The organism is Mycobacterium sp. KBS0706 (genome assembly GCF_005938675.2).
Taxonomy (GTDB): Bacteria; Pseudomonadota; Alphaproteobacteria; order DSM-16000; family Inquilinaceae; genus Inquilinus.
Map to the genome: position 1 here is coordinate 1 of NZ_VCCH02000023.1, position 55941 is coordinate 55941.

The 55941-nt window shown below is 68.3% G+C and carries 53 protein-coding genes and 1 tRNA gene (1 of these 54 only partly in view); 34 read left to right on the forward strand and 20 right to left on the reverse strand.

Going from position 1 to position 55941, the window contains the following annotated elements:
* The first annotated feature begins 118 nt into the window (after positions 1–118).
* The gene (locus FFK22_RS14625) at positions 119–775 is read left to right on the forward strand and encodes a MarC family protein (RefSeq protein WP_138886316.1); all 657 of its coding nucleotides are present in this window, start codon (positions 119–121) and stop codon (positions 773–775) included.
* A 13-nt stretch (positions 776–788) separates the two neighbouring features.
* Here FFK22_RS14625 and FFK22_RS14630 read toward each other — a convergent pair whose 3' ends face one another.
* Together FFK22_RS14630 and FFK22_RS14635 are read right to left on the reverse strand one after the other, a co-directional pair.
* Positions 789–1598, reverse strand: coding sequence for an SDR family oxidoreductase (locus tag FFK22_RS14630; protein ID WP_138886315.1), 810 nt, complete (start codon positions 1596–1598; stop codon positions 789–791).
* A 77-nt stretch (positions 1599–1675) separates the two neighbouring features.
* Positions 1676–2143: a MarR family winged helix-turn-helix transcriptional regulator gene (locus FFK22_RS14635; protein ID WP_221938599.1), complete on the reverse strand. Its 468-nt coding sequence runs from the start codon at positions 2141–2143 to the stop codon at positions 1676–1678.
* A gap of 168 nt (positions 2144–2311) precedes the next feature.
* Here FFK22_RS14635 and FFK22_RS14640 point away from each other — a divergent pair, with 168 nt between their 5' ends.
* Both FFK22_RS14640 and FFK22_RS14645 read left to right on the forward strand, forming a co-directional pair.
* The gene (locus FFK22_RS14640) at positions 2312–3256 is read left to right on the forward strand and encodes a threonine/serine dehydratase (RefSeq protein WP_138886314.1); all 945 of its coding nucleotides are present in this window, start codon (positions 2312–2314) and stop codon (positions 3254–3256) included.
* 313 nt (positions 3257–3569) lie between these two features.
* Positions 3570–4079 carry a MucR family transcriptional regulator gene (locus FFK22_RS14645; RefSeq protein ID WP_138886313.1) on the forward strand — a complete coding sequence of 170 codons (510 nt, stop codon included), beginning with the start codon at positions 3570–3572 and terminating at the stop codon, positions 4077–4079.
* A 52-nt stretch (positions 4080–4131) separates the two neighbouring features.
* Here FFK22_RS14645 and FFK22_RS14650 read toward each other — a convergent pair whose 3' ends face one another.
* The 6 genes from FFK22_RS14650 to cyoA form a co-directional block, all read right to left on the reverse strand.
* Positions 4132–5562 carry an aldehyde dehydrogenase family protein gene (locus FFK22_RS14650; protein ID WP_138886312.1) on the reverse strand — a complete coding sequence of 477 codons (1431 nt, stop codon included), beginning with the start codon at positions 5560–5562 and terminating at the stop codon, positions 4132–4134.
* A 168-nt stretch (positions 5563–5730) separates the two neighbouring features.
* Positions 5731–6483, reverse strand: a complete 753-nt coding sequence (locus FFK22_RS14655) for an SURF1 family protein (RefSeq protein WP_138886311.1) — start codon at positions 6481–6483, stop codon at positions 5731–5733.
* On the reverse strand, positions 6480–6869 hold the full coding sequence (cyoD, locus tag FFK22_RS14660) for a cytochrome o ubiquinol oxidase subunit IV (RefSeq protein ID WP_138886310.1): 390 nt from the start codon (positions 6867–6869) through the stop codon (positions 6480–6482). The genes FFK22_RS14655 and cyoD overlap by 4 nt, the downstream gene beginning before the upstream one ends.
* On the reverse strand, positions 6866–7492 hold the full coding sequence (cyoC, locus tag FFK22_RS14665; RefSeq protein ID WP_138886309.1) for a cytochrome o ubiquinol oxidase subunit III: 627 nt from the start codon (positions 7490–7492) through the stop codon (positions 6866–6868). The genes cyoD and cyoC overlap by 4 nt, the downstream gene beginning before the upstream one ends.
* Complete coding sequence (gene cyoB / locus FFK22_RS14670; RefSeq protein ID WP_138886308.1) at positions 7492–9504, reverse strand: cytochrome o ubiquinol oxidase subunit I; 2013 nt, start codon at positions 9502–9504, stop codon at positions 7492–7494. Before cyoB ends, cyoC begins: the two co-directional genes overlap by 1 nt.
* Positions 9505–9597: 93 nt before the next feature.
* Positions 9598–10893 carry a ubiquinol oxidase subunit II gene (gene cyoA, locus FFK22_RS14675; RefSeq protein WP_306770113.1) on the reverse strand — a complete coding sequence of 432 codons (1296 nt, stop codon included), beginning with the start codon at positions 10891–10893 and terminating at the stop codon, positions 9598–9600.
* Positions 10894–10950: 57 nt separating this feature from the next.
* On the opposite strand from cyoA, the gene FFK22_RS14680 reads away from it, so the two are divergent.
* Positions 10951–12264 carry an MFS transporter gene (locus FFK22_RS14680; RefSeq protein ID WP_138886306.1) on the forward strand — a complete coding sequence of 438 codons (1314 nt, stop codon included), beginning with the start codon at positions 10951–10953 and terminating at the stop codon, positions 12262–12264.
* An 86-nt stretch (positions 12265–12350) separates the two neighbouring features.
* Entirely contained in the window at positions 12351–14177 is a 1827-nt protein-coding gene (locus FFK22_RS14685) for an adenylate/guanylate cyclase domain-containing protein (RefSeq protein ID WP_306770112.1), read from the forward strand.
* Between the two features lie 44 nt (positions 14178–14221).
* Here the strand turns inward: FFK22_RS14685 and FFK22_RS14690 are convergent, their stop codons facing one another.
* Complete coding sequence (locus tag FFK22_RS14690; protein WP_138886304.1) at positions 14222–15217, reverse strand: D-2-hydroxyacid dehydrogenase; 996 nt, start codon at positions 15215–15217, stop codon at positions 14222–14224.
* Positions 15218–15395: 178 nt separating this feature from the next.
* Between FFK22_RS14690 and FFK22_RS14695 the strand changes: the two genes are divergently transcribed.
* The 5 genes from FFK22_RS14695 to FFK22_RS14715 all read left to right on the forward strand — a co-directional run bounded on the left by FFK22_RS14695 (position 15396) and on the right by FFK22_RS14715 (position 21733).
* Positions 15396–16154 (forward strand): GntR family transcriptional regulator, encoded by a 759-nt coding sequence (locus tag FFK22_RS14695; protein WP_186002470.1) that lies wholly within the window; start codon positions 15396–15398, stop codon positions 16152–16154.
* 343 nt (positions 16155–16497) lie between these two features.
* The gene (locus FFK22_RS14700) at positions 16498–17391 is read left to right on the forward strand and encodes a carbohydrate ABC transporter permease (RefSeq protein WP_221938601.1); all 894 of its coding nucleotides are present in this window, start codon (positions 16498–16500) and stop codon (positions 17389–17391) included.
* Between the two features lie 2 nt (positions 17392–17393).
* Positions 17394–18272 (forward strand): carbohydrate ABC transporter permease, encoded by an 879-nt coding sequence (locus FFK22_RS14705; RefSeq protein WP_221938602.1) that lies wholly within the window; start codon positions 17394–17396, stop codon positions 18270–18272.
* Between the two features lie 48 nt (positions 18273–18320).
* Positions 18321–19619, forward strand: coding sequence for an ABC transporter substrate-binding protein (locus FFK22_RS14710; RefSeq protein WP_138886302.1), 1299 nt, complete (start codon positions 18321–18323; stop codon positions 19617–19619).
* 41 nt (positions 19620–19660) lie between these two features.
* On the forward strand, positions 19661–21733 hold the full coding sequence (locus FFK22_RS14715) for an alpha-amylase family protein (protein ID WP_138886301.1): 2073 nt from the start codon (positions 19661–19663) through the stop codon (positions 21731–21733).
* A 166-nt stretch (positions 21734–21899) separates the two neighbouring features.
* Here FFK22_RS14715 and FFK22_RS14720 read toward each other — a convergent pair whose 3' ends face one another.
* Together FFK22_RS14720 and FFK22_RS14725 are read right to left on the reverse strand one after the other, a co-directional pair.
* Entirely contained in the window at positions 21900–22886 is a 987-nt protein-coding gene (locus FFK22_RS14720; protein ID WP_221938603.1) for an alpha/beta hydrolase, read from the reverse strand.
* A gap of 218 nt (positions 22887–23104) precedes the next feature.
* Positions 23105–24001 (reverse strand): helix-turn-helix domain-containing protein, encoded by an 897-nt coding sequence (locus tag FFK22_RS14725; RefSeq protein WP_138886299.1) that lies wholly within the window; start codon positions 23999–24001, stop codon positions 23105–23107.
* 157 nt (positions 24002–24158) lie between these two features.
* On the opposite strand from FFK22_RS14725, the gene FFK22_RS14730 reads away from it, so the two are divergent.
* Positions 24159–24599, forward strand: coding sequence for a MarR family winged helix-turn-helix transcriptional regulator (locus tag FFK22_RS14730; RefSeq protein WP_138886298.1), 441 nt, complete (start codon positions 24159–24161; stop codon positions 24597–24599).
* A 62-nt stretch (positions 24600–24661) separates the two neighbouring features.
* Here the strand turns inward: FFK22_RS14730 and FFK22_RS14735 are convergent, their stop codons facing one another.
* Positions 24662–25804, reverse strand: a complete 1143-nt coding sequence (locus tag FFK22_RS14735) for an alpha-hydroxy acid oxidase (RefSeq protein ID WP_138886297.1) — start codon at positions 25802–25804, stop codon at positions 24662–24664.
* A gap of 132 nt (positions 25805–25936) precedes the next feature.
* On the opposite strand from FFK22_RS14735, the gene FFK22_RS14740 reads away from it, so the two are divergent.
* The 3 genes from FFK22_RS14740 (at position 25937) to FFK22_RS14750 (ending at position 29430) form a co-directional block, all read left to right on the forward strand.
* On the forward strand, positions 25937–27493 hold the full coding sequence (locus FFK22_RS14740; protein WP_138886296.1) for a D-aminopeptidase: 1557 nt from the start codon (positions 25937–25939) through the stop codon (positions 27491–27493).
* 190 nt (positions 27494–27683) lie between these two features.
* A complete protein-coding gene (locus FFK22_RS14745; protein ID WP_138886295.1) occupies positions 27684–28514 on the forward strand; it encodes an oxaloacetate decarboxylase in 831 nt (276 codons plus the stop codon).
* Positions 28515–28551: 37 nt separating this feature from the next.
* The gene (locus tag FFK22_RS14750; RefSeq protein WP_138886294.1) at positions 28552–29430 is read left to right on the forward strand and encodes a TauD/TfdA family dioxygenase; all 879 of its coding nucleotides are present in this window, start codon (positions 28552–28554) and stop codon (positions 29428–29430) included.
* Here FFK22_RS14750 and FFK22_RS14755 read toward each other — a convergent pair.
* Positions 29414–29806 (reverse strand): RidA family protein, encoded by a 393-nt coding sequence (locus FFK22_RS14755; protein ID WP_138886293.1) that lies wholly within the window; start codon positions 29804–29806, stop codon positions 29414–29416. The two genes, FFK22_RS14750 and FFK22_RS14755, sit on opposite strands and share 17 nt — an antisense overlap.
* Positions 29807–30088: 282 nt before the next feature.
* Between FFK22_RS14755 and FFK22_RS14760 the strand changes: the two genes are divergently transcribed.
* The 6 genes from FFK22_RS14760 to FFK22_RS14785 all read left to right on the forward strand — a co-directional run bounded on the left by FFK22_RS14760 (position 30089) and on the right by FFK22_RS14785 (position 36015).
* The gene (locus FFK22_RS14760) at positions 30089–30886 is read left to right on the forward strand and encodes an SDR family oxidoreductase (RefSeq protein WP_138886292.1); all 798 of its coding nucleotides are present in this window, start codon (positions 30089–30091) and stop codon (positions 30884–30886) included.
* A gap of 88 nt (positions 30887–30974) precedes the next feature.
* On the forward strand, positions 30975–32300 hold the full coding sequence (locus tag FFK22_RS14765; protein WP_138886291.1) for an amino acid deaminase: 1326 nt from the start codon (positions 30975–30977) through the stop codon (positions 32298–32300).
* Complete coding sequence (locus FFK22_RS14770; RefSeq protein ID WP_186002471.1) at positions 32300–33220, forward strand: SIS domain-containing protein; 921 nt, start codon at positions 32300–32302, stop codon at positions 33218–33220. The genes FFK22_RS14765 and FFK22_RS14770 overlap by 1 nt, the downstream gene beginning before the upstream one ends.
* Complete coding sequence (locus FFK22_RS14775) at positions 33213–34670, forward strand: amidohydrolase family protein (protein WP_138886289.1); 1458 nt, start codon at positions 33213–33215, stop codon at positions 34668–34670. Before FFK22_RS14770 ends, FFK22_RS14775 begins: the two co-directional genes overlap by 8 nt.
* Positions 34671–34755: 85 nt before the next feature.
* Positions 34756–35109, forward strand: a complete 354-nt coding sequence (locus tag FFK22_RS14780) for a DUF6404 family protein (RefSeq protein ID WP_138886288.1) — start codon at positions 34756–34758, stop codon at positions 35107–35109.
* 12 nt (positions 35110–35121) lie between these two features.
* Positions 35122–36015 carry an ATP-grasp domain-containing protein gene (locus FFK22_RS14785; protein WP_138886287.1) on the forward strand — a complete coding sequence of 298 codons (894 nt, stop codon included), beginning with the start codon at positions 35122–35124 and terminating at the stop codon, positions 36013–36015.
* 19 nt (positions 36016–36034) lie between these two features.
* Here the strand turns inward: FFK22_RS14785 and FFK22_RS14790 are convergent, their stop codons facing one another.
* Complete coding sequence (locus tag FFK22_RS14790) at positions 36035–37291, reverse strand: M20/M25/M40 family metallo-hydrolase (RefSeq protein ID WP_221938604.1); 1257 nt, start codon at positions 37289–37291, stop codon at positions 36035–36037.
* A gap of 308 nt (positions 37292–37599) precedes the next feature.
* Here FFK22_RS14790 and FFK22_RS14795 point away from each other — a divergent pair, with 308 nt between their 5' ends.
* Positions 37600–38055: a DUF4126 domain-containing protein gene (locus FFK22_RS14795; protein ID WP_138886285.1), complete on the forward strand. Its 456-nt coding sequence runs from the start codon at positions 37600–37602 to the stop codon at positions 38053–38055.
* 7 nt (positions 38056–38062) lie between these two features.
* On the opposite strand, the gene FFK22_RS14800 is transcribed toward FFK22_RS14795, so the two are convergent.
* Together FFK22_RS14800 and FFK22_RS14805 are read right to left on the reverse strand one after the other, a co-directional pair.
* Positions 38063–38497, reverse strand: coding sequence for an MAPEG family protein (locus FFK22_RS14800; RefSeq protein ID WP_138886284.1), 435 nt, complete (start codon positions 38495–38497; stop codon positions 38063–38065).
* 28 nt (positions 38498–38525) lie between these two features.
* The gene (locus tag FFK22_RS14805; RefSeq protein ID WP_221938605.1) at positions 38526–39188 is read right to left on the reverse strand and encodes a YqaA family protein; all 663 of its coding nucleotides are present in this window, start codon (positions 39186–39188) and stop codon (positions 38526–38528) included.
* 408 nt (positions 39189–39596) lie between these two features.
* Here FFK22_RS14805 and FFK22_RS14810 point away from each other — a divergent pair, with 408 nt between their 5' ends.
* From FFK22_RS14810 to rfaD, 6 genes are all read left to right on the forward strand, one after another.
* Complete coding sequence (locus FFK22_RS14810) at positions 39597–40643, forward strand: glycosyltransferase family 9 protein (RefSeq protein WP_138886282.1); 1047 nt, start codon at positions 39597–39599, stop codon at positions 40641–40643.
* Positions 40644–40949: 306 nt separating this feature from the next.
* Positions 40950–41600 carry a TylF/MycF/NovP-related O-methyltransferase gene (locus FFK22_RS14815; protein ID WP_186002472.1) on the forward strand — a complete coding sequence of 217 codons (651 nt, stop codon included), beginning with the start codon at positions 40950–40952 and terminating at the stop codon, positions 41598–41600.
* A 601-nt stretch (positions 41601–42201) separates the two neighbouring features.
* Positions 42202–42720: an HAD-IIIA family hydrolase gene (locus FFK22_RS14820; protein WP_138886280.1), complete on the forward strand. Its 519-nt coding sequence runs from the start codon at positions 42202–42204 to the stop codon at positions 42718–42720.
* A gap of 140 nt (positions 42721–42860) precedes the next feature.
* On the forward strand, positions 42861–44024 hold the full coding sequence (locus FFK22_RS14825) for an AGE family epimerase/isomerase (protein ID WP_138886279.1): 1164 nt from the start codon (positions 42861–42863) through the stop codon (positions 44022–44024).
* Positions 44025–44057: 33 nt separating this feature from the next.
* Positions 44058–45539, forward strand: coding sequence for a D-glycero-beta-D-manno-heptose-7-phosphate kinase (gene rfaE1, locus FFK22_RS14830; RefSeq protein ID WP_138886278.1), 1482 nt, complete (start codon positions 44058–44060; stop codon positions 45537–45539).
* Entirely contained in the window at positions 45536–46516 is a 981-nt protein-coding gene (gene rfaD / locus FFK22_RS14835) for an ADP-glyceromanno-heptose 6-epimerase (protein WP_138886277.1), read from the forward strand. Before rfaE1 ends, rfaD begins: the two co-directional genes overlap by 4 nt.
* Positions 46517–46577: 61 nt before the next feature.
* On the opposite strand, the gene FFK22_RS14840 is transcribed toward rfaD, so the two are convergent.
* The 4 genes from FFK22_RS14840 to tpiA form a co-directional block, all read right to left on the reverse strand.
* Complete coding sequence (locus FFK22_RS14840) at positions 46578–47204, reverse strand: 2-dehydro-3-deoxy-6-phosphogalactonate aldolase (RefSeq protein WP_138886276.1); 627 nt, start codon at positions 47202–47204, stop codon at positions 46578–46580.
* A 1-nt stretch (position 47205) separates the two neighbouring features.
* Entirely contained in the window at positions 47206–48114 is a 909-nt protein-coding gene (locus FFK22_RS14845; protein ID WP_138886275.1) for a 2-dehydro-3-deoxygalactonokinase, read from the reverse strand.
* A gap of 20 nt (positions 48115–48134) precedes the next feature.
* A tRNA-Pro gene (locus FFK22_RS14850) sits at positions 48135–48211 on the reverse strand.
* 96 nt (positions 48212–48307) lie between these two features.
* Positions 48308–49063 (reverse strand): triose-phosphate isomerase, encoded by a 756-nt coding sequence (tpiA, locus tag FFK22_RS14855; protein ID WP_138886274.1) that lies wholly within the window; start codon positions 49061–49063, stop codon positions 48308–48310.
* A 167-nt stretch (positions 49064–49230) separates the two neighbouring features.
* Between tpiA and FFK22_RS14860 the strand changes: the two genes are divergently transcribed.
* From FFK22_RS14860 to glp, 7 genes are all read left to right on the forward strand, one after another.
* Positions 49231–51102, forward strand: a complete 1872-nt coding sequence (locus FFK22_RS14860) for a peptidyl-prolyl cis-trans isomerase (RefSeq protein WP_138886273.1) — start codon at positions 49231–49233, stop codon at positions 51100–51102.
* Positions 51103–51312: 210 nt separating this feature from the next.
* Positions 51313–52851 (forward strand): anthranilate synthase component I, encoded by a 1539-nt coding sequence (gene trpE, locus FFK22_RS14865; RefSeq protein ID WP_138886272.1) that lies wholly within the window; start codon positions 51313–51315, stop codon positions 52849–52851.
* A gap of 91 nt (positions 52852–52942) precedes the next feature.
* Positions 52943–53527 carry an aminodeoxychorismate/anthranilate synthase component II gene (locus FFK22_RS14870; protein WP_138886271.1) on the forward strand — a complete coding sequence of 195 codons (585 nt, stop codon included), beginning with the start codon at positions 52943–52945 and terminating at the stop codon, positions 53525–53527.
* On the forward strand, positions 53524–54549 hold the full coding sequence (gene trpD / locus FFK22_RS14875) for an anthranilate phosphoribosyltransferase (protein WP_138886270.1): 1026 nt from the start codon (positions 53524–53526) through the stop codon (positions 54547–54549). Before FFK22_RS14870 ends, trpD begins: the two co-directional genes overlap by 4 nt.
* Positions 54546–55367 carry an indole-3-glycerol phosphate synthase TrpC gene (gene trpC, locus FFK22_RS14880; protein WP_138886269.1) on the forward strand — a complete coding sequence of 274 codons (822 nt, stop codon included), beginning with the start codon at positions 54546–54548 and terminating at the stop codon, positions 55365–55367. The genes trpD and trpC overlap by 4 nt, the downstream gene beginning before the upstream one ends.
* The gene (gene moaC / locus FFK22_RS14885; RefSeq protein ID WP_138886268.1) at positions 55364–55846 is read left to right on the forward strand and encodes a cyclic pyranopterin monophosphate synthase MoaC; all 483 of its coding nucleotides are present in this window, start codon (positions 55364–55366) and stop codon (positions 55844–55846) included. The genes trpC and moaC overlap by 4 nt, the downstream gene beginning before the upstream one ends.
* Positions 55843–55941 carry the beginning of a gephyrin-like molybdotransferase Glp gene (gene glp / locus FFK22_RS14890; RefSeq protein ID WP_138886267.1) on the forward strand. It continues 1101 nt past the right edge of the window, so 99 of the gene's 1200 nt are visible here — the first part of the coding sequence; the start codon lies at positions 55843–55845; the stop codon falls past the right edge of the window. The genes moaC and glp overlap by 4 nt, the downstream gene beginning before the upstream one ends.

A 55941-nucleotide genomic window follows, 5' to 3' on the forward strand; every position in this document is an offset into this window, starting at 1 on the left:
CAAGCCCGGGCATGACACTTTGTGGTTGGCGTATTGTTGGAAATAGCCACGACCGATCGGACAGTTGCAGCCGGCACCACAGATCGGTCAGGCTGGCGGCAACAATCGGGAGTCGTGGATGAGCGGTTCGATTCAGACCTTTCTGCTCACCCTCTCCGCCCTGTTCTCGATCGTCAACCCGATCGCGGCCGCGCTGATCTTCAGCCAGATCACCGCCGACCGGTCGCATGGCGAGCGCCTGCGGCTGGCGCGGAAGATCGCGGTCTATTCGGCCCTGGTGATGCTGGGGGCGCTGTGGGGCGGCGCCTATGTGCTGAGCTTCTTCGGCATCAGCCTGTCGGCGCTGCGCATCGCCGGCGGCCTGATCGTCGCCGCCAGCGCCTGGCGGCTGCTGCAGTCGCCCGAGCTGCAGGAGGAGCGGAAGCAGGAGCAGGCGTCGGAGGCCGAGGGCATCGACGCGGTCGCCTTCTATCCGCTGACCATGCCCTTCACCACCGGCCCCGGCACCATCTCGGTCGCCATCGCCATCGGCTCGAACCTGCCGGTCGGCCAGCCGGAATTCCTGCCCTTCGTGCTCGGCGCCTCGGCCGCGGCCCTGGTGATCGCCATCGGCGTCTGGATCGCCTATTCCTCAGCCGACCGGCTGGTCGCCTTCCTCGGCCAATCCCAGGTGCGCGTGCTGTCGCGGCTGATGGCCTTCCTGCTGCTGTGCGTCGGCACACAGATCACGCTGGGCGGCATCAGCGACTTCATCCATTCGCTGACGCCGCCATAGCGCATAGCGGGTCTCAGAGGCCGTAGCGGGCGGCCGGGACGGCGCGGGACAGGTTGGGGAACAGCGCCTGGCGGGCGGTCTCGACCGCGTCCCAATCCGCCGCCTGCGGCAGGGCCGGGATGGTCACGAACTCGCCCTGGTCGAAGCCGGCCAGCGCGGCGTCGACCATGTCCTCGGCCCGCATCATCCGCTGCTGGATCTCCTGTGGCAGGGAGGCGATCGGCGCGCCGGCGATGTCCCAGAACTCGGTCGCGGTGGCGCCGGGCAGCACGGCCTGGACGCGAATGCCCTTGGCCGCCAGCTCGTGGCGCAGCTGCTGACTGAAGGCGAGAACGAAGGCCTTGCTGCCGCCATAGACGCCGTTCAGGAGCTCCGGCGCCACGGCGACAATCGAGGAGATGTTGATCACCGCCCCGCCGCTGCGGGCGACGAAGCCGGGCACCGCCGCGTAGGTCAGGCGGGTCAGCGCCGTGACGTTGAGCTCGATCATCGACTCCATCGCGTCGACATCCGCCTGCAGCAGCGGGACAGCGGAGCCGAGGCCGGCATTGTTGACCAGCACGGTGATGCGGGGATCGCTGCGCAGCACCGCCTCGACCTTGCGCAGATCGCCCTTGTCGGCTAGGTCGGCGACCAGCGGCGTCACCGTCCGGCCGGTCTCGGCCGACAGGCGCTGCGCCAGGGCGTCGAGGCGCTCGGCGTTGCGGGCGACCAGGATCAGGTCGTGGCCGCGCCGGGCGAGGCGGTCGGCATAGATCGCGCCGATGCCCGAGGAGGCGCCGGTGATCAGGGCGATGCCCGGGGTCTTGTAGGTGGCGGTCATGAATCTCTCCATAGAAGAGGGCATATGCCCATATTTGAACCGATAGATGAGGTACGGCCGGCTGCCGTCCGGGAGGCTCAGTCCTTCAGCGTGTCGAGCCGGTCGTCATAGGCGATGTCGAGCAGGGCGTTGCGCAGCATCTCCGCCTCGCGCCGGCCGAAGACCGCGTGGAACCGGTCCTGTGCCGCCATCCAGAGCCCGAGGGCCTGCTGCAGAAGCGCCCGCCCCTGCTCCGTCATCACGATGTGGCGCCGGCGCCGGTCCTTCGGGCTTTCCTGCAGGGTGATCAGCCCGTCCCGCTCCAGCGGCCGCAGGTTGTGGCCGAGCGCGGAGCGGTCGATGACCAGCGCCGCGGCCAGCTCCGCCAGGGTCGGCGGCTTGTCCGCCAGCTCGTGCAGCTCGGCCAGGATGGCGAACTGGGTCGAGCGCAGCCCGGTCGGCGCCAGCGCGTCGTCATAAAGCTGCGTCACCCGCCGCGACGCCTTGCGCATCGCGGTGGCGTTGCAGGCCAGGACGCCCTCCGTGGTGTTGCGCTCGATCTTCATGGCACTCGATATGGGGCATATGCCCATTTATCGTCAAGGGGCATATGCCCCTTTCTTTCACCCTCTCCGGCCACCGACCGGCCTTGCCTGCTGCCCCGCGCTCCGATAGGTAATTAGCAATCTGACGAAGTATTCGGCTCACCGCCGATCCAGGATGGGAGAACGGGGATGGCCGAGTTGCGGGTGGACCGGGACGGCATCGCACGGATCGAGCCGGTGATCCGGCCACATATCCGGCGGACGCCGGTGGTCGAGACGGCAGGACGCGATTTCGGCATCGATGCCGGCGCGATCAGCCTGAAGCTGGAGCTGCTGCAGCATGCCGGGTCGTTCAAGACCCGCGGCGCCTTCGCCAACCTGCTGACCCGCGACGTGCCGGCGGCCGGGGTCGCCGCGGCGTCGGGCGGCAATCACGGCGCGGCGGTGGCCCATGCCGCGGCGTCGCTGGGCCTGCCGGCGCGGATCTTCGTGCCGAGCATCTCCTCCCCCGCCAAGATCGAGCGGATCCGCCACACCGGCGCCGAGCTGGTGGTCGGCGGCGACCGCTACGCCGATGCGCTGGCCGCCTGCGACGCCTGGGTGGCGGCCACCGGCGCCCTCTCCGTCCACGCCTTCGACCAGGCCGAGACCATGCTGGGCCAGGGCACGCTGGCGCTGGAGCTGGAAGCCCAGGCGTCGGATCTCGACACAGTGCTGGTCGGGGTCGGCGGCGGCGGTCTGATCGGCGGCATCGCCGCCTGGTATGGCGGGCGGGTCAAGGTCGTCGGCGTCGAGCCCGAGGCCTCGCCCACCCTGCACCGGGCCTTCGCGGCCGGCCGGCCGGTGGATGCCGAGACCGGCGGCATCGCCGCCGACAGCCTGGCCCCGAAGCGGATCGGCGAGCTGGTGTTCCCGGTGCTGCGCCAGCATGGCACGACCGCCATTCTGGTCACCGACGACGCGATCCGCGAGGCCCAGCGCGCCCTGTGGCAGGGCTTGCGCATCGTCGCCGAGCCGGGCGGGTCCGCCGCCTTCGCGGCGCTCCTGTCCGGCCGCTACCGGCCGGCCCCGGGCGAGCGGGTCGGTGTGGTGGTCAGCGGCGGCAACACCACGGCGGTCGATTTCGATCGGTGACGGGAGGATTTACGGAAGCCTCGGCAAGGACTCCGCGCGAGCTGAATCCCTCGAATTGGTTTCCGTCACTGTGGGCGCCAAGCCCCGCGCGGCTTGGGGAAGGCAGGCAATAATCATGCAGCGGGCGGATTACAATCCGATCTCACGCTGAACTGGAAGGAAACAGAACAGGACAGAAAGCTTTTTTCTGAATCCCATGGAACCTTATGGCTGTTCTCGACTTGTGGCATTGATCACAAGCAGAGCAGTCTCGACGGCAAGGACCGGGCACGGCTTCGAAGGCGGGGACTGCGGGCAGGATGGGAGAGGCGTGATGTCGACGTTGAGCGATGAGATTCTGAAGTTCACCAAGGAGATCATCGTGGCCCATGTCTCCCACAATGCGGTGGATAGCGAGAGCCTGCCGGATCTCATCCGGAACGTGCATCTATCGCTGATCGAAGCCCGCGACGCGGCGATCCAGCGTGACCCGGCTGCGGCTGCCGAGCCGGCGACGAACGCCCAGGAGAGCGGCGGGACGCATGAGGATCCCGTCGCCGCCTCGCCCGACCCCGTCCCGGCCGTTCCGGTCTCCGAGTCGGTGACCCCCGACCACATCATCTGCCTGGAAGACGGCCGGCCCTTCAAGATGATGAAGCGCTGGCTGCGCGCCACCTACGGCATGACGCCGGAGCAGTACCGGGCCAGGTGGAACCTGCCGGCCGACTACCCGATGGTGGCGCCGAACTACGCCCGGTCGAAGTCGGTCTATGCCAAGGCCCAGGGCCTGGGCACCGAAAAGCTGCGCCGCGTCGGCAAGCAGCGGTCCCGCCGCACCGCCTGAATTCGGTCTCGGCAAGGCCGGAGCCTTCCCGCAGGAAGGCTCCGGCAAAGACTCAGGCCGCCTCGTAGCCGATCACGCCCTTGATCTCGAGGAACTCCTCGAGGCCGAACTCGGCATATTCCCGGCCATTGCCCGACTGCTTGTAGCCGCCGAACGGCGCGGCGGTGTCCCAGGCCGGGTAGTTGATGTGGACATTGCCGACCCGCAGCTGCGACGCCACCTTGCGCGCCCGCTCCAGATCGCTCGACTGGACATAGGCGGCCAGGCCGTAGGGCGTGTCGTTGGCCAGCTCGATCGCCTGCGCCTCGGTCTCGTAGGTCAGGATCGACAGCACCGGGCCGAAGATCTCCTCGCGCGCGATCGTCATGTCCGGGGTCACCCGGGCGAAGACGGTCGGGCGGATGAAGTAGCCGCGGTTCAGCCCCTCCGGCCGGCCGGGGCCGCCGGCCACCAGCTCCGCGCCCTCGGCGATGCCGGCTTCGATCAGCTTCTGGATCTTGTCGTATTGCAGCTGGCTGACCACCGGGCCGAGCTGGGTGTCCGGCGCGTCGGCCGGGCCGACCTTGTAGCCCTCGGCCGCCGCGCGGGCATAGCCGATCGCCTCGTCCTCGCGCTCCAGCGGCACGAACATCCGGGTCGGGGCGTTGCAGGACTGGCCGCTGTTGCCGAAGCAGCCGGCGACGCCCTTGGTCACCGCCCGCTTCAGGTCGGCATCGGCCAAGATGATGTTGGCCGACTTGCCGCCCAGCTCCTGATGCACCCGCTTGACCGTGTCGGCGGCGGCCTTGGCCACCAGGATGCCGGCGCGGGTCGAGCCGGTGAAGGACACCATGTCGACGTCGGGATGGCTGGAGATGGCGGCGCCGACCGTCGGCCCGTCGCCGTTGACCAGGTTGAACACGCCCTTCGGCACCCCGGCCTCGTGCAGGATCTCGGCGAAGATGATTGCGTCGAGCGGCGCTATCTCGCTCGGCTTCAGCACCATGGTGCAGCCGGCGGCCAGGGCTGGGCCGACCTTGCAGGTGATCTGGTTCAGCGGCCAGTTCCACGGGGTGATCATGCCGACCACGCCGACCGGCTCCTTCACCACCATTGAGGTGCCCTTGGCCCGCTGGAACTGGAAGGTCTCCAGCGCCTCGATGATCCGGGTCAGATGCGCGTCGCCGGCCCAGGTCTGGGAATCGAGCGCGAATTGCCGCGGCGCACCCATCTCACGCGACACGGCCAGGGCGATGTCGGGGGCGCGGCGCTTGTAGACCTCCAGGATCCGGCGCAGCAGGGCCAGGCGCTCCTCACGGCTGGTGCGGGCGAAGGCCGGGAAGGCCCGCTTCGCCGCCGCCACCGCACGGTCGACATCCGCGGCCGAGCCGAGCGCGATCTTGGCGAAGGCCTCCTCGGTCGAGGGGTCGATCACGTCGAGCGTCTTCGGCGTGATCGGGTCGACCCATGCGCCGTCGATGTAGAATTGGGTTTCGTGCGCCATCTGAACCTCGTTCGGTCGTGGGGCGGAGGGGAGCCTGCGGCCCGGCCCTCCGTCGCATCCGTCGCCTCCCGCGACGGGCTGAGGAACGTTAGAACAGGCTCCGGGGGGCGGGGAAGCTCCGGCGCGTGGGGGACGGCCATGCGCGGCCCCTGCCCTCTCTCGTCGGACTCAGCCCGCCACGACCTGTCCTCGCCGGCCGCGCTCCGACCGCACGGCGTATCCCACGCCGAAGGCCAGCAGCGCGGCCAGGCCGAACCAGGTGATGGCGTAGATCAGGTGGCTGTTCGGGAAGGCGATCACTGTCAGCCCGCCGATCGGCAGGCCGCCCGGATTGGGCGTGGCGTCGGCATCGATGAAATAGGGGGCGACGTTCGTCAGCCTGCGGGCCGCGGCGATGGCGGCGACGTCGCGGGAATACCAGCGCTCCGCCGCCGGCTCGTTCGAACGCAGGAACCCGCCCTTCGGCTCGGTGATGCGCAACAGGCCGGTGATCGTGACGGGTCCTTCGATCTGCCCCGCCGCGCGGGTGGCCGGGTCGCGGTTCTCGGTCGGCACGAAGCCGCGGTTGACCAGCACCACCGTGCCGTCATCCGCCTGCAGCGGGGTCATCACCCAATAGCCGGCACCCTTCACGGTCGAGGCGGCGACCTGGGCCTCGCGGTCGTTGAGGAAGCGGCCGGAGATGCGGACATGGCGGTACTCGTCCCGGTCGGCATCGACCCGGGCCCAGTCTGACGGGGGGGCAACGGGCGCGGCCGCGACGCGCTGGTCGACCCGGGCGATCAGGTCGAGCTTCCAGGCCCGCCGCTCGACCTGCCAGACACCGAGCGCCAGCAGGCCGACGAACACCGCCAGCGACGCCGCCCCGAGGACGATCAGGCTGGCGGTCGAGCGAGGCCGATGCGCCTCGCCGTCGGTCACGGCATGTTGCGCATGTCGTGGGCGGAGACCGGCATCATGTTGTGGTTGAGGTGATACATCACCCACAGCGAGCCGGACAGCGTGATCACCACCAGCACCACGGTGAAGATCAGGGCCAGCATGGTCCAGCCGCCCTCCGACTTCGTGTTCATGTGCAGGAAATAGACCATGTGCACGATGATCTGGGCGACCGCGAGCGCCATGATCACCAGCGCCGTGGTCTGGGCATCGGCGAAAACGTCGCCCATTACGAGCCAGAACGGGATCGCGGTCAGGATCAGCGCCAGCACGAAGCCGGTGACGTAGCCCTTCAGCGTGCCGTGGCCGCTGGCGTCACCATGATGGTGGTCGCCGTGATGGTGATCGGTGTGGGCGTGGGCGCTCATGCCATGGATCCCATCAGGTAGACGAAGGTGAAGACGCCGATCCAGATGACATCCAGGAAGTGCCAGAACAGGCTGAGGCACATCAGCCGGCGCTTATTGTCCGGGATCAGCCCGTGCTGGGCGACCTGAACCATCATCGTGATCATCCAGACGATGCCGACCGTGACGTGCAGCCCGTGCGTCCCCACCAGGGTGAAGAACGACGACAGGAAGGCGCTGCGCCACGGCCCCGCCCCTTCATGGATCAGATGGGCGAACTCGTAGAGCTCAAGTCCGACGAAGGCCATGCCGAACAAGGCGGTGACGACGAGCCAGGCCAGGGTCGCGCCCTTGCGGTTGCGCTCCATCTCCAGCATGGCGAAGCCGCAGGTGATGGAGGACAAGAGCAGCATCGAGGTGTTGACCGCCACCAGCGGCAGGTCGAACAGGTCGGCGCCGGACGGGCCGGCCGCGTAGCTGCGCCCGAGCACGCCATAGCAGGCGAAGAGGACTGCGAAGATCAGGCAATCGCTCATCAGGTAGATCCAGAAGCCGAGCATCGTGCTGCCGCCCGAATGCTCGTGCTCCTCGTCGACGTGGAAGCGCGCCTCGCCGTTCGCGGTCTGATCGAGTGGTGGCGTCATCAGGAAGCGGCTCCCGCCCGGGCCAGCACGCGGCTGCGCTCATCCTCGGCCTTGGTCACGACATCGGCCGGGATGTGGTAGTCGCGCTTGTAGTTGAAGGTGTGCCCGATCGCCACGACCAGCATGGCGACGAAGGTCAGCGCGGCCAGCCACCAGATGTGCCAGACCATGCCGAAGGCGAAGGCCACGGCGATGGCGGCCAGGATGAAGCCGGCACCGGTGTTCTTGGGCATGTGGATCGCCTTGAACCCCGTCAGCGGCCGGACATAGCCGCGGTTCTTCATGTCCCACCAGGCATCGTGGTCGTGCACCAGCGGGGTGAAGGCAAAGTTGTACGCCGGCGGCGGCGACGAGGTGGACCATTCCAGCGTCCGTCCGCCCCAGGGGTCGCCGGTCAGGTCGCGCAGCTGTTCGCGCCGCATGAAGCTGACCACCAGCTGGATCAGGAAGGACAGAATGCCGAGCGCGATCAGCACCGCGCCGAAGGCGGCGATGACGAACCAGATCTGCAGCGAGGAGTCGTCGAAATGGTTCATCCGGCGAGTCACGCCCATCAGGCCGAGCACGTAGAGCGGCATGAAGGCGAAGTAGAAGCCGGTCAGCCAGAACCAGAACGACATCTTGCCCCAGAACGGGTCGAGCTTGAAGCCGAAGGCCTTCGGGAACCAGTAGGTCAACCCGGCGAACACCCCGAACACCACGCCGCCGATGATGACGTTGTGGAAATGGGCGATCAGGAACAGGCTGTTGTGCAGCACGAAGTCGGCCGGCGGCACCGCCAGCAGCACGCCGGTCATGCCGCCGATGACGAAGGTCACCATGAAGCCCATCGTCCACAGCATCGGCACCTCGAACCGGATGCGGCCGCGATACATGGTGAACAACCAGTTGAACATCTTCGCACCCGTCGGGATCGAGATGATCATCGTGGTGATGCCGAAGAACGAGTTCACGCTGGCGCCGGAACCCATCGTGAAGAAGTGATGCAGCCACACCAGATACGACAGGATGGTGATCACCACCGTGGCGTAGACCATCGAGGTGTAGCCGAACAGGCGCTTGCCGCAGAAGGTCGACACGACCTCGGAGAAGATGCCGAAGGCCGGCAGGATGAGGATGTAGACCTCCGGATGTCCCCAGATCCAGATCAGGTTCACATACATCATCGGGCTGCCGCCGAAGTCGTTGGTGAAGAAGTTCGTCCCGGCGTAGCGGTCGAGCGACAGCAGGGCCAGGACGGCGGTCAGCACCGGGAAGGCGGCGACGATCAGGACGTTGGTGCACAGCGCGGTCCAGGTGAAGACCGGCATCTGCATCATCTTCATCCCCGGCGCCCGCATCTTGACGATGGTGGCGACCAGGTTGACGCCCGATAACAAGGTTCCGATGCCGGCGACCTGCAATCCCCAGATATAGTAGTCGACGCCGACATCCGGGCTGTAGGCGATGCCCGACAGCGGCGGATAGGCCAGCCAGCCGGTCTTGGCGAATTCGCCGACGAACAGCGAGATCATCACCACCACGGCGCCGGCGGTGGTCATCCAGAAGCTGAAATTGTTCAGGAACGGGAAGGCCACGTCGCGGGCGCCGATCTGCAGCGGCACCACGAAGTTCATCAGCCCGGTGACGAAGGGCATGGCCATGAAGAAGATCATGATCACGCCATGGGCGGTGAAGATCTGGTCGTAATGGTGCGGCGGCAGGTAGCCCTCATTGGCGCCGAAGGCGATCGCCTGCTGCGCCCGCATCATGATCGCGTCCGAGAAGCCGCGCAGCAGCATGACCAGCGCCAGGATCACATACATGATCCCGATCTTCTTGTGGTCGATGCTGGTGAACCACTCGTGCCAGAGATAGCCCCACAGGCGGAAATAGGTGATGCCGCCCAGCACCGCGATGCCGCCCAGTGCCACCGCGATGAAGGTGACGACCAGGATCGGCTCGTGGAACGGCAGCGAGTCGAGCGTCAGCTTGCCGAAGATGAGCGTCTGGAGATCTAGGTTTGAGAACATCGGGCTACTCTGTCGTTCCGGAGGCCGCCGCACCGGGCGGCGGCCTCCGCAAAGGGGTCGGTTGCGCGCGGCCGCGGAGGCCGTCGGCAGGCATCACTCGACGCGGCTGGGCGCCGTAGCACGGCTGAACAGGATCCCCTCCGGCGGCCGGCTCTCCGCCATGTCGCCGTCGGTGGTGCAGATCGCCGCGACATAGGTGCGGACCGGGCCGGCGCCGCGCCGGACGTCCTTGTCGTGGTTCAGCGCCAGGACGTTGTCGATCCCGGCCGTGCCGCCGCCGCCGCGGGAGTCGATGCTCATCATCTCGTTCATGCACATCTTCGAGCGGTCGACGCACATGTTGAGGATGGCGCCATAGAGATCCGGGGCCACCGTGCCGTAGTGGCGCACGGGCTCCTTCTCACTCGGGCGCTCCAGCGCCAGGTACTCCTCGCGGCTCAGGCTGCCGCCTTCGGACTTCACCTTCTGCACCCAGGCGTCGAAATCGCCGGCGGCGAGGCCGTGGAAGGCGAAGCGCATGCCGGAGAAGCCGGCGCCGCTGTAGTTGGCGGAGAAGCCCTCATATTCGCCGGGCTGGTTGATCACCGCGTGCAGCTTGGTCTCCATCCCGGCCATGGCGTAGATCTGCCCCGCCAGCGCCGGCACGAAGAAGGAGTTCATCACGGTCGCCGAGGTGATCTTGAACTGGATCGGCACGTCGACCGGCGCCGCCAGCTCGTTGACCGTGGCGATGCCCAGCTCCGGGTAAAGGAACAGCCATTTCCAGTCGAGCGCCACGACCTCGACCGTCAGCGGCTTCACGTCTGCCGCCACCGGGCGCCCCGAGTCGATCCGATCGAGCGGCCGGTAGGGGTCGAGGGTGTGGGTGCTGATCCAGGTCAGGGCGCCCAGCGCGATGATGATGACCAGCGGCGCCGACCAGATCACCACTTCGAGCTGAGTCGAATGGTGCCAGTCGGGGTCGTAGGGGGCGTCCTTGTTCGACTGGCGGTACTTCCAGGCAAAGAACAGCGTCAGCGCGATCACCGGCACGATGATCAGCAACATCAGGATCGTGGAGATCACGATCAGGTCGCGCTGCTGCACCGCAATATCGCCGGAGGGAGACATGACCACCATGTTGCACCCGCCCAGGAGGACCAGGAGCGGAAGTGCAGCGAGGCGGCCTAAGGCTTTGATGGGCATGCCGTTGCCTGACAGGAAGAGAACGAAGGGCGGGGCTGCATTACCGAAGCGTAACGCAATGCAACAGTGGACAGTTTGTCCTACCAGATGCCCGATCGCTGCAGTGCAACATCGTCGCACCGGGGTTGACGGCAGGGTCCCTGGCGATTCCGTCATCGCTTCGCCTCGCTTGCCACGATTTGACGCACCGAAATCCTGGGCCATACTCAAAAAAAAGAAAGCGGCATCTCGGCCCGGCCCAGCCCCAGGAGGAATCAGTTTATGGCCACTGTCAGTCGAGACTTCGGGTCCCCGACCGCCGCGCCACGGCACCGCGCAGGTGTCCCCCCCGGCGAGATCGCGATCGGCGTCGTGATCGGCCGGACCGCGGAATTCTTCGACTTCTTCGTCTATGCCATCGCCTCAGTGCTCGTGTTCCCGCGGTTCTTCTTTCCGCATGCGACGCCGCTGGACGCGATGCTCTACTCCTTCGCCGTCTTCGCCCTGGCCTTCGTCGCCCGCCCGTTCGGTTCGGTCCTGTTCATGGAGATCGACCGGCGCCACGGCCGCAGCGTCAAGCTGACCGTGGCGATGTTCCTGCTCGGCGGCTCGACCGCGGCGATGGCCTTCCTGCCCGGCACCGCCGATATCGGCACCGCCGCGATCGCCCTGCTGTCGCTGTGCCGCATCGGCCAGGGCCTGGCCCTGGGCGGCGCCTGGGACGGCCTGGCCTCGCTGCTGGCGCTGAACGCGCCGCAGAACCGGCGCGGCTGGTACGCGATGATGCCGCAGCTCGGCGCTCCGCTCGGTTTCATGCTGGCCAGCGCGCTGTTCGCCTTCTTCCTGGTCAACCTGTCGGAGGCGGATTTCGTCGACTGGGGCTGGCGCTACCCGTTCTTCGTCGCCTTCGCGATCAACGTCGTCGCCCTGTTCGCCCGGCTGCGGCTGGTGGTGACCGAGCAGTTCGAGCGGCTGTACGAGAGCAAGGACCTCGAGGCGCTGAGCGTGACCGAGACGGTGAGGCAGCAGGGCCACAACATCCTGGTCGGGGCCTTCGTGCCGCTGGCCACCTTCGCCCTGTTCCACCTGGTCACGGTGTTCCCGCTGAGCTGGGTGACGCTCTACACCGACCACAATCCCGGCGTTTTCCTTTGGACGGAGTTCGCCGGCGCGGTCCTCGGCGCCGTGATGATCGTCGTCTCGGGGCTGATCGCCGACCGCACCGGCCGGCGCACGCTGCTGGCCGCCTGCGCGGTGCTGATCGCGATCTTCAGCTTCGTCACGCCGATGCTGCTGGGCGGCGGGCCGACGGCGCGATCGGCCTTCGTCATCCTCGGCTTCGGCCTGCTCGGCCTGTCCTTCGGCCAGGCGGCCGGCGCGGTGGCGTCGAACTTCCCGAACCACCAGCGCTACACCGCTTCGGCTCTGACCTCGGACCTGGCCTGGATGGTCGGCGCCGGCTTCGCGCCGCTGGTGGCGCTGGCCCTCGCCAGCCAGTTCGGCCTGGCCCTGGTCGGCGCCTACCTGCTGTCCGGCGCCGTCTGCACGCTGGCGGCGCTGCGGGTCAACAAGGAGCTGGAGCTGCGCGGGAACTGACCTGCCGTCCTGCCGATCCGCGGGGGCACGCCGCTCTCGCGGGCGGCGGCCGGATCTGATCCGGGCCGCTCTCCTCGTTGCGAATGATGATCGCGCATGAGACCCTAGGAGAGCCGACGTCTGCTGCGTCGCAACGGGTCTTCGAAGTGACTGAGGGATCGGGCCATCATCGCCGACTGGCTGCCATTCTGGTGGCGGACGTGGTCGGCTTTTCGCGGATGATGGAGGCCGACGAGGCGGGAACGCTGGCGCTGCTGAAGCGGCGCAGAAGCGAGGTCATCGAGCCCCTCGTGCACTCACACAATGGCCGGATCGTCAAGCTGATGGGCGACGGCGTCCTGCTGGAGTTCGCAAGCGCCGTGGCCGCGGTCGAATGTGCGATCCAGCTGCAGGGAGGGATGGCCGAGGCTGATGCCGGCACGCCCGAACCGGGCCGCATGATCCTCAGGATCGGCATCAATCTCGGCGATGTGGTCGGCGAGGGATCGGACATCTACGGCGAAGGGGTGAATATCGCCGCGAGGCTGGAAGCCATCGCACAGCCGGGCGGCATCTGCCTGTCCGAGAAGGTCTACCAGGAGGTGCGGGGCAAGGTGGATGCGGCCTTCGTCGATCTTGGCCCCAGGAAGCTCAAGAACATCGCCGCCCCGGTCAAAGCCTTCGGCGTGACGATGGACAGGCCTGACAGGGCCGGACCGCCGGGGGCGACGACCGCCCCAGGGCTCCCGGGTGGCCCTTCGATCGCGGTGCTGCCCTTCCTCAACATGAGCGGCGATTCCGCACAGGACTACCTCGCGGACGGCACCACCGAGGACATCACCACCGCCCTCTCCCGGCTGCGCTGGCTGTTCGTGATCGCCCGCAACTCGGCATTCACCTACAAGGGGAGGTCCGTCGACGTCCGGCAGGTCGCGAGTGAGCTGGGCGTCCGCTATGTCGTCGAGGGCAGCGTCAGGACCGCCGCCGGGCGCATCCGGGTCACGGCACAGCTGATCGAGGCGGAAACCGGCAAGCACATCTGGGCCGAGCGCTACGACCGCGCGCTCGGCGACATCTTCGCCGTCCAGGACGAGATCACCGGCCACGTCGTCGCCGCGATCGAGCCGCATCTCTACGCCCAGGAGGGCTTCCGCGCCGCATCCAATCCTCCCGGAAGCATCGACGCCTGGGGCCTGGCGGTGCGCGCGATGGGACTGATCAACCGGGTCGGCCGCCGACAGAACGAGGAGGCCCGGACCCTTCTGACACGGGCGATCGAGATCGAGCCCGCCTACGCCAGAGCCCACGCTTTGCTGAGCTGGGCCATCTGGTGGGCGGCGCTGTGCTACTGGTGGCCGGACGTGGCCGAAGGCTATCGGCAGGCGGCGGTGCATGCCGCGGACGCCGTCGCGCTCGACCCGAGCGATCCCTGGGCGCGGATGACGCTCGGGCTGAGCCTCAGCACCGCGCGGCAGCACGAGCGGGCGCTCGCCGAGCTCCGGGCGGTGCATGACCTCAACCCCAGCTTCGCGCTGGGCCGCACGGCGCTGGGTTGGGCACTGCTCCGCGCCGGGCATTTCGAAGAGGCGATCGCCGAGACCGGCAACGCGCTGCGCATGAGCCCGATGGACAGCTTCGCCGGGATCTACACCACCATCCACGGCCTCGCTTTGCTGGGCGCGCGCCGCTTCGGCGACGCCCTGCCCTTCCTGCGCGCCTCGGTGGCGGCCTTCGCCGAGTATTCCGGACACTACAACTCGCTGATCAGCTGCTGTGGCCATCTCGGGCTGATGCAGGAAGCGCAGGCCTTCATCGAGGCGCGGAACCGGGTCGGTCCCCCCATCCGCGTCGGCGAGCTGCGCCAGGCTCTGGCCGGCTTCGCCCATTGCGACACCTTCGTCGAGGGCCTGGTCAAGGCCGGCGTGCCGGAGTGACGGCGGCCGCGCCGATCCGCGGGGCGAAGCCGCCCCGCGTATCGCTACGGACTCCTCGTCCAGATGTCTTCCTCAGTCACGCGGTTGAGCAGCGGCTGTCCTGCGCGGTAGCGGCGCAGATTCTCGATGATGACGTCCAGCGACCGTTCGGCCCTGTCCGGCATCGCGGCCGTGAAATGGGGCGTGATGAGCAGGTTGGGTGTGTCCCAGACGGGATCGTCGGCAGCCGGCGGTTCGGGATCGGTGACGTCCAGCCCGGCGCCGGCGAGCCGCTTTTCCCTCAGGGCCGAGATCAGGGCCGCCTGGTCGATGGTGCCGCCCCTCGACAGGTTGACGATGATGGCGCTCGGCTTCATCCGCCTTATCGCCCGGTCGTCGATCAGATGGTAGGTCGTGTCCGACAGGTTGACGACGAGAGCAAGGATGTCCGCCTCGTCGAGGATCGGATCGATGGTCTCGCCCCGGTCCGCCGAGAACATCCGGTCGACGCCGGGCGGGCTCGGCAGATCGCGGCGGCGATAGCCGAGCACCCGCATCTCGAAGGCCTTCGCTCGTGTCGCGAGCTCCCGCCCCGTATGGCCCATCCCGATGATTCCGATGGTCCGGCCATAGAGGGCGCGCAGGCCGTTCATCCAGGGCGTGCGGAGCCATTCGTGCCGCTTCTGGGCCTCGTAGACATCCGGATAGCGGCAGCTGAGCATCAGGCTGAACATCAGCACGTGCTCGGCCAGGGCCGGGCCGGAGCGCCCGGCCGAGCCAGTCACGATCAGGCCCCGTTCGAACACCTCCGGGCGGGCGGATCTGGTGAGGCCGGCATGGTCGCAATGGACCCATCTGAGCTTGGGAGCCGCGAGATACCGCTGGTCGAGGTCGCCGGCGAGGATGGCGATCTCGGCCTCTTTCAGCGCGGCCTCGACGGCCTCTGCGTCACGTGACGAGACGGCGATCAGCCGGTCGGATCCGACCGCTTCCGCCAGACGATCCCAGTTCGCGCCCTTGAACGGCGTTTCGGTGTCGATCATCAGCGCCCGTTGGGCCATGCGCTTTCTCCCCTTCTTCGAATGAACCATCATCCGACGCTATCTTGAATGCCAACACCACATGATAAATTTATTTTTATGTATTATATTAATTTATCTCCTTTCGACGGCCTTCTCCGACCTGTCGCTCGGGGTCGGCGCCTGCTAGGAATCGACCGAGATGAGACGTGAGGTGGATTTGGACGGGATCGACACCGACGCCCGGACGGTGGAGCCCGGCATTCAGGTCAAGCGACCCCGCGGCCGGCCGCGCAAGGGAACGCCGGCCGTGCCGAAGCCGCCGAAGCGCGAGCCCGGGTACGGACGGCTGCAGCAGCTCCTGCGCGACGACATCCTCGAGGGCCGCATTCCAGCCGGGTCGCGGATCAAGGTGAGCGAGATCGCCGCGCGCTACGCCACCAGCACCAACCCCGCGCGCGAGGCGCTGCAGGGCCTCGAAGGCGAAGGCCTCGTGATCATCAGCCCCAACCGAGGCGCACGCGTCCGCGCCATCGACGAGGACTTCATCCGCAACATCTTCGACATCCGCGACCTGATCGAGCCTTATCTCGTCCGCGGCTTCGCCGAGTTCGCCAGCAACGAGGACGTGGCCGCGCTGGAGGCGCTGCAGCAGACCTGCCAGAGCGCCGTCGACGCGGCCGATTACCCCGCCTATCACCGTGCCAACGTCGCCTTCCATGACCTCATGATCGAGCATCATCACAACGTCGAAGCCGCAACGCTGATGAAGCGGCATAGCGCCTGGATCCGGGCGCTTTCGCGCCGGAATCCGCTGACGCTCGCCAATATGCGGCGCTCCACCGCGGAGCATTGGGAGGTGGTCGAGGCGGTCCGCCGGGGCGATCCGGACGCAGCGTCCGCCGCCATGGCACGGCACATCTCCCATTCACGCGCGCTGTTTCTCGGTCGCATGAGGCGCGACCGCGCCCAGCGATAGAGGCATCCTTCGCTGCCGGGACTCCACGCCCGCATGCCAGTAAATATGAATCATACATAAAACTTATTTTCCGCTTCACAATCCGCCAACCCGTGTTCTAGTCTTCCCGCCATCAGATGGCCGCACGCGCCCGGAAGCCCCGGCGCCGAAGCAGGCCGCGCCGCAGGGAGGACAGCGATGCCCTTGCCATCGACGCCAGGTTTCCGCAGCCGGCCAACCGCCGTCCTCGAGGCCCGGAATGTCTGACGCCGCGAGCATGAGGGGGCCGCCTCGCGCCTCGCGGCCCCTTCCCGATGACCGGGCGACGGCCCCGAAGCCGACCGCGACGTCGATGGTCAGGCCGTTGAAGCACAGGCGCGTGGGGCGGCAGCAATACGAGGCTTACCTCTTCCTGCTGCCATGGTTCGCGGGTCTCTTCATCCTGACCGCCGGCCCGCTCGCGGCCTCGCTCTATCTGTCCTTCACCGATTTCGACCTGCTCGGCAGCCCGACCTGGATCGGCCTCACCAACTATGTCGATCTCTTCACCTATGACCCGCGCTATCTCGGCGCGTTCGGGGTGACGGTCCTCTATGTCGTCCTGGGCGTGCCGTCGCAGCTGGCCGTCGCGCTGCTGGTCGCGATCCTGCTGAACCAGAAGGTCCGGGCGCTCGGCCTCTTCCGCGGGATCTACTACCTGCCGTCACTGCTCGGCGGCAGCGTCGCCGTCGCGGTGATGTGGCGCCAGCTGTTCGGCGATGCCGGCGTCGTCAACCAGTTCATCGGCGTCTTCGGCATCGACGCTCCGAACTGGATCTCGAATCCGCGCTACGCGCTCTACACGCTGATCCTGCTGCACGCCTGGCAGTTCGGGTCGGCGATGATCATCTTCCTCGCCGGGCTGAAGCAGGTGCCGCAGGAGCTCTACGACGCCGCGGAGATCGACGGCGCCGGCCGCTGGAAGCAGTTCCGGCACATCACGCTGCCGATGATCACGCCGGTGATCTTCTTCAACCTGGTCATGGGGCTGATCCATTCCTTCCAGGCCTTCACCTCCGCCTACATCGTCAGCGGCGGCACCGGCGGCCCGTCGGATTCGACCCTCTTCTACACGCTCTACTTGTACCAGGAGGGATTCACGAACTTCCACATGGGCTATGCCTCCGCCATGGCCTGGATTCTTCTGGTCGTGATCGCGTTCTTCACAGCAATCAACTTCGCCTTATCCCGGCGCTGGGTCTTCTACGGAGATCAATGACGATGGCTTCGCTGGAGCTGGGCCTCGGGCCAAAAGGCATGATCGGACAGGCGCGGCGGGGCCGGGCGGGCTGGGGCGTCTATGCCGTACTCGTGATCGGCGCGCTGGTGATGCTCTATCCGCTGATCTGGATGGTCCTGAGCTCGCTCAAATCGGATCAGGAGATCTTCTCGAACTCGGCCGCGCTGCCGACGCAGCTCGACCTCGGCAACTACAGGGAAGGCTGGGTCGCGACCAAGCCCAGCTTCACCCACTATTTCCTCAATTCCTTCGCCATCTGTCTGGGCGCAGTGATCGGCAACGTGTTCGCCTGCTCGCTGACGGCCTTCGCCTTCGCCAGGCTGAGATTCCCGCTGAAGGGCCTGCTGTTCACCATCATGCTGCTGACGCTGATGCTGCCGTCGCACGCTCTTCTCATTCCGCAATACGTCCTCTATGTCGGCCTCGACTGGGTGAACACCTATCTTCCTCTCATCGTGCCGAAGTTCCTGGCGACGGACGCGTTCTTCATCTTCCTGATGGTCCAGTTCATCCGCACGATTCCGCGCGAGCTCGACGAGGCGGCGACGATCGACGGCTGCGGCACCTTCGCGCTGTTCCGGCACATCATCTTCCCGCTGCTGCGGCCGGCGATCATCACGACGATCATCTTCACCTTCATCTGGACCTATAACGACTTCTTCTCGCAGCTGATCTACCTGACCTCGCCGGAGACGCTCACGGTGCCGGTCGCGCTGCGCAGCCTCGTCGACTCCTCCGGCGGCGCCTATGCGCAGCTGCTGGCGATGTCGGTGCTGAGCCTGGTCCCGACCTTCATCGTCTTTCTCGTCTTCCAGCGCCGGCTCGTGGAGGGGATCAGCACGTCCGGAATCAAGGGATAGGCCGGCGCTTCCGCCGCACGCCCGGCCCTAAACAAGGGAGGTACCGCGATGACCATGGTCAACACCGCGATGAGCCGACGGGCCCTGCTGCTCGCCGGCGCCGCGCTCGGCGGGCTCGCCGCCCTGGGCAGCCCGGCGTCCCGGGCCGATGCCGGACCGGTCCGCTTCGGCATCTTCGGCAATGCCCAGAAGCTCGAGATCCGCAGCCGCTCGATCGCCAAATACAACGAGCTCCACCCCGACGCCCCCGTCACCTTCGAGGGCGTGCCGAGCGCGTCATGGCCCGACAAGATCGCCGCCATGGTCGCCGGCGGCAACGCGCCCGACGTCATCACCCTCGGCGCGCCCGACATGGTGCAATACGCCTCCCGCGGCGCGCTGGCCCCGCTCGACCCCTTTGTCCCGGCCCTGTTCCGCGCCGATCTGTTCGACGCGACCGTGCTCGATCTCGGCCGGATGAACGGCAAGATCTACGGCGTGCCGATCGCGGTCAGCATCCAGGGCCTCGCCTGCAACCTGTCCGCGCTGCAGCGCCTCGGCCTGGGCGAGCCGCCGGCCGCCTGGAGCTATGAGGAGTTCGCGAAATTCTGCGCGGAGATCCACCGCGCCGACCCGCAGCTCCATGGTAGCCATGACGGCGCTGCGAGGCTCGACACCTTCCAGATGTATCTGATGAGCCGGGGCCGCTCGCTCTATGACGGAAAGCAGCTGGCCGTCACCGCCGACGATGTCGGCCAGTGGCTCGACCTCTGGGACAAGATGCGCAAGAGCGGCGGCGCCGTGCCGGCCGACCTTCAGGCGCCGTTCACCGGCACCGAATGGCCGAACAGCCCGCTGGTCAAGGGCAAGGCGGTCTTCGCCTCGATCGCGTCGCAGGACCTCGCCGGCGGCTACCAGGCGCTGACCAAGGACACGCTGTCGATCACGACCCCGCCCTCGGCCGGCGCCGGATCGAGCCCCGGCTACTACCCGCAGCCGACGAGCTCGCTCTGCCTCTACGCCAAGAGCCGGAACCAGGACGCGGCCGTCAAGGTCATCGACTGGTTCGTAAGCGACCCGGCTTCGGCCCGCATCCTCGGCCTGATCAGCGGGCCGCCCGCCTCGAAGCCCGCGCTGCAGGCGGTGCTGGAGCTCGAGGATCTCGCGCCCGTCGACGAGCGCGTCCTCAAATACAGCCAGGCCGCGCTGGCCAAGGCGCTGCCGGCGCCGCCGCCGCAGAAGGCCGGACGCGCCATCGAAGACCTGATGCGCCGTGTGAACGAGGATGTCGGCTTCGGCAAGTCCTCGGTCCAGGAGGCCGCCCAGGCCTTCGTCGAGCAAGGCCATGCCCTGATGCGGCGGGCGTGAGCCCGGCCGCCTGAACCAAGCCCCTGCAGGAGACGTTCCCGATGCCCCCCGATCGTGAAGCGACACCCGCCGTCGAAGTCCCCGGAGACCGCTCCGGCGGCTGGTGGCGCCGACCCTTCTCGGTGTTCCAGACCAATCTTCAGGAAATCGATGCGACCATGGACGTCGAGACGGCGCTGGACGCCATCGAGGCGTACGGCGCCGACACCTGGCTGATCAACACGGGCGGCATCGCCTCCTTCTATCCGACCGAGCTGCCGTTCCAGACGCGCAGCCCGTTCCTCGCCGACCGGCCTTCGGGGGATTTGATCGGCGATGCCGTGGCGGCGGCGCACCGCCGCGGCATCCGGGTGCTCTCGCGGCTGGATTTCTCCAAGGTCTCCGCGCGCATCGCAGGCGAGCACCCGGACTGGCTGTTCGTGTCGCCGACCGGAAGGCCGCAGGTCTACAACACGCTGTTCAGCACCTGCCCATCGGCCGATTACTACCAGCAGCGTTCGCTCGAGATCCTCGACGAGATCATCGGCCGCTATCCGGTCGACGGCTTCTTCTTCAACTGGTTCGGCTTCTCCGAGCGCGACTACAGCCGGGTCTATCACGGCGTCTGCCACTGCCGGAAATGCCAGGAGGGATTCAGCGCCTTCAGCAGCGGGCAGGAGCTGCCTGACGGGCCGCAGTCGCCAGCCTATCCCGAATGGCTGCAGTTCTCGAGCCAGGTGATCAGGACGCTGACCGCGAAGATCGCCAACCACATCATGATGCGGCGGCCGGACGCCGGCCTCGTGCTGGGTCGCGGCGCGCCGATCGTCTATCACGAGGCGAACAACGCCTTCGGCCGCGAGCTGTGGCATCACAACACGGCGGAATGGGTCAGCGCGCATGTGACGGCGATGCCCGAGATCGCGCTGATGGTGAATTCCGTGTCCTTCGTCGACATGCCCTACCGCATGGCGGGCGAGCAGCCGGAACATTTCGCCCAGTACCTGCTGCAGGCAATCGCGCGCGGCGGCAACCCCTCGACCTACATCATGGGCGCGCCCGGCCGCATCCCTTACGCCAACCTCGCCCCTTCGAGCCCGATCACGAAGTTCCGGCAAAAGCACCGCGATCTCTATGCCCGGCTGAAGCCGGCCTCGACCATCGCGCTGGTGCGGCCGGATCGGCTGAGAAGCGCCAGCCCCGGCTTCACGGAAACGGTCGAGGAGTTCCGCGGCCTCTACAAGGCGCTGCAGGAGAAGCATCTCCCGTTCGACGTGCTCGCTGTCGAGCTGATCGGCAAGATGGCCCAGGAAGGCGCGCTCGGGCGCTACTCGCTCATCATCCTGCCCGATCTCGGTGCGCTCGGCCGGCAGACCGCCGAAGCGCTCGACGCCTTCGTGCAGAATGGCGGCAATCTCGTGCTGACCGGCGGCAGCGGCGTGACCGATGACGGCGGCATCGAGCTCGCCGCCAGCCCGGCCCTGATGCGCATTGGTGTGCCGAAATCCGGCGACGAGCTGTGGTCGACCTATGTCACCGACGACGAGCAGCCGGAGATCGGGAATTATCGGTACGCATCGTCCATCATCCCGGTCTATGGCAGCTATGCCCGCTTCGTCTGGAAGCCCGCTGTGGAGAAGGTCGGTCGGCTGCTGCCGCAGGCGCCCTTCGGGCCGCCGGAGAAGTGCTACGGACATACTGCCGGCGACGATCCCGATCTCGTCCGGATCGCGGGCCGGGGCACGGTGGTCCAGATCCCCTGGACGATCGGCCGGACCTATCGCGAGTTCGGCACCACCGAGGTGCGCGATCACTTCCTCGACGCCGTCGCGCCGCTCACCGGGCAGCGGCTCTTCGCCGATCTCCCCGAGCAGGTCGAGCTGATCCTCGGCCGCGACGACGAACACCTCGTCGTGCATCTCATCAACCAGTCGGGCGCCCGGCGGAAATCCTTCGGCCCGCATCTGACGATTGCGGGCGGGCGGCTCCGATTGAAGGGAGCGCGCATGTCCCGAGAGCCGGAACTGCTCTTGTCGGGAGAGGCTGCGATGATTCGGGAGGCGAATGGCGATCTCCTGATCGATCTGCCGCCGCTCGAACTCTTCGAGGTGATCAGAATAAAGGTCGATGGCTGAGTCGGCCTCGCGGGCGGACCCGGCAGCCGTTGCGCCCAGGCCGCCTGCGACGCATCGATGCCGACCGGGCGTTGCGGGTCAACAAGGAGCTTGAGCTGCGCGGGAACTGAGCGGACGCCACGACGAACCGCGGGCGACGCCCCCGCGGTTCGGTGGACATCGTCCGTTACGGCTCCAGGTGGTTGCGGAGCCCTTCATTGACCTGCTCGATCGCGGCCTCGGTCGACGGCACGTGGCGGAGCGCGTTCAGCAGGACGAAATCATGGATCGTCCCGTTGTAGCGGATGGCCGCCACCTCCACGCCGGCCGCCTTCAGCTTCCGGGCATAGGCCTCGCCCTCGTCGCGCAGCGGGTCGTTCTCCGCAGTGATGACCAACGCCGGCGGCAGCCCCTTGAGTTGGTCGAGGCCGGCCCGGAGCGGCGACACGTAGGGATTGTCCCGCGTCGCCGCGTCGGGCGCGTAGAGATCCCAGCCGTATTTCATGAAGGCGCGCGCCAGGAAGCGGCCGGTGCCGTAGTCACGATAGGACTCCGTGTCGACGCTGGCATCGGTCGCGGGGATCATGAGCACCTGGTAGCCGATCCTGGGGCCGTTGCGGTCCTTGGCCATCAGCGCCAGGGCCGCGGTCATGTTGCCGCCGACCGAGTTGCCGGCGACGGCGATGCGGCTGCCATCCGCCCCCAGCTCGCCGGCGTGCCCGGCGATCCAGGTCAGCACGGCATAGCATTCCTCCAGCTGGGTCGGGAATTTCGCGGCCGGCAGCGGGGTGTATTCGACGAACACGCCGATCTGTCCCGAGCCGACGACGAGGTCGCGCAGCAGGCGCTGGTGGTTCTGGAAATTGCCGACGATCCAGACGCCGCCATGAATGAACAGCAGCACGCCCGGCTTGCCGCTGACGTGGTCGGGGGTCATGACGTACAGCTTCACCGTGCGGCCGTCCTGGGTGATGGTCCGCTCGGTCGTGGTGACGCCGGACAGGTCGACTTCCGTCTGCGACTGCAGCCCCGTCAGGATCTCCTGCGGCTTCGGCTGGGGCAGCTCCCAGAATGGGCTGCTGTCCTTGTTGATCCCGGCCAGGAACGATCGGATCTGGGGATCGATGCGCGGGTCGGTGGCGGCGTCCGGGGCGGCTGCGGCGGTCTGGGTCACGAGGCTTGCTCCAAGGATCAGGGCTGCGAGTTTCGGCATGGGGGGCATGGGCTTGTCCGACTGCTCGGCTCGGGGGGAACCTGACCGCGCTGCCGTCATCGGCGCGCGACAGGCTCTGGCAGGCCGACCCTAGGCAGCGACACCGAAGCGCGTCTTTCCCCTGCCTGCTGAGATCTTGACCGTGCTTGCGGTCGGCCCGGGGAGGTCCGCGACAAGGATCAGCGGACGAGGCGGCGGTATTCTCCGGGGGTCATGCCGGTGGCGCGGCGGAACGCGCGGCTGAAGCTCGCCTGCGACGAGAAGCCCGACCGGTGCGCGATCTCGCTGAGCGGCAGCTTGCCGACGGCCAGCATCGCCATCGCATTCTCGAGCCGCCGCCGGCTGACGAACCGGCCGGGCGGCAGGCCGATCGCGGCGGTGAACATCCGGCTGAAATGGAAGGTGCTGAGATTGGCCAGCCGCGCCAGGTCTGCGAGAGCGATCTGCTCTTCCAGATGCTGGTCGATGTGGTCCAGGACCCGGCGCAGCCGCGCATTGTCGAGCCGATGCGCCGGGCCGGACAGCGGCTCCAGGGCGGAGCCGTCCGCATAGCTGTGGGCCAGCCTGGCCGCGAGCATCAGGGACGCCGTCTCCGCGAACATCCGGCCGGTCGAGCTCTCCCGGGTCATCTCCACCAGCAGCGACAACCCGATCTGGCGGATCAGCTCGTCGGTCAGGCCGCCCAGATACTGGATCGAATGAACCGGCGACCGGGAGAGGTTGTACTGGTCCGCCAGCAGGTTGAACTGCCGGGCCGGCAGATAGAGGTGCAGGGCCTCGGGGATCGGGGCGGTGATCGTGATCTCCTCGTCGCCGATCCCGATCGGGGCCAGCCAGATCGTGCCCGACGCCGGCCGGGTCTGCTGCTGGCGTCCCGCGCCGGTCCGGACCACGAACCCGTCGTCGGCACCGCGTATGGCGAGGACGATCTCGACGCTCTGCTGCAGGCCGGACGCGATCCTGCCGGCGGGGTGGGAGCGCAGTTCGGCGGCGATCGTCGACCAGCCGTGGCCGGCGGAGGACGCCAGGAGTTTCGATCTCGGATATTTCCGTCGGCTGTCGGCCTGCACGTCCATGGCGGAACCTCAGATGCCCTATTATATCGTGTGCGATATAATCGCTCGCACTGAGATGCGACTGCGGGCGGACGATGTCAATAGCTTGCGATCTGATCGTGCACGACTTATCTCTGAGCGACGAAACAACGCCGCCCTGCCGGCCCGGAGTCGCCTCATGTCGGATACCGCACCGGTCCCGGATGATTTCATCTGCTTCGCGGTCTATTCGGCCGGCCACGCGTTCAACCGGGTCTACAAGCCGCTGCTGTCGGCCCTGGGGCTGACCTATCCGCAATATCTCGTCCTGGTCGCCCTCTGGGCCAAGGACGACCGGACCGTCGGCAGCCTGGCCGAGACGCTTCTGCTCGAAACCAGCACCGTGACGCCGCTGCTCAAGCGGCTTGAAGGCATGGGGCTCCTGGCGCGCAGCCGCGACCCGGCGGATGAGCGGCAGGTGCGCGTCCGGCTGACGAAGAAGGGTGCAGCGCTGCACGCCAAGGCCCGCAATTTCCCCTCCTGCGTCGATGCGGCGACCGGGCTGTCCGGCGACGCATTGGCCACGCTGCGGAGCCAGATGCTGTCGGTCCGCGCGGCCCTGCTGAAGGCCGCCGGCTAGGCGCGACGCCGGCCGGACGGATTGATCCTATCCTCCACTACCGGAGCTGATGGCGATCCTGCCTATCCCCGGATCACCAGGCTGCTGCGGTCGACCTTGGTGATGTCGCCGGTGCCGGTCAGCGCCATGCTGATGTCCAGCTCCTTGCGCATGATCTCCAGCGCCTTGGTCACGCCCGCCTCGCCCATCGCCGCCAGGCCGTAGAGGAAGGCCTTGCCCATCAGGCAGCCGCGGGCGCCCAGCGCCACGGCCTTCAGGATGTCCTGGCCGGACTGCACGCCGCCGTCGAACAGCACCTCGGTCCGGTCGCCGATCGCCTGGACGATGCCCGGCAGGGCCGAGATCGACGACCGGGCACCGTCCAGCTGCCGGCCGCCATGGTTGGAGACCACGACCGCATCGGCGCCGGTCGAGGCCGCGATCTTCGCATCCTCCTCGTCCAGCACGCCCTTCAGGATCAGCTTGCCGGGCCAGATGCTGCGCACCCATTCGACATCCTTCCAGCTCAGCGAGGCGTCGAACTGGCTGGCGGTCCATTGCGCCAGGGTGGTGAGGCTGTCCGCCCCGCCCACCCGGCCCTCCAGGTTGCCGAAGCTGCGGCGCTTGCCGAACAGCACCTTCATCGCCCAGGCCGGCTTGGTGGCGATGTCGAGCGCATTGGCCACCGTCAGCCGCGGCGGCACGGCGAGGCCATTCTTCAGGTCGCGGTGGCGCTGGCCCTGGATCTGCAGGTCGAGCGTCAGCACCAGGGCCGAGCATTGCGCCGCCTTGGCGCGCTCGATCAGCGACTGCGAGAAGCCGCGGTCGCGCATGACGTAGAGCTGGAACCAGAACGGTTTCTTCACCGCCCCGCGCACATCCTCGATCGAGCAGATCGACATGGTCGACAGGCAGAACGGGATGCCGAAGGCCTGCGCCGCGCGGGCGCCGAGGATCTCGCCGTCGCCATGGAACAGGCCGGTCAGCCCGGTCGGTGCGATCGCCAGCGGCATGGTGACGTCCTCGCCGAGGATACGGGTCGCGACCGAGCGCTTGTCGACGTCGATCATCACCCGCTGGCGCAGGCCGATCGCGGCCAGATCCGCCCGGTTCGCGCGCAACGTGACCTCGTCATAGGAGCCGCGGTCGGCATAGTCGAAGATCGCGCGCGGGATGCGCCGGGCCGCCAGCGCTCGCAGGTCCTGGATGTTGGTGATCGTCGGCATCTTGGTCTTCTTGGCCAGGGTCTTCTAAGGCACGTTTATGTCTGATAAATCGCGCGGCAGCGGCTGTCACCCGCAATTCCCGCCGCGGCCATCTTTACACATCCGGGCCGGCACGCCAGGGTGGCGGCCATCATGACGACCACGCTCTCGCGCCTCGACTGCGCCCTCGCCGCCCTTCCCCGCAGCTTTCCCGGGCCCGGCGGCGCTGCCGCCGTGCTGCGGGACGGCGAGGTCCTGGCCCGCCACGCCTGGGGCTGGGCGAATGCCGAGCGGCGCATCCCGTTCACGCCGCGGTCGCTGTTCCGGATGTGCTCGGTCACCAAGCAGTTCACCTGCGGCCTGGTGCTCGACGCCTTCCCGGACCCGACGGTGCTGGACGCCGACATCCGCGCCCGCCTGCCGCTTCTCGAGGGCGAGGCGCCGGGCGCGCTGCACCTCTGCCACAACCAGTCCGGCCTGCGCGACTACTGGGCGGTGGCGATGCTGCACGGCGCCCCGGCCGAATCGCCCTTCGGCGACCGCGAGGCCGGGCGGGTGATCGCCGGCACCCGGTCGCTGCAATTCGCGCCGGGCACGCGCTACTCCTACGTCAACCAGAACTTCCGGCTGCTCTCCGACATCCTCGAGGCCCGCACCGGCCGCGGTTTCGGCGAGCTGCTGCGCACGCGGATCTTCGACCGCGCCGGCATGGGCAGCGCCTTCCTGGCCGCCGACACCCGCGCCATGCCGGACGGCACCGAGGGCTATGAGGGCACCCAGGCTGGCGGCTTCCGCGCCGCCGAGAACCGGGTGCTGTGGACCGGCGATGCCGGGCTGGGCGCCACCCTGGACGACATGATCGCCTGGGAGCGGCACATCGACGCCACCCGCGACGATCCCGAGGCGCTGTACAGCCGCCTGTCGGCGCCGGTCACCTTCGCCAACGGTGCCGCCGCCCCCTACGGCTTCGGCCTGGGCCGGACCACCGAGTTCGGCCGCCCCATCACCGGCCATGGCGGCGCGCTGCGCGGCTGGCGCAGCCATCGCCTGTATGTGCCGTCGGAGCGCATCTCGGTCGTCGTCCTGTTCAACCACATGTCCGACGCCAATGCGGCGGCGCTGGACCTGCTGGCCGCAACGCTGGGCGAGGAGCGCGCCAAGCCCGCCGCCGACCTGCCCGTCCCGGACTGGCTGGGCAGTTACATCGAGCCGGAGACCGGCCTGTCAGCGCGCGCGGACATGGTCGACGGCCGGGTCCGGCTGCGCTTCGGCCATTCGGCGGAGAAGCTGGAGCTGCAGCCGGACGGCAGCGCCGGCAGCGGCCGCACCCGGCTGCGGCCCGCCGCGGACGGGCTGTGGCTGGACCGGCCGCAGGAGAACCAGAGCTCGCGCCTCGTGCCCTGCCCCGGCGACGCGGCCACCGACCTTTCCGGCCGCTACCGCTGCGACGAGCTGGAGGCCGAGCTGGAGGTGGTCGATGCCGGCGGCGCGCTGTATGGCGGCTTCTCCGGCTTCCTCGGCCAGGGGCGGATGGAGCACTTGGACCCGGTCGGACCGGATGTCTGGACCCTGCCCTGCCCGCGCGCCCTGGACCATACCCCGCCCGGCGACTGGACCCTGGTGTTCCGCCGCGACGGCACGGGCCGGGTGTCGGAGGTCGAGGTCGGCTGCTGGCTGGCCCGGCGTCTGCGGTATGAGCGGATCGGCTGATTCTCAGTTCCTGTCATTGCCGGGCTTGACCCGGCAATCCAGGGGCCAACCAGAGCGGCTTCGACATTCCTGGATGCCCGGGTCAAGCCCGGGCATGACAGAGGTGGGTTTCGTGCCCGACGGCACGTGATCGCTTGACCCGGCCGGAACAAAAATCGAACATGCCCTCCTGCTCACGCGGGAGACTCCCATGACCAGCCAAACCGAAAAGGCCCTCGCCTTCCAGCGCCTGCATGCCCGGCCGGGCATCTTCGTGATCCCGAATCCCTGGGATGCCGGCTCCGCCAAACTTCTCGCCAGCCTCGGCTTCGAGGCGCTGGCCACCACCAGCGCCGGCCACGCCTTCGCCCTCGGCCGCAGCGACGGCACCCTGAAGGTCAGCCGGGAGGAGACCCTGGCCAATGCCAGGGCCATCGTCGAGGCCACCGGCCTGCCGGTCTCGGCCGATCTCGAGAACGGCTTCGGCGATGCGCCCGAGGCGGCGGCGGAGACCATCCGCCAGGCCGCCGCGGTCGGGCTGGTCGGCGGGTCGATCGAGGACGCCACCGGCCGCGACGACAACCCGATCTACGGCTTCGACCAGGCGGTCGAGCGGGTACGGGCCGCGGTCGCGGCGGCGCGGTCCCTGCCCTTCCCCTTCACCCTGACGGCGCGGGCCGAGAACTTCCTGCATGGCCGCCGCGACCTGTCCGACACGATCCGCCGGCTGCAGGCCTTCCAGGAGGCCGGCGCCGACGTGCTCTACGCCCCCGGCCTGGCGACGCGGGAGGAGATCGAGGCGGTGGTGCGTGCCGTCGATCGGCCGGTGAATGTGGTGATGGGGCTGGTCGGCGCGCGCTTCACCGTGGCGGAGCTGGGCGAGATGGGCGTGAAGCGGATCAGCGTCGGCGGCTCTCTGGCCCGGGCCGCGCTGGGCGGCTTCCTGCGCGCCGCCCGCGAGATCAAGGACCAGGGCAGCTTCGGCTATGCCGATGAGGCGGTGCCGCACAAGGAGATCAACGCCCTGTTCGGCCAGTCCTGACTTTCGGCCAGTTGCATCGGGGACCTATACTGTCGCCATGACCAGCCTCGACATCCGGCCGATGGCCGGGTCGCTCGGCGCCGACATCGATCTTGCCGGCCCGGTCGACGACATGCTCTTCGCCGCGATCCGCCAGGCCCTGGACGATCACCTGGTGATCCATCTGCACGGGCTCGACCTGGCGCCGGAGGACCTGGTGGCGCTGACCCGCCGCTTCGGCACCATCAGCCGCGCGCCCTACATCACGCATATGGCCGAGCATCCGGACATCGTCGCCGTGAAGAAATCGGCCGATGAGCGCAAGGTCAGCACCTTCGGCAACGCCTGGCATTCGGATTTCAGCTTCCTCGACCAGCCGCCGATGGCGTCGCTGCTCTATGCCAGCCAGGTGCCGAGCCATGGCGGCGACACGCTGTTCGCGAGCATGTACGCGGCCTATGACGCGCTGTCCGACGGCCTCAAGGCGGTGCTGGACGGGCTCGACGCCATGCATGCCGGCAAGCCCTACGGCACCGGCGGCGTGCCCGGCAATGTCGCCGTCTCCCGCTCGATCGGCATCGAGCGCAACCGGCCGGAGGCGGACCGCGAGGTCGCCCACCCGGTGGTGCGGGTCCATCCCGGCACCGGCCGCAAGGCGCTGTTCATCAATTCGATCTACACCCAGCGCTTCGCCGGCATGACAGTGGAGGAGAGCAAGCCGCTGCTCGACTTCCTCTACGCCCATGCCATCCGGCCGGAATTCACCTGCCGGTTGCGCTGGAAGCCGCACGACCTGGCGATCTGGGACAACCGCTGCACCCTGCACTACGCCGTCAACGACTATGACGGCCAGGACCGGCTGCTGTACCGCACCATGGTGCAGGGCGAGCGGCCGGTCCCGGCTGTGCCGCGGCCGGGTCTCAGCTCAGTGGCTTGAACGCGATCGCCTCGATCTCGACCTTGCAGTCGATCATCATGTCGGCGCGGACGCAGGATCGCGCCGGCCGGTCGCCGGTGAAGTAGCTGTCATAGGTGCGGTTGAAGGCGGCGAAGTCGCGGGTGTCGTCCAGCCAGGCCGTGACCTTGATCACGTCGTCCAGCGTGCAGCCGGCCAACTCCAGCGCCGCCTGGACGTTCTTCATGGTCTGGTGGGTCTGGATCTCGATCCCGCCGGCCACGACCACGCCGTTCTCGTCGAACGGCACCTGGCCCGAGACATAGACATAGTCGCCGGCACGGACGGCCTTGGAAAAGGGCAGCTTCTGCCCGCCGGCGCCGGTGACGGTGGTTCCGAAATGCTCGCGCTTGCTCATGATGCTTCCTATCTCACGGCGCCAAGGGCCAGGCCGCGCATGCTGCCACGCCCGGCTTTCTGCCGGAAGCACCCCGGATGTAATTCTCTTACAATCACGTCGGGACGCGCTTTGGCAGCAACGATCCATCACCCCAGCTTTCCGCGATTCCGCAGCAACGCTGATTCCTCGAACCATTTGCGGCTCCGGTCCGATGCTGCAGCGCACACGCATGAAGGCTGACTTGTAAGTTTCAAACACTGAGCTACCATCGCCCCATCACTCTCTGCCGGACTCACAGTCATGACGCGCTTCGCGGATCGGACCGTTCTCGTCACCGGGGCGCTCGGCGGCATCGGCAGGGCGATCGTCGACCTCTTCGCCCAGGCCGGGGCGACGCTGATCCTGTCCGACCGCGACGCCGCGGCGCTCGACGCCCGCGTCGCCACGCTGGCCGAAGCCGGCACCAAGGCCGCCGCCGCGCCGGCCGACCTGCGCGACGCCGGCGCCATCCGGGCCGCGATCGAAGCCGCGGTCGCCCGCACCGGCCCGGTCGACATCGCCGTCAACAACGCCGGCGGCGGCAATGGCGGCGGCACCCTGGCCTCGACCACGGCCGAGAGCTGGGCCGGGGATGTCGCGCTGAACCTGAACGGCGCCTATCACGTCGTGGCCGCGGTGATCGACGGGATGAAGGCGCGCCGCCGCGGCAGCATCGTCAACATCAGCAGCGTCAATGCGCTGCAGACGCTGGGCCACCCGGCCTACAGCGCCGCCAAGGCCGGGCTGATCAGCTACACCCGGGCGCTGGCGGTGGAATACGGGCCCTTCGGCATCCGCGCCAACGTGATCTGCCCCGGCACCGTGCGCACCCCGATCTGGCAGGCGCGGGTCGACAAGAAGCCGGAGATCTTCGAGTCCCTGCGCAAATGGTACCCGCTGCAGCGCGTGGCCGAGCCGTCCGACATCGCCAAGGCCGTGGCCTTCCTGGCCTCCGACGAGCTGGCCGGCTTCATCACCGGCGCCATGCTGCCGGTCGATGGCGGGCTGACCGCCGGCAACCGGATGATGGCCGAAGAGCTCACACTGGAAGATTTCTGACGCGGATGGTGTCGACGCTCCCCGTCATGCCCGGGCATCGCGGAGGCCTGTCGAGCCGGACACGTCCTGACGAATGGAAGCCGAATTGATGTTCACCCCCTCCGTCCTCGCCCTCGACCCGATCCTCGACTCACCGGTCGACGGCGCCAGCAAGGGACTGCCGCCCGGCCTGAGCCCGATCCCGTTCCGCAGCCTCGGCGACCAGGGCTGGAACGCGCTGTCCGGCGACCTGCCCTTCCCGCAGGCGCTGCTGAAACGGTCGGTGCTGGAGCGCAACGCCCGCTGGATGCGCGACATCCTGGCCGAGACCGGCGTCGCCCTGGCGCCGCACGGCAAGACCACGATGAGCCCGCAGCTGTTCGACCTGCAGCTGGCCAACGGCTCCTGGGGCATCACCGTCGCCACCGCGCAGCAATTCGAGGTGTGTCGCCGCTTCGGGGTGAAGCGGATCCTGATCGCCAACCAGCTGGTCGACGCCGCTTCGATGCGCTCGGTGCTGGCGGCACTGGCCGCCGACCCGGCGCTCGAAGCCTTCTGCCTGGTCGATTCCGTCGCCGGCGTGCGCCGCCTCGCCGAGGCCGCCCGGGCGACGCCGCCGGCGCGTCCGCTGGGCCTGCTGGTCGAGCTCGGCATGGCCGGCGGCCGCACCGGCTGCCGCACCGCCGCCGACGCGCTGGAGGTGGCCAAGGCTGCGGCCGGCGCCGCCGGCGTGGCCCTGCGGGGGGTCGAGGGCTATGAGGGCCTCGTGGTCACCAAGGATGCGGCGGCGGACGAGATCGCCGTCACCGGCTTCCTCGACCGGCTGGCGGCGCTGGCGGCGGAGATCGACGGCGCCGGGCTGTTCGCCGCCAACCTGCCTGCCGACACGCCGGTGCTGCTGAGCGCCGGCGGCTCGGCCTATTACGACATCGTCGCCCGCCGGCTGGCCGAGGTGCGGCTGTCGCGTCCGGTCCAGGTGGTGGTGCGCAGCGGCTGCTACCTGACCCATGATTCCGGCCAGTACACCCGGCTGTTCGAGCATGTCATCCGCCGCATCCCGGCCGATTGGCGCCGCCATGGCGACCTGGCGCCGGCGCTGGAGGTGTGGTCGATGGTGCAGTCGCGGCCGGAGCCTGGCCTGGCGCTGCTGACCATGGGCAAGCGCGACGTGTCCTACGACATCGAGCTGCCGATCCCGGCCCTGTGGCGCCCCGCCGGCGCCGCCGCGCCGCAGCCGGTGCCGGCCGGCGCGGTGCTGACCGCGATGAACGACCAGCACGCCTATCTGAAGCTGCCGGACGGCTTCGACCCGCAGGTCGGCGACCTGGTGTGCTGCGGCATCTCCCACCCCTGCACCACCTTCGACAAATGGCAGGTGATGATGGTGGTGGAGGACGACTACCGCGTCTCGGGCGCCATCCGGACCTTCTTCTGATGGCCTATGTGGTCGACATCGTCTCGCGCCTGCGCCGCATGGAGGCCTCGCTGCGGCCGTCCGAGCAGCGCGTGGCCGAGGCGGTGCTGGCCGACCCCGGCTTCGCCACCCGCGCCAGCATCGCCGAGCTGGCGCGGCGGGCGCAGGTCAGCGAGCCGTCGGTCACCCGCTTCTGCCGGGCGCTGGGCTGCGACAGCGTGCGAGACTTCAAGGTGCGGCTGGCGCAGAACCTCGCCGTCGCCAGCCCTTATCTGGAACGCCGCCCCCAGGCCGACGGTGCGCCGGATGATGTCGCCCAGCTGGCCGACCGGGTGCTGGACAGCGTGATCGAAGCGGTCGTCGCCGTGCGCAACCAGCTCGACCCGCAGCCGCTGCGCCAGGCGATCGAGGCGATCGCCCACGCCCGCCGGCTCGACATCTACGGCGTCGGCGGCGGCTCGCACGCGGTCGGCCACGACGCCTATCTGCGCTTCTTCCGTCTCGACCTGCCGACCGATTTCCACGCCGACGCCCAGCTGCAGCGGATGTCGGCCGCCACGCTCGGTCTGGGCGACTGCGTGCTGGCGATCTGCAATTCCGGCCGCTTCCGCGACCTGGTGGAGAGCGTCGAGATCGCCCGGCAATACGGCGCCACCACCGTCGCCCTGACCCGGCCGGACACGCCGCTGGCCCGCGCGGCGGAGATCGTGCTGGCCGTCGCCCCGCCCGAGGACAGCGACATCTTCAAGCCCACCGCGTCCCGCCTGGCCCATATGGCGGTGATCGACGTGATCGCGACCGGCGTGGCCATGCGGCGCGGCCCGACCGCGCTGGAAAGCCTGCGCCGGGTCAAGCTCAGCCTCAGCCAGCTTCCCACCCTCGATGAGCCGGCCGGCGCCCCGCCGCCTCGCGCTGCCCGACGGAAGAATATCCATGCCTGACCACACGCCCTACGACCTGCTGCTCCGCAACGGCACCGTGATCGACGGGTCCGGCGCCCCCCGAATCCAGGCCGACGTCGCCATTCTCGGCGACCGCATCGCCGCCGTCGCCCCGACCGGGAGCATCGCCGCCGACCGGGCGAAGCAGAGCATCGACGTCGCCGGCCGTGTGGTGGCGCCGGGCTTCATCGACGTGCACACCCATGACGACCGGGCGGTGATCGACGGCCCGGACATGCTGCCGAAGATCAGCCAGGGCGTGACCACGGTGGTGGTCGGCAATTGCGGCATCAGCCTGTCGCCGCTGACGCTGAAGGGCGCCCCGCCGCCGCCGCTGAACCTGCTGGGCGACGAAGCCGCCTACGAGTTCCCGAGCTTCGCCGACTATCGCGGCCGGCTGGACAAGGTGGTGCCGGGCGTCAACGTGGCGGCGCTGATCGGCCATTCCTCGCTGCGCATCGGGACGATGGCGGATGTCGGCCGCAAGGCGAATGCCGGCGAGATCGACGCCATGCGCCGCCTGCTGGCCGACAGCCTGGATGCCGGCGCCATCGGCTTCTCGACCGGCCTCTACTACAAGCCGAACGCCGCGGCGGATGCCGACGAGGTGGCGGCGCTGGCCGAGCTGCTGGCCGACCGCGGCGGCGTCTACGCCACCCATATGCGCGACGAGCACGACAAGGTGCTGGATTCCCTGGAGGAGAGCTTCTCGACCGCGCGCCGGGCCCGCGTGCCGGTGGTGATCTCGCATCACAAATGCGCCGGGCCGCACAATTGGGGCCGCAGCCGCGAGACCCTGCCGGTGATCGAGGCGGCGAGCAAGAACCAGCCGGTCGGGCTCGACGCCTATCCCTACACCGCCGGGTCGACCGTGCTGGACCCGGACCATGTCACCGGCGACATCCGGATCATGGTCGCCTGGTCCAAGGCGCAGCCGGAGATGGCGGGCCGCGACCTGGCCGACATCGCCGCGGAATGGGGCTGCACCGAGAAGGAGGCGGCGGTGCGGCTGCACCCGGCCGGCGCCATCTACTTCCAGATGGACGAGGCCGATGTCCGCCGCATCCTGTCCTTCCCGCTGACCATGATCGGCTCGGACGGGCTGCCGCATGACAGCCACCCGCATCCGCGCCTGTGGGGCACCTTCCCGCGCGTGCTGGGCCATTACAGCCGCGACCTCGGCCTGTTCCCGCTGGAGACGGCGGTGCACAAGATGACCGGCCTGTCGGCGATGCGCTTCAACCTGCCCCACCGTGGCCTGGTGCGCGAGGGCCACGCCGCCGACCTGGTGGTGTTCGATCCGGCCCACATCGCCGACGCCGCCACCTTCGAGGCGCCGAAGACCCCGTCCCGCGGGCTGGATTTCGTGGTGGTGAATGGGCGGATGTCGTGGCGCGCGGGGGAGACCGAGGTGGATCGGGCGGGGCGGCTGCTGGTGAGGGCGGGGTAACACGGCCCTTTCGCCGCTCTGTGCATTGCTCGGAGCGGTGGCCGATGCGAAGACTATCCGGCGGCTTCGTTTGGAGAGGGGAACCATGGGAATGCCGGTGAGCTTCGAAGACAGGCTGGCCAGGAGCCGCGCGTTGATGGAGGCGAAGGGGATCAAGCATGGCACGCCCCCGCTCCACCGCCTGCTCTGGCGTCTCGGCTTTGCCGTGCCGCCGCCGCTGTTCCTTCCCCCGTGGGCAAATGTTGCCATCATGGGTGTCACCTTCGCGGTCGGCTGGGGGATCCTCACCTGGCTGATGGACGGGGCCCCCAGCGGATTGGCGGTGATCGGCCGGATCGTCGGATCTCTGCTCGCGGGAGCTGCCTTCGGCGCCATCATGGCTTGGTTCGTGCGGCGCACCGCCCACAAGCACGGCCTGCCGTCCTGGGAAGAGGTCTAGCCGGCGCGTTACATGCCCGGACCCTACATCCTCCTCTGCGCTGATCCGCTGTCGCCGCGATCTCCGGACCCGGCGTTTGACGAAGAGGCGGAGATTTCGGATCGCCTCGGGTTGCGCCCGCTGCTCATCGACCATGACGCCATCGAGCGCGGGCCCGACGCTGGGACGGCCCTGCGGCGCGCGGCGGTCGATGGTCCCGGGATGGCCGTGTATCGCGGCTGGATGATGCCGGCCGAGGCCTATGGCTGGCTTTTTGCCGCCCTATCCGAGCGCGGCGTCCGACTCCTCAACACGCCCGAGCAGTATGCGGCCTGCCATCATCTGCCCGCGGCCCACGCCTCCGTCGGCCGCTGGATGCCCGAGACGGCCTGGGTCGACCGGGATCGCATTGGCGACGATACCGCGCTATTCGGGGCGCTGGCCCCGTTCGGCGATGCGGCTGTGACCGTGAAAGACTGGGTCAAGTCCCAGGCCGCCGGCTACTGGTCCGAAGCCTGCTTCATCCCCGACGCGGCCGATCGCGCGTCCGTCCGGCACGTGGTCAGCCGGTTCGTCGAGCTGCAGGGCGACAGCCTGACCGGTGGCCTGGTCTTCCGCCGCTATGTCCCGCTCGCCGCGACGGGCGGCCAGGCCGAGGAGTGGCGCTGCTTCGCCTTGGACGGCCGTGTCCTGGGCTGCTGGCCGCGCTTCACCGGCCCGGCCTCCGCCGAATCTCCGCCGCCGGATCTGCTGGACGCCATTGCCCGGGCGCTGCCGAGCCGTTTCGCCACAGCCGATATCGCACGGCGCCAGGATGGCGGCTGGCTGCTGATGGAGACCGGCGACGGGCAGGTCTCCGGCTTCCCGGCCGCCGCGGCAGCCGAGACCGTGCTGGCCTCGGTCGCCGCCTCCCTGCGCTCCGTTTGACGGCAGCCAGCCCGCCCGACTATTCCATCTTCGCCGTCGCCAGGATCGTCGCCAGGCTGGTCGCCATGCCCTGCAGCATCGGCGCCTTGTCGATGTCCATCCATTCGTCGAGCGAATGCGCCCGGCCGCTCTGGCCCGGGCCGTTCTTGCCCAGGGTCACCGCCGGGATGCCGAGGCTCCAGGGGATGTTCGAATCGTTCGAGGCCTCGCGCGGCCCCTTGAACTCGTAGCCCGCCGCCTCGATCGAGGCCTTGGCCAGCTGGAACAAGAGCTCGGTCTCGGCGATGGCGCCGGCCGGGCGGTCGCCGATCACCGTCTTCTCGACCGCAATCTCGCCCTCCTTGGTCGACCGGGCGGCGTTTTCCGTCGCCGCCGCCTGATCGACGATGGCCAGCAGCCGCTGCTCCACCCGGTCCAGCCCGTCGCTGTTGCCGGAGCGCATGTCGACCTCCATCGAGGTCTCGACCGGGATCGAGTTGACCGAGGTGCCGCCGGTCACCACGCCGACATTGTAGGTCACCTTCGGGTCGGACGGGACCTGGGTGCGGGACAGCTGCGTGATCGCCTCGGCCATGGCGTAGGCCGGGTTGACCAGCCCGAAGGCGCCGAAGCTGTGGCCGCCCGGGCCTTTGTAGGTGACCCGGTAGCGCTTGGAGCCGACGCCGGAGCTGGTGAACTGGTCGGCCGACCCGCCCTCGATCGAGAAGAAGGCGTCGATCCGGTCCTTGTACTCGCCCTTGGTGAACAGGTGGCGGACGCCGCGCAGGTCCCCCAGCCCCTCCTCTCCGACCGTGCCGACGAACAGGATGTTGGCCTTGTGCTTGATCCCGGCCGCATCCATGGCGCGGATATAGGCCAGGATCGCCGCCAGGCTGAAGGTGTCGTCGCTGACGCCCGGGGCCTTCAGCCTGGTGCCTTCGCGCCGCACCTGCACATCCGTGCCCTCGGGAAACACGGTGTCGAGATGGGCCGACACGACGACGACGCGGTCGCCGCCGCCGGTGCCCTTACGCAGACCGAGGACGTTGCCCTCCTCGTCGATCTCGACATCGGCCAGCCCGGCGCCGCGCAGCAGCTCGGCGAAGGCCTTGGCCCGCGCCTCTTCCTTGAACGGCGGCGCCGGGATCTCGACCAGCTTGATCCCTTCGGCGATGTAGCCGTCATAGCCCTGGTCGATGTGCTGCACGGCGGCCTTGAAGCCGGCGCTGTCGCGCACCCGCTGGATCTCCGCCTTCGCCTGGGCCGCCGTATCCTGCGCCAGGGCGGGCCATGACAAGCCAACCCCGATCGCCGCCGCGACAATCGCGGCTCGACACACAAACGCCATCGTTTCCCCCTTCGCTTGTTTGAGGGACAACGCTAGCACCCGGCCGTTTTGCCGGACAAGAACCGATAGGCTTCAGATCCTCTTTAGAGCCAGGTTCACGACGGCGAAATCCATGCGGCCGGGGTCAAGAGGACTTCGGTCGGTCTGGCAGGCGGAGCGAACCCGGACGGTATCGACAGGCAGCCCGCGATCGCGGATGCTGGCGGCCGATTTTTAGAGACCGGCCCTCCGCGGCCGCATTTCCGGGGGAGATTTCGATGCTGGTCCTCGCCTTCCTGATCGGCTGTGTCGCCGGGCTGCGGACGATGACCGCGCCGGCGGCGGTCAGTTGGGCCGCCCATCTCGGCTGGCTGCCGCTCGACGGCACCGGGCTGGCCTTTCTCGGCGCTGCCGTGACGCCCTGGCTGCTCACCATCGCGGCCATCGCCGAGCTGGTCGCCGACCAGTTGCCGCGAACGCCGAGCCGGAAGGTGCCGGTGCAGTTCGGCGCCCGGATCGTCAGCGGCGCGGTCTGCGGCGCCCCCTTCGGCATCGTCGGCGGCTCGGTGCTCGTCGGGCTCATCGCCGGCGTGGCCGGCGCCGTAGCCGGGACCGTGGTCGGCTATGAGCTGCGGTCCCGTCTGGCCCGGGTGTTCAGGCGCGACCTGCTGGCCGCCCTGTTGGAGGACACCATCGCGATCGGCGGGGCGGCCTGGATCGTCACGTCAATCTAGCAGCGGATCACACCGGCTCCACCCCGGCCAGCAGGATGCGGAGCGCAAAGATCACCCACATCGCCAGCAGCAGCACGAAGCCGGCGGCGTAGGCGCCGAAGCGGGGGCTCAGGCGGTTGGCGCCGGTGTGCACCGCCACATGCAGGACCCGGGTGGCGACGAACAGCCAGGACATCACCACGAACAGCAGGTCCGCCTTCTTCGTCATCATCGCCAGGATCACCAGCACGAAGAACAGCAGCGGCAGCTGCAACTGGTTGTGGAAGCTGTTCGAGACCCGGGTGGCCCGCGCCGGCCAGGCCGGCTGGCCGAGGATGATGTCGCGCGGATGCACCTCGCCCCGCCGCAGCGCGCCGGCGCGCTCCCGCAGCATCCACACCGCCAGCAGGAAGATCAGCGCCACCTGCACGAAGACCGGGAGGAGGATGGCTTGCACGGTCATGGCCGGAATCTCCGCGGTTCGGCGGCCCTTAGATCTGCGTCATCACCGCGAAGCCGAGGGCGACCAGGACCAGGAAGCCCCAGAAGGCCCAGTTCAGGTACTTCTCGAGGTAATGACGCACCTGGTCGCCATAGATCCGCATCAGCACCGCGATCAGGAAAAAGCGCAGGCCGCGCGAGGCGATCGAGGACAGGATGAACGGCACGATCGGGAACTGCGCCACGCCGCTGGTGATGGTCACCAGCTTGTAGGGGATCGGCGTCACCCCCTTGGCCAGGATGATCCAGCTGCCCCATTCGGCGTATTTCTGCTGGAACTCGTGGAACCCGGCCTGCAGGCCGTAGAGGTTGATCAGCCAGGACCCGACCGTCTCGAACAGGAAATAGCCGATGGCGTAGCCGACCAGGCCGCCCAGCACCGAGGCCACGGTGCACAGCCCCGCCAGCCACCAGGCCCGCCGCGGATTGGCGAGCATCATCGGGATCAGCACGACGTCGGGCGGGATCGGGAAGAACGAGCTTTCGGCGAAGGACACGCCGGCCAGCGTCCATTGCGCCCGCGGCCCGTGCGCCGCCCGGATCAGCCGGTCATATTGCCGCCGGATGAACCCCGGCCGCCCGACCTGCCCATCTCCGGCCTGGCCACCTCCGGCCTGCCCGCCTCCAGCCTGAACGCCCCCACGCTGCACCACGCGCCGATCCCCCTGCCCCGCCGGTCGTGCGATGGTCATAGACGGCGGCCGGGCCGGTGTCACGGGCGGGATTGGGTGCCAGCCGGACGAGCCTGTGACGACAAGCCCGTGATCGGGCCCTCACACAAGAGAACCGTCATTGCGAAGAAGCGATGCCGACAGAGCCATCCATACCTCCGATGCTGCGGCCCTGGATGGCTTTGCTCCGCGCCGCGGCCGGAGCGATCAAGGCCACTCCAACATGGCGAGCCGGCTGAGTTACAGCAAATAGCGTTCCGGCCTCCCATCTCCATCGAGCGACTGCGCTGGCGAGGCGGCACCTTCCAATTGATTTTTCGGGCGCGAGAGGCGTAGTTGGTGCGTTGCAGCCGTCGCTTCGACACGTCCCGATACAGAACACAAATTGGCATGGCCAAAAACCGCATTCTTGTGATCCAGGCCCGCAATCTGGGAGATGCGGTCATCCAGACAGGCCTGATAGAAGCGCTGGGGCGCTCGGAGCCGAGCGCGGAGATTTCCGTCCTCACCCGTCCGCAGTTCCGTGAGCTCTATTCCAGCAACCCGTTGATTTCGGAGATCTTCTACGCGTCGTTCCCGATGGGCACCGCCAAGAATTTTGGGTTCAACGCCGCGATGAAACTCGCTTGGACCGTGGCAGGGCTCTGGCCGAAGCGCTTCGACCGGGTGGTCAATGTCGTGGGCGACTTTAGGGAAAATTTGCTTGGATGGGCGATCTCGCCCTCCGGAAATACCAGCATCACCTGGGGGCACGGTCATCCCCTGGCAAAGATTGTCCGGACCGGCGGCGAGAAATTCGTCCGGCACCTGATCGCTGCGCCTGCCAATGATCCAAGCAGCTATTCATCGATCCAACGCGTCGCGACGGCTCTGGGCGCGACGGTGCCGGCGCATTCCCGATTGTACGACGCTGCCGGCAAGCCATATGCCCATCGCCCCGGTAGCGACAGGATCGGCATTCAGCCGACAGCAAGCCAGGAATGCAAGCTATGGCCCCAGGAGCACTGGCGCGCGTTGATCGCCAAGATCCGGGCCAGCGGCCTGAGGGTGGTGGTATTCGGTGCGCCGTCGGATCGGAGCTATCTGGAGGGGTGTTTACCGGACGGCGACGATGCGGGCATCGAGATCGTCGCGGGGCCGCTGGCCGAATTTTTTCGCAGCCTGGAAGATGTCAGGGTTCTGATCGGTCTCGATAGTTTCGGGGTACATACGGCCCACGCGATCGGCACTCCAGCGATCATGATCTATGGCTCGAATATTACAACTGTTTGGACCCCTCCTGGGACGATAGTGGTGAGCAACGCCAGGCCGCCATCCTGCTACCCGTGCCTAAACAAGCCGACTTGTACTGGAGAGAGCAATCCTTATTCTTGTATCCGGGAAATCCCGCTTGCTGCAGTTACGAAACATTTGAAAGATTTTGGTGTTGCTGGTTGACGGCCCGCGAGTCAGATCGGATCTTATTCGCGTTCAAAAGCGTCTGGTCGAGCACCGGGACTGTCAGGATCGGGTCAAGCCCGAGGAAGCGGCAGAAGCGCCGATCAGTGCGTAGGGCCCACGGCTACCGGACCCTCTCGACCGGCGGCGCGGCATCAGCGCGGCCTTGATCTGCCCCGCCTCGAGCCGTGCACCGCGGTCCATCCGCTGTTTACAATCCGGCGGCCACTGGTATCGTTCCGGACCATCGAGTGCTCGGTTGCTCTGGGTATCGTGTCCGAAATTCGAGGAATGGGGGATAGCAATATGAAGCAAAGACTCAAGGAAATCGCTCGATTGTCCCTGGTTCCGCTGCTGTATCGGTATCCGCCGTCGTGTTTGGCCCCGGAGCGGCTATACCTGTATCTGCATTACCTGATCGAACACAAAGATGTACCGGGAGACATCGTGGAAATTGGCTGCGCCATGGGCGGGACGGCGGCCGTGGCGCGAAATATGATCAGGCGGCTGGGAATCAACAAAAAATATTCCTGCTACGACACGTTCGACGGGTTCGTCGAGCAGCAGTTTACCCGCGACGTAGGGCTGGGAACGCCGACCCGCAACCGGTACATGTTCTCCGGCAGTTCGCAGCGGCTGGTCGCGAAGATCCTGCGGCGCCACAATGCCGGGGACGTCTCGCTGATCCAGGGCGACATCACCACGATCCCGGACAGCAAGCTGCCGGCATCCTGCTCGGTCGTGCTGCTCGACATCGACCTCGCGGAGCCGACCTATCAAACGCTGAAGCGCTTCTGGCCGCGGGTTGCCCCGGGCGGCGTCATCCTGGTGGATGATTGCCCGGAAGAGCACGATTGGAAGGCCCGGATCGGCTTTAGCCGATTCTGCCAGGAGGCCGGCCTGCCGGAGCAGTATCGCCATGGCATGGGCATACTGATCAAGGGCACGACACATTGATACTCCGATAGTCTGGCCAGGCCGCGTGCCGCTGCGCTCGGGGTATCGAGCCGGCGGCATCGCATCCCGCCGCCAGGCCGGGCCGGCTACCGGATTCACGCATCTCATCCGCACACGCGTTGGACATGTTGTCCGACCTCTCCCGCAAGCGGAGAGGCAATCCATATGCCCGCCGCCGGTGTCGCCGATCGATGTGTGAATGCCGTAGACCAGGCACGGAAGGTGCCGGGAAGAGATGCGCGCCCGGGTCCGGATACCCGCGGACCAAGCCCGAAGCCGGCGTCAGCCCTTCTCGGCCGGCGCGGGTGTTCCCGGCCGTGCTGCCGCTCAGCGCTATGCGAGCCTGATCGACCCTCGTAGAATGCTGTTCAAACTTCGGCACATGTGGGTCCGGTGGCGCACACCGCGCGCCTTGTGAGTCGGACAGGGTCAAAATGAGCAGACGAACCGCCTATCTGTCGTCCACAGCGTCGGGCTTCCCGGCCTCCCTCGCTTCGCCTCGGAGCTTCTCCATGACGTCGCTTCGGGCGTTGCTGAAGGCGACCTGGCCTGTCGGAACCGCTTCGTGATTTCCGAGGACGACCGATCCGCAACTCGGCCGATGGCGCTGCTCGACCGCGACGGCGTACTGAACCGGGACAGCGGCTACCCATTCAGACCGGTGGATATCGTTTGGATCGAAGGGGCGCTCGACGCCCTCGTCCGCCTGCGCCAAGCCGGCTATCGCGTGGTCGTTGTCACCAATCAGTCGGGGATCGCCCGTGGCTTTTATCGCGAGGCTGATCTACTGGCCCTGAACCGTTGGATGGACGGAGTGATTCGCGCCCACGGCGGCGCGATCGCGTCCTTTTACTATTGCCCTTTCCATCCCGAAGCCACCGTCCAGGCCTATCGTCGAGACCATCCTGACCGCAAGCCGAGACCGGGAATGCTCCTGAAAGCACTTTCCGACTATCCGACCGATATCGAACGATCGCTGATGATCGGCGATCGGGATAGTGACATGGAGGCGGCCGCGGCGGCGGGCGTGCGGGGCTTCAAGTTCACCGGGGGCAATCTTGACCACTTCGTTGCCCAGTGCCTTGAAACCCGGCAATCGTCACGGATCGGGGACGACTGACGACACGCCCTCCGGGCCGCAGCCGCTGGGGCCACCCTGACCTCGATCCAGGCGGTGGTCGCATCGTCATCGCGCTCGCCTGCCCTGCCCGATTCAGATAGAAGGTCCCGCCGAAGGACATTTCAGATCGGACATTGGCAGTGATCGAGTCGCCGCTCTCGCTTTATGCGGATCTCATGGGTGAGGTTCTTCTGCCGTTCTGGTCCACGGAGGGCTTCGCAACCAGACAGCAGATGTTTTGCGAGCGCCTTGATTTCGCCGGGCGTCCGATCGACGACGTGCCGCACCGTGCCATGGTGCAGGCGCGCCAGATCTTCGTCTTCAGCCATGCGGCGCTTGTCGGGGTGTTTCCCGCCGGCGCCGAACCGGCGATGCGGGCGCTCGACGGGCTGCTGAACCGGTTCTGCGACGATGGCGATCTGCGGGACGGCGTGCCGTTCTCGGTCTCGTCCTCCGGAAAGGTGATCTCGGCAACCCGAGACAGTTACACCCACGCGTTCATGCTGTTCGCTCTGGCGGCGGCCTATCGCCTGACCGGTGAGCCGCGGCTGCGGCGTGCAATCGACCAGACGGTGGCGTTCGTCGATCGACGGCTCATCGACGAACGACATTTCGGCCTTCACGATCGCCATCCGGATCCAAGCGGATTGAAATCGCAGAATCCGCTGATGCATCTGCTCGAAGCCTATCTCGCACTCCACGAGGCCCTGCCGGAAGGTCCGTTCCTCGACCGGGCGGGGACCATCGTGGCGCATTTCGGCGCCAAGCTGTTTCAAGACGAGCCGGGCATCCTCCTGGAGCACTACGATGCTGACTGGTCGTCGCTGCCAGGCGAGCCTGCGGGGCAATTCTTCGAACCTGGCCATCAGTTCGAATGGGCTTGGCTGTTGCAGTGGTACGGCGCCCTCTCAGGGACGGATCAGAGTATGTTTGCAGACCGGCTGTGGCAGGCCGCCGGCCGCCATGGCATGACCGCAGACGGCCTGTGCTTCGACGAGGTCGGCATTGACCTCAGGCCGCGCAAGCTATCGCACCGCCTCTGGCCTCACGCCGAAGGGGCCAAGGCCGCTGCCGTTCGTCATGCTTCAGGTGATCCTCGCGCCGCAGACGTGGCTGCAGCGATGGTTGGCGCCCTCACCAAAACGTTCCTCAATCGCCCGTTCCCCGCTGGCTGGATCGACCGCGTCGACCCGGACGGCCGAGCGCTGACCGATTTCGTTCCGGCGAGCAGTCTGTATCATCTGTATTCGGCATTTTCCGAATTGTCCCGACACAGTAGAGATGACAGCGCCTCCGGCGAATGAATCCGGCCTTGAGAGTGTGGGAGCAGGCGAGGAATGCAGGGTATTAGTGAGAGGTTCGCGGCCGCCCGGGTTGCAGTGGTCGGAGACCTCATGCTCGACGTCTACATCGAGGGCGAGGTTCACCGAGTCTCGCCTGAAGCGCCCGTGCCGGTGGTTCGGCTCACGTCGGAGCGCGCAGTGCCGGGCGGCGCCGCCAATGTCGCCGCCAATATCGCCTCGCTCGGCGGAACGGTCACCCTCGTCGGTGTCGCCGGCCGGGACAGCGCCTTCGCTCAGCTCTCCGAGCAGCTCCAGCGGGTGGGACGGGTCGATCTTTCGACAACCGTATTCGACGACAGCCGCGGCACGATAACGAAGACGCGTCTTCTCGGCCATCGCCAGCAGATCGCCCGGATCGATCGGGAGACCCTCCGGCCGGTTGCGCCGGAGATCGAGACGCAACTGATTGAGCGCGCCTGCGCAGCCATTGACAGCTGCGACATCGTCATCCTGTCGGACTATGGCAAGGGTGTGCTCACGGATATGGTGCTGCAGCGTACGCTCGCTTATGCCCAGGCGGTCGGCAAGCGCGTGGTGGTCGATCCCAAGCGGCGCGATTTGTCGGCTTATCGTGGCGCCTCGATCATCACGCCGAACCGTGCTGAGCTCGCACTCGCCACCGGGCGACCATGCGAAACCGACGAGGAGGCCGAAGCGGCCGCGCGGCTTGCCCACGAGATCTGCGACGCCGACGTGCTTCTGACGCGCTCGGAGAAGGGCATGTCCTATTTTGCGCGATCGGGCGACCCGATCCACTTGGCGACGATCGCTCGTGAGGTGTTCGACGTATCCGGCGCTGGCGACACCGTGGTCGCCGTGCTCGGTGCCGCACTCGCAGCGGGTTTCCCGCTCGCGGAGGCAATGAATGCCTCGAATCATGCCGCCGGCCTCGTCGTGGCCAAGCTCGGCACGGCCACTGTGTCGTGCGAGGAGCTCGTCCTGGCGCTGCACGGCGGCGCCCAGGCCCTCGACGTCGAGGACGGCCGCTTGGTGGCGCTGGACGAGTTGATGCGGATACGCGCGTTCTGGCGAGCCAACAACCTCACCGTCGGCATCGCCAACGGCTGCTTCGATCTGATCCATCCCGGCCACGTCTCGCTGATCCGCCAAGCGGCCGCGGCCTGCGACCGGCTTGTGATGGCGCTCAACACCGACGCCTCGGTGCAGCGCCTCAAGGGGCCAACCAGGCCGGTTCAGGCCGAGATAGCGCGGGCGGAGGTGATGGGCGCGCTGAAGGGAGTCGCCGCGGTGGTGCTGTTCGACGAGGACACACCCTACGAGCTTATCAAGGCGCTGCGCCCGGACGTGCTGGTCAAGGGAGCGGACTATACAGAGGAACTGGTGATCGGCGCGGATATCGTACGGGCAGGCGGCGGCACGGTGCTCCTGGCGGCGCTGACCCCCGGCCAGTCGACCACGAGGCTGATATCGCAACGGCCCGCGACGGTGGCCACCCACGGAGACAAGCCATCATGATCATCTTGACCGGCGGCGCGGGCTTCATCGGCTCCAACATCGCCGCCGACCTCAACGAAGCCGGCCGGACCGACATCGTTATTGCCGACGCGCTCGGGACCGATGCCAAATGGCGCAATATTGCCAAGCGACGCTTCTCGGACATCATCTTCCCCGACGAGATCGAGCCGTTCCTGGCCGGGCGCTCCGGTGTCGAGGCGGTGATCCATATGGGAGCGAATTCGTCGACCACCGCGACCGATGCCGATGAGATCGTGCGCTCGAACTTCCGGCTCTCGACCCGGCTTTGGAACTGGTGCACCCGGACCCGCACGCCGCTGATCTACGCCTCCTCGGCGGCGACCTATGGCGACGGCTCTGCCGGCTTCGTCGACGACGACAGCGACGAGGCGCTGGGCCGCCTGCAGCCCATGAATCTTTATGGCTGGTCCAAGCACACTTTCGATTGCTGGGCACTTGAGCGCGCCCGCCGTGGCGACGCTCCTCCGCAATGGGCCGGGCTCAAGTTCTTCAATGTCTATGGCCCTAACGAGTCTCACAAGGGCGACATGCAGAGCCTCGTCGCGAAGAACACCCAGTCGATCGCGGAGGGGAAGACCATCCGGATGTTCAAGTCGCACAAAGAGGGCTTTGGCGACGGTGAGCAGTCGCGGGATTTTGTCTATGTCAAGGACTGCACGGCAGTGATTTCTTGGCTTCTGGCCAACCCGATGACCTGCGGGCTATTCAATCTCGGCACCGGCAAGGCCCGCTCGTTCCGGGATCTGATGCTTGCTGTCGGTGGTGCGCTCGGGCAGCCGGTCGCATTCGACTATGTCGACATGCCGGTCGCGATCCGGGCACAGTACCAATACTTCACCCAAGCTGAGATGACGAAGCTTCGCCGAGCCGGCTACCAAGCGCCGTTCCACACGCTCGAGGATGGCGTGCGAGACTACGTGCAGGGCTACCTGACGAAGGCCGACCGGTACCGCTAATGCCGCACGGCCTCCTCGGCCGCCTCTTGGGCGGTCGGGGCCGAGGTGGCGGGCGCCCCTGTCAGCCCTGCAGCGCCCGCCAGGCCTCGGCGAAGGATGCGGCGGTGGCGGCGACCTCGGCCGCGGTCATGCCGGGCTTGTACAGGGCGGAGCCGAGGCCGAAGCCGGTGGTGCCGGCGTCGCGATAGGCTGCCATCCGGTCCGGCGTGATGCCGCCAACCGCGATCAGCGGCACCGCGGCCGGGACCACGGCGCGCCAGGCCTTGACCACGGCGGGCGGGACCGCCTCGGCCGGGAAGATCTTCACGGCATCGGCGCCGGCCTTCAGCGCCGCGAAGGCCTCGGTCGGGGTGGCGGCGCCAGGGGCGCAGACCAGGTTCAGCCGCTTCGCCTCGGCGATGACCTCGACATCGGCATGCGGCATCACGATCAGCCGGCCGCCGGAGGCCTGCACCCGGGCGACGTCCTCGCGCTTCAGCACCGTGCCGGCGCCGATCAGCGCCTGCGAACCGAAGCGGTCGGCCAGGCGGCGGATGCTGTCGAAGGGCTGGGGCGAGTTCAGCGGCACCTCGATGCAGCCAAACCCGGCTTCGACCAAGGCGGCGCCGATGGCCTCGACCTCCTCCGGCTTGACGCCGCGCAGGATGGCGACCAGGGGCAGCCCGGCGAGGGCATCGTGCAGATTCATGTCACACCAGCTCCGCATGCTTGGCCAGGCGCCACAGCGCCTTGACCGTGGTGTCGGCCGGGGCGATTCGGCTGCGCAGCCCGGCGGCCTCGATCGCTTCGGCATAACGGGCCGACAGCTCGGCGCCGCCGACGATGGTGACCTCGTCCGGCGCGGCACCGGTGGCGTCGGCCACGGTGGAGCGGGCATCGGCCACCTCGGCCCCGATCAGCAGGCCGGAGAGATAGGATCCGGCCGCCTTCGGCTCGAGTTCGCCGAACAGGCCGAGGGTGCGGACGCTGAACAGCCGGCGCAGCAGGCCGCCGCCGGCCGAGGCGCCGACTGCGAGGCCACGGCGGAAGGCCGGCTGGTCGTAGGCGCGGCCATCCATCAGCCGGCCCAGGATGCTGTGCTCGGCCAGGACGGCGAAGGCCTCGCCAGTCATCGAGGTGGCGAACCAGGCGATCCTGCCATCCTCGGCCAGGGCCCATTTGCTGTGCGTGCCGGGCAGGACATAGAGACGGCGGCCGGTCGCCGGCGCGTCGCCGAGGATCTGCACCTCCTCGCCGCGCATCACGTCGGGGATGCCGTCGGCATCGACCCGGCTGACGCCGGGGACGATTCGCAGGCTGACACCCAGCGAGGTCGGCACCTCAATCAGCTTGGCGACCAGCGCCGCCGCGTCGGCGGGGCAATCGGCATAGGGCGCCTCGGCCCAGCCCTGGCGGCTGCCGATCATGCCGGAGGCGATGGCGGCCTTGGCGCCGGCGGCGATCCACTGCCCCGCCACCTGCTTGAACACGGCGTCGAAATCGCCGCCGGGGACCTTGAGGATGCCGAGCGGGGCCGACGCCTCGTCCCGCACGGCGCCGTCGGCGTCGAGCAGCCAGGCGCGGAGCGAGGAGGTTCCCCAGTCGAGGGCGACGAGCATGATGCGAGTCCGGAAGAAAATGGTCGGAGCGGCGAGATTCGAACTCGCGACCCCTTGCACCCCATGCAAGTGCGCTACCAGGCTGCGCTACGCTCCGACCGGGGGCCGCCGCCGGACAGAGCCGGGCGGCAAGCGGGCGGGACTATAACCAGCACCCCGCCCCTATGCAACGACCATGCTGGGGCAATCCGGATCAGGCGACGCTGGCCTGGGCGATGGCCCAGAAATCATCGGCCTTCAGGCTGGCGCCGCCGACCAGGGCGCCGTCGACATTGGGCACCGCCAGCAGCTCGGCGGCGTTGGCCGGCTTGACCGAGCCGCCATAGAGGATGTGGATGCCCGCCGCCTCGGACGGCACGTGCGCGCCCAGCGCCGCGCGGATATGGGCGTGCACCTCGGCCACGTCGGCCGCGGTCGGGGTGCGGCCGGTGCCGATGGCCCAGACCGGCTCATAGGCGATCACCGTGTTCTCCGCCGTCGCTCCGCGCGGCAGGGACCCGGCGATCTGCCGGCTGCACACCTGCAGCGCCCGGCCGGCGTTGCGCTCGGCGTCGGTCTCGCCGACGCAGATGATCGCGACCAGGCCCTCGGCCTGGGCCGCCGCCGCCTTCTCGGCCACCACGAGGTCGATCTCGCCATGGTCCTGGCGCCGCTCGGAATGGCCGACGATGACGTGGCTGCAGCCGAGATCGGCCAGCATCCGGGCGGCGATGTCGCCGGTGTGGGCGCCGTCCTGCGCGGTGTGGCAGTCCTGGCCGCCGACCAGGAGGCCGCTGCCCTGCACCGCGTCGGCGATCGGCGCGATGATGGTCGCCGGCGGGCAGATCAGCAGGTCGAAGGCCGGGTCGACCGTGCGGGCCAGCCGCAGCGCGAGGTCGCGGGCCAGCGCCGTGCCCTCGGTGAGCAGCAGGTTCATCTTCCAGTTGCCCGCGATCAGCTTGCGCGCCATCGGCCTCTCTCCCGCTGGTCCTCGAATGTCGCCCTTGATGTAGCAATCCGAACGCTGCGGCGCCACAAGGACTCCTTGCGCATTGCTGCCCGGGAAGGCCGCACCTATGATGCGCGGCCCAACCGCCCGGGAGACCGGTGCGGCCTTGCCCTTTGTTCACGGTCGTCATGCTGCAGCTTCTCCGCCACAAGGTCGGCTCCGTCGTCGTCAAGGTGCTGTTCGTCCTCCTGATCCTCAGCTTCGCGATCTGGGGCATCGGGGACATCTTTCGCAACCGGGGCCAGTCCGACACCGTGGCCACGGTCGGCGACGTGACGATCAGCCTGCAGCAGCTCGACAACCAGTTCCGCTCCTATGCCCAGAGCCAGCGGATCCCGCTCTCCGTCGCCCAGCAGCTCGGCCTGCCGCAGCGCGTGCTGGACAATCTGGTGTCCGGCCTGCTGTACGACCGGATCGCCGCCGATCTCGGCTACGACCTGTCGACCGACGCCGTCGCCGACGCGGTGCGCAACAACCCGATGTTCCGGGACCCGGCCACCAACCAGTTCAGCCGCGACCGCTTCCTGCAGCTGCTGCAGGCCAGCGGCACCAACGAGGCCGCCTTCATTGCCGGCCAGCGCGGCCAGATGGAGCAGCAGCAGGTGATGCGGGCGCTGTTCAGCGGCGCCGAGCCGCCGCAGGCGCTGGTCGACCCGATCTACAAGTATCGCCGCGAGGCCCGGGTGGCCGATACGGTCACGCTGCGCAACGCCGACCAGACCGGCGTGCCGCAGCCGACCCAGGCCGATCTCGAGGCCTATCACAAGGACCATGGCGACAAGTTCCAGTCGCCCGAGTACCGGACGCTGAGCGTCGTGCTGCTGAACACCGACGAGTTCGCCAAGACCGTCACGGTGTCGGAGGACGAGGCCCGCACCGCTTACGACAAGAATCAGGCCGCCTACCAGAAGCCGGAGATGCGCCGCTTCGACCAGGTGATCGCCCCGACCAAGGAACTGGCCGACCAGATCGCCGCGGCGGTGCGCGGCGGCAAGGCGGTGCAGCAGGCGGTGGACGAATCCGGCAACGCCGCGGTCAAGCTGATCCCGGTCGACTTCACCGCCAAGACCGCGATGCCGATCCCGGCCCTGGCCGACCCCGCCTTCACTTTGGCCGAGGGCCAGGCGACCGACCCGGTGCAGTCGCCCTTCGGCTGGCACGTGCTGGTGCTGACCGGCATCCAGCCGGCCCGCACCGTGCCGTTCGAGGAGGCGCGGGCCGAGATCGAGACCCAGCTGAAGCAGAGCAAGGCGGCCGACGCCCTGTACGACGCCGCCAACAAGTTCGAGGACGCACTGGCCGACAACGTGCCGATCGACAAGGCGGCGCAGGAGTTCGGTTTCACCGTCACCACGGTCCCGGCCGTGGCCCAGGACGGCACCACCCAGAGCGGCCAGCCGCTGTCGCCGCTGCCCGGCCAGGCGCAGATCCTGCAGGCCGCCTTCCAGGCGCAGCAGGGCGATGTCAGTCCGATGGGCACGATCGACGACAAGACCTCCTTCATCGTCCGGGTCGACGGCATCGTGCCGCCGGCGACCGAGCCCTTGGCCAAGGTGCGCGACGAGGTCGCCGCCGCCTGGACCGAGCAGAAGCAGGCCGATGCGGCCACGGCCCTGGCCACCGACGTCGCCAAGCGCCTGTCAGCCGGCGAGGCCGCCGCCGATGTCGCCAAGGCGGTCGGCGGGCAGTATGCCGAGACCCCGGCGCTGCTGCGCGACGGCAGCAATGCCGGCGCCGTGCCCGCGGCGCTGGTGCGCGACCTGTTCGCCGCCAAGGTCGGCGGCACGGCGACGGCGGAAACGCCGGGCGGCCGGATCGTCGCCCGCCTGACCAAGGTCGAGCCGGCCAAGCCGGACGCCGCGGCCGAAGCCGCGGTGAAGCAGGATCTGAGCCGCGGCCTGGCGGTCGATGTCGGCGGCGGCCTGGACCAGGCGCTGCGCGCCCGCTATGGAGTCACTGTCGACCAGGCGGTCCTCGCCCGGCTGAACTACCAGGAATGATGTCGATGGTTCCCCTCGCGGCGTCGCTGCGCCCCTGCGCCGGACCTGGTCCGGCGGCCCCGTCCTCCCCGCGCGGAGTGGCGATGGGCTGGCGCTGGGCGGATGCAGGGGCTGCGGCCCGGCGGCGCCCGGCGGGCGGCGGGGAGCGATGGCGTGGCGGCGACCGTTCCGCCCCCGCCCATTCCGCTCCCCTCATCGCAGGTCACAACCATGCCGGATTCCACGGCTTTTGACGCCTTCGCCGACACCTACCGCGCCGGCAAACCGCAGGTCGTCTGGACCCGCCTCGTCTCCGACCTCGACACTCCCGTTTCGGCCATGCTCAAGCTGGCCGGGGACGAGCCCTATTCCTTCCTGCTCGAATCGGTCGAAGGCGGTGCCATCCGCGGCCGCTACAGCGCCATCGGGCTGCGCCCCGACCTGATCTGGCGTTGCCGCGGCGACGCGGTCGAGATCAACCGCCGCGCGCTCGCCGACCTCGATACCTTCGAGCCGGTCACTAAGGCGCCGCTCGACAGCCTGCGCGGGCTGATCGCCGAATCGCGCATCGACCTGCCACGCGGCTTCCCGCCACTGGCCGCCGGGCTGTTCGGCTATCTCGGCTACGACATGGTCCGGCAGATGGAGGCGCTGCCCGACGCCAATCCGGACACGCTGGGCGTGCCGGATTCGATCATGATGCGGCCGACCATCGTCTGCGTCTTCGACACCATCGCCGACGTCGTCACCATCGTCACCCCGGTGTTCCCAGATACGGCGGTGACGGCGGAGAAGGCACATGAGGCGGCGTGCGAGCGGCTGTCGGACGTGGTCGCCCGCTTCGAATCCAGCCTGCCGCACCGCGAGGCGGCGGCCGAGGGCAACCTGCCGGCCCTGCCCGAGCCGAGCTCGAACATGACGCGGGAGGAGTATCACGCGGCGGTCGAGCGGGCGAAGGAGTACATCCGCGCCGGCGACATCTTCCAGGTGGTGCTGTCGCAGCGCTTCTCGCTGCCCTTCACCCTGCCGCCCTTCGCCCTGTACCGGGCACTGCGGCGGCTGAACCCGTCGCCCTTCCTGGTGTTCCAGAACTTCCGGGACTTCGCCATCGTCGGGTCGAGCCCGGAGATCCTGGTACGGCTGCGCGACGGCGAGGTCACCATCCGGCCGATCGCCGGCACCCGGCCGCGCGGCGCCACGCCGGAGGAGGATGTGGCGCTGGAGCAGGATCTGCTGGCCGACCCGAAAGAGCGGGCCGAGCACCTGATGCTGCTGGATCTCGGCCGCAACGATGTCGGCCGGGTGGCGCAGATCGGCTCGGTCAGGGTCACCGACCGCTTCATCGTCGAGCGCTATTCCCACGTCATGCACATCGTATCCAACGTCGTCGGCCGGATCGCGCCGGAGCACGACGCCATCGCCGCCCTGTCCGCCGGCTTCCCGGCCGGCACCACCAGCGGCGCGCCGAAGGTGCGGGCGATGGAGATCATCGACGAGCTGGAGGTGGCGCGGCGCGGCGTCTATGCCGGGGCGATGGGCTATTTCGGCGCCAATGGCGACATGGACACCTGTATCGCCCTGCGCACCGCGGTGGTGAAGGACGACACCCTCTACATCCAGGCCGGCGGCGGCGTCGTCGCCGACAGCAGCCCGGAGGGGGAGTACCAGGAGACCCGCAACAAGGCGCGGGCGCTGGTGCGCGCCGCCGAAGATGCGGTACGCTTCGCCAACCGGCCGCGCAACGGCAACCGGCCCATGGGTCATGTGTAGAAACCGAACCCCTTCGCAGCAGCATCGATGGTGAGGCCGGCCGGATTCCCGCCGTTCCTCCCCATTCCCTTGCCTCGAAAGGGCAATCTCCATGCTTCTGCTGATCGATAACTACGACAGCTTCACCTACAACCTGGTGCACTACCTCGGCGAGCTCGGGGCGGACACCGAGGTCCGCCGCAACGACGCGCTGACGGTCGACGAGGCGCTGGCGCTGCGGCCCGACGGCATCGTCCTCTCGCCCGGCCCCTGCGACCCGGACAAGGCCGGCATCTGCATCGACCTGATCCGGGCCGCGGCCGGCCGGGTGCCGGTGTTCGGCGTCTGCCTGGGCCACCAGGCGATCGGCCAGGTGTTCGGCGGCCGCATCGTCCGGGCACCGGAGCCGATGCACGGCAAGATCAGCCCGGTGCATCACCATGGCGGCGGCGTGCTGGCCGGGCTGCCGGATAATTTCGAGGCCACCCGCTACCATTCGCTGACCATCGCACCTGACAGCATGCCGGACAGCCTGGAGGCCACGGCCTGGACCGAGGACGGGGTGATCATGGCGCTGCGGCACAAGACCCTGCCGATCCACGGCGTGCAGTTCCATCCGGAGAGCATCGCCTCGCAGTTCGGCCACAAGATCCTGCAGAACTTCCTGGCCATTGCCGAGCGGCGGAACGCGGCATGACGACCGAAATGCGACCCTTCATCGCCAAGGCCGCCCTTGGCCAGCCGCTGGACGCCGCCGACGCCCGTGCCGCCTTCGAGATCATCATGTCCGGCGAGGCGACGCCGGCGCAGATCGGCGGCTTCCTGATGGCGCTGCGTGTCCGCGGCGAGACGCCGGAGGAGATCGCCGCCGCCGCCCGGGTGATGCGCGACAAGGCGGTGACGATCGACGCGCCGGCGGGCGCCATCGACTGCTGCGGCACCGGCGGCGACAATTCCGGCTCCTTCAACGTCTCGACCGCCGTCTCCTTCGTGCTGGCCGGGGCCGGCGTGCCGGTGGCCAAGCACGGCAACCGCGCCGCCTCCAGCCTGACCGGGGCCGCCAACGTCCTGGCCGAGCTCGGCATCAATGTCGAGGCGCCGCCGGAGGTGATGCGGGAAGCGCTGTGGGAGGCCCAGATCGGCTTCCTGTTCGCGCCGCTGTACCACAGCGCCATGCGCCATGTCGGCCCGGCGCGGCAGGAGCTGGGCACCCGCACCATCTTCAACCTGCTCGGGCCCCTGGCCAACCCGGCCGGGGTCAAGCGCCAGCTGCTCGGCGTCTTCGCCGAGGCCTGGGTCGAGCCGGTGGCGCAGGCGCTGAACCAGCTGGGCAGCGAGACCGCCTGGGTGGTGCATGGCAGCGACGGGCTCGACGAGATGACCACCACCGGCCCGACGGCGGTGGCCGAGCTGCGCGGCGGTCAGATCCGGCGCCTGACGGTGACGCCGGAGGATGCCGGGCTGCGCCGCGCCGTGCCCGAGGATCTCAAGGGCGGCGATCCCGCCACCAACGCGGCTGCCCTGCGTGCCGTGCTGGGCGGCACCCACGGCGCTTATCGCGACATCGTGCTGCTGAATGCCGCAGCCTGTTTCATCGTCGCCGACCGGGCCTCTACACTGACCGACGGCGCCGCCCTTGCGGCCCGCACCATCGACGACGGTTCGGCCGCCCACGTCCTCGAGCGGCTGGCCCGGATCACCAGCCAGGGAACGGCATGAGCGATACCCTCACCCGCATCGTCGCGGACAAGCGCCGGCACATCGAGGCCCGCAAAGCGGCAGTGCCGCCGGCCGAGATCGTCCGGCTGGCGGAGCTCGCCGACCGGGCCGCACCGCCGCGCGGCTTCGTCGCGGCGCTGCGCCGGGCGCAGGCGGAAGGCCGCTACGGCCTGATCGCCGAGATCAAGAAGGCGTCGCCGTCGAAGGGACTGATCCGCCCGGATTTCGACCCGCCGTCCCTTGCCCGCGCCTATCGCGACGGCGGCGCCAGCTGCCTGTCGGTGCTGACCGACGTGCCGTATTTCCAGGGCGCCGACGAATACCTGACCGCCGCCCGCAACGCCGTCGAGCTGCCGGTGCTGCGCAAGGACTTCATGGTCGATCCCTACCAGGTCGTCGAGGCCCGGGCGCTGGGCGCCGACTGCATCCTGCTGATCATGGCGGCGCTGGACGACGCCACCGCCCGCGAGCTGGAGCAAGCGGCGATCGACGCCGGCATGGACGTGCTGGTCGAGGTGCATGATGCCGCCGAGCTGGACCGGGCCCTGAAGCTGCGATCGCCGCTGCTCGGCATCAACAACCGCAACCTCAAGACCCTGCAGGTCGACCTCGCCACCACCGAGGCGCTGGCGGCGCAGGTGCCGGGCGACCTGCTGCTGGTCTCCGAGAGCGGCCTGTCCGCCCCGGCCGACCTCGCCCGCATGGCCCGCGCCGGCGCCACCGCCTTCCTGATCGGCGAAAGCCTGATGCGGCACGACGACGTCGCCGCCGCCACCCGCGCCCTGCTGGCGCCGGATGCGAGATCCTCGGCGGCATGACCGGCGAGCTGACCCATTTCGATGCGGCCGGCCAGGCGCGCATGGTCGACGTCTCCGGCAAGGAGGCGACGGTGCGGGTGGCTCGGGCCGGCTGCCGGGTCGAGATGAAGCCGGAGACGCTGGCGCTGATCGCCTCCGGCGGCCATGCCAAGGGCGACGTGCTGGGCATCGCCCGCATCGCCGGCATCATGGCCGCCAAGCGCACATCCGACCTGATCCCGCTGTGCCACCCGCTGCCGCTGTCCAGCGTCGAGCTGGCGCTGCGCTGCGACGCCGACCACAGCCGGGTCGAGATCGAGGCCACGGTCAAGGTCACCCACCGCACCGGGGTGGAGATGGAGGCGCTGACCGCCGCCTCGGTCGCCGCGCTGACCGTCTACGACATGTGCAAGGCGGTGGATCGCGGCATGGTCGTGACCGATCTGCGTCTGCTGCACAAATCCGGTGGCCGGTCAGGCACATACGAGGCCCAGCCATGATCCCGGTCGCCGAGGCCCGCGCCCGCATCCTGTCCGCCTTCGCGGCTCTGCCGGCCGAGACCGTGCCCCTGCCCGCCGGGCTGGGGCGGATTCTG

Coding starts and splice junctions, on each gene's coding strand:
- FFK22_RS14785 (WP_138886287.1), top strand. CDS start 35,122: ATGCCCGGACCCTACATCCTCCTCTGCGCTGATCCGCTGTCGCCGCGA.
- FFK22_RS14755 (WP_138886293.1), bottom strand. CDS start 29,806: ATGAGCAAGCGCGAGCATTTCGGAACCACCGTCACCGGCGCCGGCGGG.
- cyoB (WP_138886308.1), bottom strand. CDS start 9,504: ATGTTCTCAAACCTAGATCTCCAGACGCTCATCTTCGGCAAGCTGACG.
- cyoD (WP_138886310.1), bottom strand. CDS start 6,869: ATGAGCGCCCACGCCCACACCGATCACCATCACGGCGACCACCATCAT.
- FFK22_RS14635 (WP_221938599.1), bottom strand. CDS start 2,143: ATGAAGATCGAGCGCAACACCACGGAGGGCGTCCTGGCCTGCAACGCC.
- FFK22_RS14840 (WP_138886276.1), bottom strand. CDS start 47,204: ATGAATCTGCACGATGCCCTCGCCGGGCTGCCCCTGGTCGCCATCCTG.
- FFK22_RS14800 (WP_138886284.1), bottom strand. CDS start 38,497: ATGACCGTGCAAGCCATCCTCCTCCCGGTCTTCGTGCAGGTGGCGCTG.
- FFK22_RS14725 (WP_138886299.1), bottom strand. CDS start 24,001: ATGGACGTGCAGGCCGACAGCCGACGGAAATATCCGAGATCGAAACTC.
- FFK22_RS14685 (WP_306770112.1), top strand. CDS start 12,351: ATGATCGCGCATGAGACCCTAGGAGAGCCGACGTCTGCTGCGTCGCAA.
- FFK22_RS14735 (WP_138886297.1), bottom strand. CDS start 25,804: ATGCCGACGATCACCAACATCCAGGACCTGCGAGCGCTGGCGGCCCGG.
- trpE (WP_138886272.1), top strand. CDS start 51,313: ATGCCGGATTCCACGGCTTTTGACGCCTTCGCCGACACCTACCGCGCC.
- FFK22_RS14645 (WP_138886313.1), top strand. CDS start 3,570: ATGTCGACGTTGAGCGATGAGATTCTGAAGTTCACCAAGGAGATCATC.
- FFK22_RS14775 (WP_138886289.1), top strand. CDS start 33,213: ATGCCTGACCACACGCCCTACGACCTGCTGCTCCGCAACGGCACCGTG.
- FFK22_RS14845 (WP_138886275.1), bottom strand. CDS start 48,114: ATGCTCGTCGCCCTCGACTGGGGAACCTCCTCGCTCCGCGCCTGGCTG.
- cyoA (WP_306770113.1), bottom strand. CDS start 10,893: ATGGCCCAGGATTTCGGTGCGTCAAATCGTGGCAAGCGAGGCGAAGCG.
- trpD (WP_138886270.1), top strand. CDS start 53,524: ATGACGACCGAAATGCGACCCTTCATCGCCAAGGCCGCCCTTGGCCAG.
- FFK22_RS14640 (WP_138886314.1), top strand. CDS start 2,312: ATGGCCGAGTTGCGGGTGGACCGGGACGGCATCGCACGGATCGAGCCG.
- FFK22_RS14770 (WP_186002471.1), top strand. CDS start 32,300: ATGGCCTATGTGGTCGACATCGTCTCGCGCCTGCGCCGCATGGAGGCC.
- FFK22_RS14750 (WP_138886294.1), top strand. CDS start 28,552: ATGACCAGCCTCGACATCCGGCCGATGGCCGGGTCGCTCGGCGCCGAC.
- FFK22_RS14730 (WP_138886298.1), top strand. CDS start 24,159: ATGTCGGATACCGCACCGGTCCCGGATGATTTCATCTGCTTCGCGGTC.
- FFK22_RS14740 (WP_138886296.1), top strand. CDS start 25,937: ATGACGACCACGCTCTCGCGCCTCGACTGCGCCCTCGCCGCCCTTCCC.
- FFK22_RS14860 (WP_138886273.1), top strand. CDS start 49,231: ATGCTGCAGCTTCTCCGCCACAAGGTCGGCTCCGTCGTCGTCAAGGTG.
- rfaD (WP_138886277.1), top strand. CDS start 45,536: ATGATCATCTTGACCGGCGGCGCGGGCTTCATCGGCTCCAACATCGCC.
- FFK22_RS14745 (WP_138886295.1), top strand. CDS start 27,684: ATGACCAGCCAAACCGAAAAGGCCCTCGCCTTCCAGCGCCTGCATGCC.
- moaC (WP_138886268.1), top strand. CDS start 55,364: ATGACCGGCGAGCTGACCCATTTCGATGCGGCCGGCCAGGCGCGCATG.
- FFK22_RS14650 (WP_138886312.1), bottom strand. CDS start 5,562: ATGGCGCACGAAACCCAATTCTACATCGACGGCGCATGGGTCGACCCG.
- FFK22_RS14625 (WP_138886316.1), top strand. CDS start 119: ATGAGCGGTTCGATTCAGACCTTTCTGCTCACCCTCTCCGCCCTGTTC.
- FFK22_RS14820 (WP_138886280.1), top strand. CDS start 42,202: ATGGCGCTGCTCGACCGCGACGGCGTACTGAACCGGGACAGCGGCTAC.
- cyoC (WP_138886309.1), bottom strand. CDS start 7,492: ATGACGCCACCACTCGATCAGACCGCGAACGGCGAGGCGCGCTTCCAC.
- trpC (WP_138886269.1), top strand. CDS start 54,546: ATGAGCGATACCCTCACCCGCATCGTCGCGGACAAGCGCCGGCACATC.
- FFK22_RS14760 (WP_138886292.1), top strand. CDS start 30,089: ATGACGCGCTTCGCGGATCGGACCGTTCTCGTCACCGGGGCGCTCGGC.
- tpiA (WP_138886274.1), bottom strand. CDS start 49,063: ATGGCGCGCAAGCTGATCGCGGGCAACTGGAAGATGAACCTGCTGCTC.
- FFK22_RS14810 (WP_138886282.1), top strand. CDS start 39,597: ATGGCCAAAAACCGCATTCTTGTGATCCAGGCCCGCAATCTGGGAGAT.
- FFK22_RS14705 (WP_221938602.1), top strand. CDS start 17,394: ATGGCTTCGCTGGAGCTGGGCCTCGGGCCAAAAGGCATGATCGGACAG.
- FFK22_RS14690 (WP_138886304.1), bottom strand. CDS start 15,217: ATGGCCCAACGGGCGCTGATGATCGACACCGAAACGCCGTTCAAGGGC.
- FFK22_RS14765 (WP_138886291.1), top strand. CDS start 30,975: ATGTTCACCCCCTCCGTCCTCGCCCTCGACCCGATCCTCGACTCACCG.
- FFK22_RS14780 (WP_138886288.1), top strand. CDS start 34,756: ATGGGAATGCCGGTGAGCTTCGAAGACAGGCTGGCCAGGAGCCGCGCG.
- FFK22_RS14630 (WP_138886315.1), bottom strand. CDS start 1,598: ATGACCGCCACCTACAAGACCCCGGGCATCGCCCTGATCACCGGCGCC.
- FFK22_RS14795 (WP_138886285.1), top strand. CDS start 37,600: ATGCTGGTCCTCGCCTTCCTGATCGGCTGTGTCGCCGGGCTGCGGACG.
- FFK22_RS14710 (WP_138886302.1), top strand. CDS start 18,321: ATGACCATGGTCAACACCGCGATGAGCCGACGGGCCCTGCTGCTCGCC.
- FFK22_RS14870 (WP_138886271.1), top strand. CDS start 52,943: ATGCTTCTGCTGATCGATAACTACGACAGCTTCACCTACAACCTGGTG.
- FFK22_RS14815 (WP_186002472.1), top strand. CDS start 40,950: ATGAAGCAAAGACTCAAGGAAATCGCTCGATTGTCCCTGGTTCCGCTG.
- FFK22_RS14680 (WP_138886306.1), top strand. CDS start 10,951: ATGGCCACTGTCAGTCGAGACTTCGGGTCCCCGACCGCCGCGCCACGG.
- FFK22_RS14715 (WP_138886301.1), top strand. CDS start 19,661: ATGCCCCCCGATCGTGAAGCGACACCCGCCGTCGAAGTCCCCGGAGAC.
- rfaE1 (WP_138886278.1), top strand. CDS start 44,058: ATGCAGGGTATTAGTGAGAGGTTCGCGGCCGCCCGGGTTGCAGTGGTC.